Here is a 42,489-nt window from a genome sequence, read left to right as displayed (position 1 = left end):
CGACAATGTAGCGGGGCTCAAGCGTACCGCCGAAGTCGTGTCATTTCAGCAATAGGGCCAACGCCCGCTGGGATGGGTAGGGGAGCGTCGTGTGCCGGGTGAAGCAGCCGCGGAAGCGAGTTGTGGACGGTTCACGAGTGAGAATGCAGGCATGAGTAGCGATACACACGTGAGAAACGTGTGCGCCGATTGACTAAGGGTTCCTGGGTCAAGCTGATCTGCCCAGGGTAAGTCGGGACCTAAGGCGAGGCCGACAGGCGTAGTCGATGGACAACCGGTTGATATTCCGGTACCCGCTTTGAAACGCCCAATACTGAATCCTCTGATGCTAAGGCCGTGAAGCCGTCCTGGAGCCTTCGGGCAAAGGGAAGTGGTGGAGCCGCTGAACCAAGGTGGTAGTAGGTAAGCGATGGGGTGACGCAGGAAGGTAGTCCAGCCCGGGCGGTGGTTGTCCCGGGGTAAGGGTGTAGCCCGTCATCCAGGTAAATCCGGATGGCATATGGGGTGAGACCTGATGCCGAGCCGATTGTGGTGAAGTGGATGATCCTATGCTGTCGAGAAAAGCCTCTAGCGAGTTTCATGGCGGCCCGTACCCTAAACCGACTCAGGTGGTCAGGTAGAGAATACCGAGGCGTTCGGGTGAACTATGGTTAAGGAACTCGGCAAAATGCCCCCGTAACTTCGGGAGAAGGGGGGCCATTCCTGGTGATCTGTTTTACACAGTGAGCTGGGGGTGGCCGCAGAGACCAGCGAGAAGCGACTGTTTACTAAAAACACAGGTCCGTGCGAAGCCGTAAGGCGATGTATACGGACTGACGCCTGCCCGGTGCTGGAACGTTAAGGGGACCGGTTAGTGATCTTTCGGGGTTGCGAAGCTGAGAACTTAAGCGCCAGTAAACGGCGGTGGTAACTATAACCATCCTAAGGTAGCGAAATTCCTTGTCGGGTAAGTTCCGACCTGCACGAATGGCGTAACGACTTCTCGACTGTCTCAACCATAGGCCCGGTGAAATTGCACTACGAGTAAAGATGCTCGTTTCGCGCAGAAGGACGGAAAGACCCCGGGACCTTTACTACAGTTTGATATTGGTGTTCGGTTCGGCTTGTGTAGGATAGGTGGGAGACTTTGAAGCGGCCACGCCAGTGGTTGTGGAGTCGTCGTTGAAATACCACTCTGGTCGTGCTGGATGTCTAACCTCGGTCCGTGATCCGGATCAGGGACAGTGTCTGATGGGTAGTTTAACTGGGGCGGTTGCCTCCTAAAGAGTAACGGAGGCGCCCAAAGGTTCCCTCAGCCTGGTTGGCAATCAGGTGTTGAGTGTAAGTGCACAAGGGAGCTTGACTGTGAGACCGACGGGTCGAGCAGGGACGAAAGTCGGGACTAGTGATCCGGCAGTGGCTTGTGGAAGCGCTGTCGCTCAACGGATAAAAGGTACCCCGGGGATAACAGGCTGATCTTCCCCAAGAGTCCATATCGACGGGATGGTTTGGCACCTCGATGTCGGCTCGTCGCATCCTGGGGCTGGAGTCGGTCCCAAGGGTTGGGCTGTTCGCCCATTAAAGCGGTACGCGAGCTGGGTTTAGAACGTCGTGAGACAGTTCGGTCCCTATCCTCTGCGCGCGTAGGAATATTGAGAAGGGCTGTCCCTAGTACGAGAGGACCGGGACGGACGAACCTCTGGTGTGCCAGTTGTCCTGCCAAGGGCATGGCTGGTTGGCTACGTTCGGAAAGGATAACCGCTGAAAGCATCTAAGCGGGAAGCCTGCTTCGAGATGAGTATTCCCACCCCCTTTGAGGGGTTAAGGCTCCCAGTAGACGACTGGGTTGATAGGCCAGATGTGGAAGCCCGGTAACGGGTGGAGCTGACTGGTACTAATAGGCCGAGGGCTTGTCCTCAGTTGCTCGCGTCCACTGTGTTAGTTCTGAAATAACGAACGACCGTGTTGTATCCGGTGTTGGTTAATTTCATAGTGTTTCGGTGGTCATTGCGTTAGGGAAACGCCCGGTTACATTCCGAACCCGGAAGCTAAGCCTTTCAGCGCCGATGGTACTGCAGGGGGGACCCTGTGGGAGAGTAGGACGCCGCCGAACAATTTTTAGCCTCAGTCCCGGACCGTTATGGTCCGGGACTGAGGCATTTTTGCGTTCAGGGGCCGTTCAAATCCACATGCGGTTCCGTGCGTCCCTCTGGCAGGATCCCGGCATGGACGACGTCATACGCGCGGTGCGGGCCGATGAGTGGCTCAAGGTCAAGCAATTCCGGCTGGCCGCGCTGCAGGATCCCGCGGCACCCATCGCCTATCTCGAAACCTACGAGGCGGCTGTCACCCGCCCCGATTCGTTCTGGCAGGACCGGGCGGCCGGCGCATCGCACGGAGGTGCTGCCCGGCAGTTCATCGCGGAGGGCCCCGACGGGGTGTGGGCCGGCACCGTGGTGGTGTTGGTCGAACCCGCCGGGGCCGAGGGGGTCTTCGGCGACGTGAGCTCCGTACCGCAGGCCCATCTCGTCGGTGTGTACGTACGTCCGGAGTCCCGTGGTGTCGGGCTTACCCAGGAGCTCTTCCGGGCTGCCATGGAGTGGGCCTGGGCACTGGACGCACCACGCATCGAACGGGTGCGACTCTTTGTGCACCAGGCCAACAGCCGGGCGGCCGGTTTCTACCGCAAGATCGGTTTCGTGCCGACCGGTTACTCCGTCCCGGCGCCCGGTGACGAAGGGGAGCGTGAGCTGGAGCTGGCTGTCGACCGGGAGGGATGACGAGTCGTGCGGCGCATGAACAGCACGCCCAGGCCCAGCACGAGGGCTCCCGCTCCGCCCGCCCACAGCGTGGTGCTCGCGCCGCCGGCCGTCGCGCCGGCCGACCGTGCTGCCGTGGTGTGGCGGTCAGCCGCGCCGGTTGTCCCGGTGTCGTCGGCGTAGCCGCCCGCCTCGCCCTTCTTCGCATAGGCCGAGCCCGGCAGTTTGTCGCCGTACGCCCGGTGTACCCGGTGCTGGTAGGCGGAGAGCGTCGTCCCCCGTGTGCCGACGGCTCGTACGGCCTCGGCGTCCAGGGGCAGGATCCGGGTGCCCTTCGTGACGTACCAGGCGTTGATCTGCGGCTCCCGGAAGACGGTGCCTCCGGGCAGTTTCGCGCTCCCCTTCGCCGCGTACCTGGTCTCGTCGTCGCCGGTGGCGATGTTCACCACCTGCCAGGAGGAGCCCTGCGGGACGGTCCACACGGAAGCCTTCCGGCCGTCCGACGCGACCGCGGTACTCGCGAGGAAGTCCAGCCGGGCAGCGGGGGCGCCGGGCCGGCCGGTGACGAAGTCCGGGGCAAGCGTGTAGACGGGTACGGCCGCGCCCTCGATCCGCGGGGCCGGGGCAGCGGCGGCCGGCGCTGCGGCTGAGGGGCGTGCGCCGGAGCTCGCGAAGAAGCGCGCCAGTGTGTCGAGGGTGGCGGTGCTCTCCACTGTCCGCCGGGCCGCGGTGCGGTCGGCCGCTGAACCGGTGAGGCGGGTGCCGGGCCCTGTGGTGTGGTCGGCCGCGGAGGCGGTGGGTGCGAGGGTGAGCACCGCCGTGGCGGCGGCCCCGGCGAGAACGGCCCGCAGGAGGGTGCGGCGGCGGGGGGCGGGATGCGCGGGCGGGGGTGCGAGGTGGCTCTGCACGGTGGTCACGCCCCGATCCGGTAGAGCGAGTGGGTCCAGGAGAATTCGTTGTTGCTGACGTACCAGTCGTGCGACGCCCAGTTGTAGCGGTTGTCCGAGGGCCAGGGGTCACCCCAGTAGACCCAGTCGGAGGCGGTGTCGTATCCGTAGATCACGTTCATGTGCCCGCCGCCGCTCGACCACTGGATGCGGTCGGCGACCGGGCGGCCGGCGTTGATCTCGGTCTGCACGGTCGAGTACTGGAGCCAGCCGGTGACGTAGGAACCGGGGCTTATGCCGGCCCAGTCGAGCCCGTTCTGGACGTTGGCCAGGGTCGCCTGGTCGTTGGGGCAGTTGCTGTTCTGGCTGCGGCCGAAAGCCGCGTTGCAGAACTGGTTCTGGCTGTAGGTGCGGCCGTACCAGCCTGCGATGGTGTTGCCGCTGGCGGCCCAGCACCAGTTGGTCTGCTGCTGCTCCTGCATGGTGATGTTGAGACGCTTGGCGCCGGGCGCAGCCGCCGTGGTCACCGGTGCCGCTGGGCTGCTGGACGCAGGGGTGTGGGATGCGGGGGTGGCCGCCGCGGTGGCGGTGGGCAGAGCGAGCAGGGCGGCTGCCGTGCCGATGGCCGCCAGGGACAGCCGTCTTCTGTGAGTGCGCATCGCGTTCCTCCCGGGGTGGGGGTGGATTGGAGGATCGCGTCCGGACGCTGTGGTGAGCATCGGGTGTTGTTGCGTCCTGGTCAACGCGGTTGAATACGCGAGGACATGACGGTGTGAATGGCGGGTGGCCGGTTGTGAACGGGCCCCCTCGCCACCTGCGTGATCGGTTCTGCCGCTGCGCCGCGCTGTCGGCCGCCGTGAATGTTCACCGATGTACGACGGACCGGAGGGGCGCTGATGGAGCGGATCCCGGGACCGGATCCGGTGGCGGCCGGGTCCGAGCTGGCGAGGGCCCTGCACTCCGGGCCCTTCCACCTCGCGCTGCGCGCCGCCCTCGCCGTACGGGGTCTGCCCCTGCACCGGGTCCAGCACCATCTGGCGGACCGGGGCGTCAAGGTCGGTGTGACGAGCCTGAGTTACTGGCAGCAGGGGGTGCGGCGGCCGCGGCGGGCCGAGTCGCTGAGGGCGGTGGGCGCGCTGGAGGAGGTGCTGCGGCTGCCTGCCGGTTCGCTGCTGCGGCTGCTCGCGGAGGGGGACGGCGGGCAGCCGGCCGGCGGCCGGCGCGGGGCCGGTGAGCGGCCCGCCGCCCGTTCGTACCGTTCGCTGGTGGTGGGCGCGGCGGTACTGGAGGGGCTGCTCGCCGAGATGGAGAGTCCTGCGGACGGCGGCCTGCATACGGTCGGCCATCACGAGTCCGTACGGATCGGTGCCGATCGACGGCTCGTCGGCCGTTCCTCGCAGCACGTCGTCCGCGCGCACCGGGACGGGGTGGACCGCTATGTGGCCATCCACCACGGGGACCCCGGGTGCGATCCGGGCCGGGTGGCGGTCCTGGCAGGTGAGAACTGTCGTACGGGACGCGTGCGGTGGCAGCGGGAGACCGGGGTGGTCGTGGCGGAGCTGCTGTTCGACGCGCGGTTGCGGGCGGGGGACACCTATGTCTTCGGCTACGGGTTCGAGGACGGTACCGGTGGGCCGAGCAGTGAGCATGTGCGCGGGTTCAGCTTCGCCGGGGGCCTGTACGTCCTCCAGGTGCGCTTCGACGCGCAGGCGCTCCCCGTGCGCTGTCGGCGCTTCGCGCAGGCGACGGCGGCGGGGGTGCGCGGTGCCCGAAGGGATCTGACGCTCAGTGGGCTGCACCATTCCGTGCACATCGTGGAGCAGGAGGTGCGGCCGGGGCTGGTGGGGATCGACTGGGACTGGGACTGACGGGTCGTAGCGGGTCTTGTCGTGGTGTTCCGGCCGGGCGGGAGCGTTGTCCTGGGGCAGTCGTGCGGTCGTGCGGCGACTGCCGGCGGCTTCGACGCCTCCAGGACCGGAGAGCCCTCCAGGGCCGGGAGGGCTCTCCGGGCCCGGATCACCCGGCGGGAAAAGCAGTGGACGGGACGATGCCCGGACTCGTAGTTTGCAGGTGACCGTGACACCGCCCGAGGAGGTGAGACCCATGAACGCTGTATCGACGTGGGTGCTCCCTCTTTCCGTCACGGCCGGCGATTGACGCAGGTGTCGCCGGGAGCGCCTCGACAACAAGGCACTCCCGAAAGGCAACACCTGTGCATTCTCTGCAATTCACCACTGAGTCGTCCTCGCACGGCATGGTCGAACGCGACTTCACCGTGGGCGAGGTCCCCGGTGTTCTCTGGTCGCCGGCCTCCGGTTCCGGCCCCGCTCCCCTGGTCCTGATGGGCCATGGCGGTGGCGCCCACAAGAAGCACCCGGCGATGCTGGGCCGGGCGCGGCAGCTCGTGACCGGCTGCGGATTCCATGTCGCCGTCATCGACGCGCCCGGTCATGGCGACCGGCCGCGAAGCGCACGCGATGAGCAGGAGATCGCCGAGCTGCGCAAGGCGCAGGCTGCGGGCGAGCCGGAGGGCCCGATCGTCGTCCGTTACAACGCCCGCCTGGCGGAGGTCGCCGTGCCCGAGTGGCGGGCGACCCTGGACGCTCTTCAGGAACTTCCGGAGATCGGCGACGGTGGCCCGGTGGGGTACGTCGGTATCGCCCTGGGCACCGCGATCGGGGTGCCGCTGGTGGCGGCCGAGCCGAGGATCACGGCCGCGGTCTTCGGACTGATGTGGCCCGACGCCCTGGTCGGGGCGGCTGAGCAGATCAGCGTCCCGGTCGAGTTCGCCCTGCAGTGGGACAGCGAGCGCATTCCGCGCGACGCCGGCCTCGCGCTGTTCGACGCCTTCGCCTCGGAGGAGAAGACGTTGCACGCCAACGCGGGCAAGCACTTCGACTTCCCCCGGTGCGAGGCCGACAGCGCGGCCCGTTTCCTCGCCCGGCACCTCGGCGGTGCGGTCACCTCGCCGGCCTGAGGCGCGCGGTGGCGGCGTCCGGCTTGCGGGCCGGGCGCCGCTCCGGCGGCCCGGGGGTGGGAGCGCGGCGTATCCGGATGACGGATCCGCGGAGCCGGTGCACCCGCCTTGTCGTGCTCCTGGTACTGCTCGTCGCGACGGTCTCGGTCTGCGGGCCTGCCGCCGTCCGTGCCGTGCTTCTGCGGGTGGTGGTCCCGGGTCAGAAGGGGGTGGCCTCGGGCAGTTCCTGGTAGGGCCAGCGGTTGCGGGCCTGTTCGCGGGAGCGGAGCAGGGCCAGCGGGCGCAGGCCCTGCCCTTGGGCGGTGGTCAGCAGCTCCGGCAGGTACGGGAGGGGCGCCACGGCGGCGACGTCGTCGAGGACGAGCGTCATTGGTGGGTCGAGCCGACCGTCAGTTGACCGTGCGGCCAAGCGGCGGCCGTGCTCGACCACGCTGGAGGCGAGTGCGGTGAGCAATGGCATCGCGCCGGGGTGCGTGCGCGGATCCTCGATTGCTTCCCCCACCACATAGAGAGTGCCCCCCTCGTGGATGAATGATTCCAGCGTGAGGGTGTCGGTTCGGTTCGGTGTGCACGTCTCGCGGATGTGGACCGACGAGAGTGCGCCGAGCGCCCGTGCTGTCAGTTCCTGTGCCACCTCGCGGCGTTCGGGGTGGGCGGTGAGCGCCGACTCCAGCCGGCCTGCCGCGCCGGATGTCGCTCCGGTGTGGGTGCGCAGGATGCGTACGGGCTCGTGGGCCGGGCCGGCGCCCTGGGCCCATCGGTGTACCTGCCGGAACGGGCGGCCGTCCACGGCTGCCGCATGCAGCCAGCAGCGCAGCAGTGTTTCGGCGGTGTCGGCCACGGCCGCGTCGATACGGGCGGCCGGGCGTACCGGTGCGAGCAGCGCGATGGCCCGGGCTGCCGCGGTGGCGTCGTCCTCGCAGCCGCTGGTGGGGGACCAGTGGAGGCGGGCGGGGGTGTCGCAGAGGTGGCCGGGGTCGTAGACGAGTACGGGGCCGAGCTTGGCCCGGGCGTCCTTCGTCTGCGACCAGACCGCGGGGGACGAGGTGATGACGAGAGCGGGGCCGGCCGCGTCGCTCACGGCCTGGACGGCGGCGGGCACGCGTGTCGCCGCTGGTCCGAACCGGACCACGGGTGCCGGGAGGAGAGCTTCGGCTGGTGCCGGGAGGGGGGCGATCGGGTCGGCAGCGATGGGCTCGGCCGGGGCCGGGGCCGGGGCAGGGGGGACCGCGGCGGCTGCGATCGGGCCGGGCGCTGCGGGTGAGTCGGCCGGTGCGGGCGCTGCGGGCGAGGGGGCCGGGATCGGGATCGCGGCCGGGGCTGGTCCCGTGGGCCGGTCGGCGGGGTCCGCGGGGGTGGCTCCGTAGCCGGCCGTGGCTGTCCGCCGGGCGTTCCGTACCGCGCGCCAGCGGGTCACCGTGCCCAGGACGAAGACGGTCAGCACCAGCAGGACCAGTACCTCGCTGATGAGCAGGCCCCAGAACAGTCCGTACCCCGGGAGCTGTGCCGGTGGGGTGTCCGCCCAGGCGGCGGCGAGGTCGTTCGGGGACGAGACCAGCTGCCGGATGGCCACCGGGGTGTGCGGGACGGTCACGGCGTCCGGCCAGGCCCCGTGGGCGAAGAGCGCGGCGAGGCCGGTTGCCAGCCAGACCAGGAGGGTCAGGCCCAGCAGGAAGACGATCAGCGCGATGAGCAGCCCGTCCGGGATTCCGCGCGCGTGCGGCCGGGACGGCTGCTGGTGCGGCGGGTGGTGCCGGGTGTGCTGTTCGTGGGGCTGGGGGAGCCCGTGGTGCTGGGCATCGCTCATTTCAGGCCACCGTCGACTCTGAGGACTCGTTCAGCTGCCGCTCGATCCTGGCTGCCCGTTCCTCCGCCTCCGTCTCCAGCTGGAGGGCCAGCGCGTCGTCGGCATCCGGGGTGGACGACTCGGTCATCGCGCGGTCGGTGAAGACCAGTGGGCGTTCGGCTTCGGTGATCAGGTGCTTGACGACCTGGACATTGCCGTTGACGTCCCAGACCGCGATGCCAGGGGTGAGGGTGGGGATGATCTCGACCGCCCAGCGGGGCAGGCCCAGGACGCGGCCCGTGGCGCGGGCCTCGTCGGCTTTCTGTGCGTAGATCGTCCGGGTCGATGCCATTTTCAGGATGGCCGCCGCTTCCCTTGCCGCGGCGCCGTCCACCACGTCCGAGAGGTGGTGGACCACCGCGACGAACGACAGGCCGAGCCGTCGGCCGAACTTCAGCAGGCGCTGGAAGAGCTGAGCGACGAACGGGCTGTTGATGATGTGCCAGGCCTCTTCGACCAGGAAGATGCGCTTCTTGCGGTCGGGGCGGATCCAGGTGTGTTCCAGCCAGACACCGACGATCGCCATCAGGATGGGCATGGCGATGGAGTTGCGGTCGATGTGTGACAGGTCGAAGACGATGAGCGGGGCGTCCAGGTCGATGCCGACGGAGGTGGGGCCGTCGAACATGCCCCGCAGGTCGCCGTCGACCAGGCGGTCCAGGACGAGGGCGACGTCCAGGCCCCAGGCCCGTACGTCGTCCGTACCGACGTTCATCGCCTCCGCCGACTCCGGCTCGGGGTGCCGGAGCTGTTCGACGATGTCGGTGAGGACCGGCTGGCGGTCGGTGATCGTTTCGTTGACGTAGGCGTGCGCCACCTTGAGGGCGAAGCCCGAGCGTTCGTCCAGGCCGTGGCCCATGGCGACTTCGATGATGGTGCGGAGCAGGGCCAGCTGGCCCGTGGTGGCGATGGCCGGATCCAGCGGGTTGAGCCGGATGCCGTGGTCGAGCGCTGCCATCGCGTCCAGGCGGATGGGGGTTATACCCAGCTGCTGGGCGATGAGGGCCCATTCGCCTGCGCCGTCCTCGCCCTGGGCGTCGAGGACCACCACTTGGCGGTCCTTGAACCGCAGCTGGCGCAGGACGTAGGTCTTCTCCAGCGAGGACTTGCCGTTTCCGGACTCGCCGAGCACCAGCCAGTGAGGTGCGGGGAGCTGCTGTCCGTACAGCTGGAAGGGGTCGTAGATGTACCCCTTGCCGGAGTAGACCTCGCGGCCGATGATCACGCCGGAGTCGCCGAGCCCGGGGGCGGCGGTCGGCAGGTAGACCGCCTGGGCCTGGCCCGTGGACGTACGGACGGGGAGGCGCGTCGTCTCGACCTTGCCGAAGAGGAACGCGGAGAAGGCGTCGGTGACGGCTGACATCGGATCTCGCATCACAGGTCCCCTATCGGCGGATGCCGGTCGCGAACGGCAGCGTATTCACAAAGGCACGGTGGTGCTCGCGGTCACACCATTCGAGCTTGAGATACGACTTGCCGGCCGATGCGCGGATGGTCCGCTTGTCGCGGGCCAGAGCTTCGGGTGAGCGGGACGAGACGGTGATGTACCCGACCAGGTTGACGCCGGCCGCCCCGCTCGCGAGGTCCTCGCCGCGCTGGTCGAGGCGGCCGTGGGTGGCGACGTCGCGCGGGTCGACGGTCCGGTTCATCTTGGCGGCCCGGGAGGCCTCGGCCTCGTCGTTGGTCTTCTCGGTGAGCATGCGCTCGATGGCGACCTCGGTCGGTTCGAGGTCCATGCAGACCGCGACCGTACGGATCACGTCCGGGGTGTGGACGAGCAGCGGGGCGAGGAAGTTGACCCCGACGGGGGTCATCGGCCACTCCTTCACCCAGGCGGTGGCGTGGCACCAGGGCGCGCGGGTGGAGGACTCGCGGGTCTTCGCCTGCAGGTAGGTGGGCTCCACGGCGTCGAGCTCGGCCGGCCAGGCGTTGCGCTTCGTCATCGCCTGGATGTGGTCGATGGGGTGGTCCGGGTCGTACATGGAGTGCACGAGCGAGGAGAGCCGTCCCTGGCCGAGGGGCTGGCGCACCCGGATGTCGGCCTCGGCGAGGCGGGCGCAGATGTCGGTGAGCTCGCGGGCCATGACGACCGCGAGGCCGGCGTCCCTGTCGAGCTTGCGGCCCCCGGCGGGCCGGGCGGCCCGCGCCATGGCGTTTGCTTCGGACGCCAGTTCGCGGGTGAAGTGCATACAGGCCACCAGGTACGCGCGGTGCTGCTCGCTGGAGGTGGAGACCATGGAGGCGAGCTGGTCGTACGAGTCCTGCAGCCAGCCGGGCGCACGGGGGTCGCCGCGCTGGGCGACGTCCTTGGCGTGCGCGTCCGGGTCGGCGGGGAGGGTGCGGGCGAGGATCTGCAGGCGGGTGACGAATCCGTCGCCGTTGGCCACGTGCTTGAGCAGTGTGCCGAACCGGTCCACCAGGGCTTCCTGGTCCTCCGAGTCGCGCAGCCCCACGCCGGGGCCTTCGATCTCGATGGCGGCGGTGACGGTGCGCCGGTCGGCGTGGAGGAGTACGGCGATCTCGTCGGGGCCGAAGGGGGCCGCCAGCCAGTTGATACGGCCGATGCCCGGGGGCGGGCCGATCTCGACCTCGCGGCCGTCGAGTGCGACGCCCGCCTCCATGGTGGGGGAGCGGTAGGCGGTGCCGCGGCGCAGGGAGCGCTTGTAACTGCGGTTGATCTCGAACCACTTGTAGAACGTGCGGTGCTTGTACGGGACGTATACCGCGGCGAGTGCCAGCATGGGGAAGCCGGTCAGCGTCACGATGCGCAGGGGCAGGACGGGGACGAGGAGCCCGCACATCATGCCGATGAAGGCGCCCGCGATGATCAGTGCGATCTCGCCCGTCTCGCGGTTCTTGCCGACGATCGCCGATGGCCGGGCGCGGCCGATCAGATACGTGCGGCGGGGCGCGAGCGGCTGGGACTGGGTCGTCAACGCCCTCCTCCTCCTGTGCCGTTGTTACGTGTGCTGTGGGTTCCGGAGCTGCTCGGCTTGGTCTGGGCAGGGGACGCGGCGTTGGGGATCTTTCCGCCGGTCCCGCCGCCGCCCTGGCCGCTCTGTCCGCCGGAGCCGCCGCGGCTGCTGTGTGCTGCCACGCCTCCGGAGATCGGGTTGGCGGGGCGCCCGCCGCCCCCGCCGCCGCTTCCGCTCTCGTTCCCGCCCCCACCGCGGCTGCTGTGGGTCTTGATGCCCTGGGACACGAGGGCCGCGGGTGAGCTGATCATGGCGGCGGCCTGGGAGCCGTCGGTGGCGGACTTGCGGTTGGTGCGTGAGGCGGCGACCTCGTCGCCGAAGCCGGGGACGAAGCGGTAGATCATGCCGCTGGCGAAGATGGCGAGCAGGATGATCGCCAGTCCGGAGACGACGGCGGAGAAGGAGTCGGGGCCCTTGCCGGACGAGAGGGCGCCGGCGAGGCCGAGCACGATCACGATGACGGGCTTGACCATGATCACCGCGATCATGATGCCGGCCCAGCGGCGGACGTGCCCCCACATGTTCTTGTCGACGAGGCCCGCGTAGACGACGGTGCCGAGGAGCGCGCCTGCGTAGAGGAGGGCGGCCCGGATGACCAGTTCGAGCCAGAGCACCCCTGCGGCGAGGATCGACACCAGGGAGGTGACGATCAGCATGATCGGGCCGCCGCCGATGTCGGAGCCCTTCTTGAGCGCCTCGGCGAAGGCTCCGAAGAAGACGTCGTTCTTCCCGCCGGTGGCGGACGCGATGACCTCGGTGACGCTGTCGGTCGCCGAGACCAGGGTGTAGAGGATCAGCGGGGTGAAGGCGGAGGCGATGACCGTCAGCCAGAGGAACCCGATGGCCTCGGAGAGCGCGGTGGTGAGCGGGACGCCGCGGACGGCGCGCTTGGCCACGGCGAGGAGCCAGAGGACCAGCGTGAGGATCGTGGACGCGGCGAAGACGACGGCGTACTGGCGGAGGAACGAGCTGTTGGTGAAGTCGACGTTGGCGGTGCTCTTCACCGCGTCGGAGAGCTTGCCGACGATCCAGGCGGCGGCGTCGGCGCAGCCCTTGGCGAGGGAGGAGAGGGGGTCCAGGGAGTCGGCAGGGGGGGTGTTGCTGGTGCTGGAGCCGGGGTCGCCTTCGCAGAGGTCCCGGGCGCGGCCGATGATGAGGTCGCAGTTGTCCTTGCCCGTCGAGGACGGCGAGGGAGTCGGTGACGGGGCGGCGAAGGCGCGTGCCGAGAGCAGCACCGCCGCCGTCTGTACGGCGGTGAGGGCTCCCGCCACGGTGAGCGCGCGGCGTGGTTCAGCGAGCATAGGTAAACCCTCCGTACTGCTCGACTGCCTTGGCGATCTCGTCAGCTGTGGAGGCCTTGCTGTCGGTGTTGACCGGCGCCGGGCCATCCTTCTGGGAGAAGCTCTGGACCTTCCAGTCGTCGTTCACCCACTGGAGCTTGAGCGTCATGGTGAACCAGTCGTTGGTCACCGGGCTGGTCGAACCGACGCCGGCTGTGCCGAACACCCCCGTGCACCAGACCTCGACGGTCGCGGTGTCGCCGGACTGCTGGGTGACCTTGGTGCCGACGGGCGCGGTGCGTGAGACATAGGTCAGTCCCTTGCCGGCGTTGCCGTTGGCATCGAGGCCGATCTTTCCCAGGAACTGCTTGTCGTAGGCCTTGTCGAGCTTGCTGTTGAACGCATCCACCTGATCGGGCACGAACACCCTGTTCACGATGTCCCCACGGCGGGCGGGCTTCAGGATGTCGGCGGAGACCAGCGCCACCGCGTAGTTCGCCCCGGCGCTCTCCGCCCCCTGCCCCGTGTGTGCGAAGCCGGAGGCGATGCCGTTGGTGCCACCCGTGACCGGTTTGACGCCGGAGGGCGCTGTGGCGTTCGAGCCGGGCTTCGTGGCGCTGTTGCTGCTGGTCGTCGAGTCGCCGCTGCTGCCGTCGCCGGTGCCGCTGCCGTTGCCGCGGTTGGCGAAGGCGATGGCGGCGATGAGCAGCACCACGACGCCCACGACCGTGACGAGGGAGCGCGAGGCGCGCAGGGGGCGTCTGGCGCCCCCGTACGGGTCGCCCTCGCCCTCGGGCAGGCGCGTTCGGGTCTGCCCCGAGCCGCCCATGCCGTCGGACCGGCCCGCGTCGCGCTCGTAGTCGTTCTCGTCTCCGGGACTCATGCCGCGGACGCCCCCTCAACCGTTTGCCGTGGTGTGCAGTACGACGGTAACTGTGCTGGCTCCCGCGCGGGCGGGCTGTGGTGACTCGACATCAGCGATGCGCAACCTCTGGGTGTGCCGGGCACGCCCGGGGACAGCGGGACGGGTGATGCAGGGTCAGACGGCCATCCCGTAAACAATGGTGAAGACGGTTCCCAGGGAGCCGATGATGAAGACGCCGGTGAGTCCGGCGACGATCAGGCCCTTGCCCTGTTCCGCGCTGAAGGTGTCCCGCAGTGCGGTGGCGCCGATACGCTGCTTGGCCGCACCCCAGATCGCGATGCCGAGGCAGAGGAGAATGGCGACAGCCATCACCACCTCGACCATGATCCGTGCCTCGTTGCCGAGGCTGCCGAACGGCCCCCAGTTGGGGGCGATTCCGCCGATGATGGTGCTGATGTCGCCCTTGTCGGCTGCCAGGTTCATGTAACTCACCGCCCCTATCGGGTAGTTCGTGCCCATGCTCCACTGCATGGGTCACGCCCTATCTTCGCTGATGAAACTGCCCCCGTGTGTATCCCGGCGGCTGTCTTTACCCGCATGCCCGCGCATTTGTCCGAACATGATGCTCTGACCTGCGACGCGGACTCGTGTTCGGTCGAACACGCATGGTTACTCTGTGTATCACGGGGGGTGACGCCGGGCAATGATGCGGCTGTCAGGGAAGAGGAGCCGTCCCGTCCGCCACCGCCGGGCGGCGGCCCCGCGGCCCTCTCCCGGTGCTGTTCTTCGGCCGTGCGGGTGCAGGCTCCCCGGCCGGGCCGTGTGCCTCGCACTGTGCCGTACGGGGGTGTGCTGAGGTGCCCGCGGGGCTGCCACCTCTGACCGGTCCGGCGGCCCTGTCACCGCGAGACTCGGAGGACATCCCATGGCTGAGCAGTCCCGGCGCACCTTCCTCAGGCAGGTTTCCGCGGGCGGAGCGGTGGCGGGCGCCGCCGCCCTGGTTCCCGCGCTGCTGAGCGGCGTGGACGGGGCCGCGTCCGCCCGGCCCGCGCGCTCTGCCTGGCCTGCCGGGGCCGCCGGGGCCGCCGGGGCCGCCGGACCTGCGGCCCACCGGATCGCCGCTCCCGGCGTGCGGTACGCGCTCCGGGTCAACATGCCTGCGGGTACGGTGCGCCAACTGACCGCCGCCGGCCGCCGGCTGATGGTTTTCAAGGCCGTGCAGAGTGAGCAGAACACCGGGGGGCTGCCCGTGCTGTGGGCGTCCACCGATACGTACACCACCAGGACCGAGCTGGCCTGGACCGAGCGGTACTACGCCTTCGTCACGGCCCGCGAGACCCCGGTCGGGGCGCGGCTCGGCGGCGTGGAGTTCATCCCGGTGTCGCCGGGCCAGACGTTCGACGTCGGCCCCGGCGCCCGCGGCACCGTCATCGCCGGGGGCACGCCCGGGGCGATCACCATTTCGGACACCACCGCCGCACCGCTCTCCTGCGGCCTGGCGCAGCCCGGGCCGCACGGCGGTCTGCCCGTCCCGGTCTGTTCGCTCCCGCTGGCCGGGCAGGGGCAGAACGTCGTCTTCCCGCTGGGCCAGGTGGTGCTGGCCTTCGCGACCGACCGGTCGGAGCCGGGGTCGGTGATGGAGACGGCGCCGGGGCCCGCCGTCCAGATCGATCTGGACCGGATGAACTCGGCCGACCTGTCGTACGACGTCGAATCGGGCTGGTCCTGGGACGGTGACTTCGCCGCGGTGGTGCCGGGCGGCGGGTTCGTCGGCGCGCTCGTCCATCCGGCCCCCGGATTCCGGCTGGGCGGTACGGGCAGCGGCAGGCAGGTCGGTTCCATCACGGTCCGGACCGTGCGGAAGCCTGCCCGCGGGCTGGGTGGGGCGCCGGACTCCACCGCAGGGGACGTCGTGCCCGGCCCGCCGGCCGGTGCCGCGAGGACCGGCACCGAGACCGGTACGACGCTCACGTGCTCGCTGGAGCCGCACGGACACGTCGTCCTGCACGGGACGTACCTCGTCGAGTACCGGCGGCCCGGCCGTACGGCCGACGAGCGGGCGCTCGTGCGGTGCACGTCCGCGCCGGCCGTGCGCGGCGGTGCGTACACCTTCAGGAAGCTGCGGAAGGACGGCGCGGGCGGCCGGTGACGGGCTGCCCGCGCGGGCCGGCCTCCGCTGTCCGCGACGGGGCCCGAGTGCTGCCGGCTCCCCCGTGCGTATACGCCCCCTGGGGGACCGGCGGCTACGTCACGTTGACGTGGCCGGGCGGCGTCGAGAACCATCCCGTGCGGGGGCGCGCCGGGGGCGGCATCCCCGTCACGGGGGACACCGGCGACGGAGCAGTCGTCTCCTATCACATCAAACCGACACCAACGGACTACGCCGGCATCAGCTGTTCGGGCTTCCGGGCAAAGTAGGCGGTGAACTAGAGCCGAATGGGGGAGGGTTGGGGGATGCGCAAAGCCTTGGTGATGAGCGGGATCGGTTTCGGGGCGAGCCTGGGCTTCGTCGGCCTGCTCGTCGTCGGCACGTACTCCGCTGCGGCCGGGATCAGCACCACCGGTGCCGGCGTCGCGCTGGCCAAGGGCGCCGTGCCGGCCGCCTATCAGGCGACCGTGCAGAAGTGGGGCAATCTCTGTCCCGCGCTCAACCCGGCCCTGCTGGCAGCGCAGTTGTACCAGGAGAGCGGCTGGAACCCGACGGCCAAGAGCCCGGCGAACGCGCTGGGAATGGCCCAGTTCATTCCCGGCACCTGGGCGACGCACGGCGTCGACGGGAACGGCGACGGCAAGAAGGATGTCTGGGATCCGGCCGACGCGATTCCGTCAGCCGCGTCCTACGACTGCGAACTGGCCAAATATGTCAAGAACGTGCCGGGCGATCAGAGCGACAACATGCTCGCCGCGTACAACGCCGGCTCGTACGCGGTCATCCAGCACGGCGGTGTCCCGCCGTACCGCGAGACCCAGAACTACGTGAAGGTCATCCGCACCCTGGAGAAGAGTTTCGCCAGGCCGGTCGGTGGGGTGGCTCCCTCGCAGCAGGCCGCAGCCGCGATCTACTACGCGCAGCAGAAGCTCGGTACCCCCTATCTCTGGGGCGGGACGGGAACCGCAGGTCAGGGTGGGCGTTTCGACTGTTCGGGGCTGACGCAGGCGGCGTATCACAGCGTCGGGATCACACTGCCGCGCGTGGCCAACGACCAGTACAACGCGGGGGCGCACCCGTCGCGGGACCAGCTGCTGCCGGGGGATCTGGTGTTCTTCTCGAACGACCTCTCCAACTCGCGCGCCATTCACCATGTGGGGCTGTACGTGGGCGGCGGTTACATGATCGACGCGCCGTACACCGGGTCGGTGATCCGCTTCGACAAGATTGATTCGCCGGATTACTTCGGGGCCACCCGCGTCACACAGGATGGCGCGAAAGCACTCCCGAATAACGCATCGAAAGCCTGAAAACACTGCGTCGCCTGGCTGGAACCGGCTGTGACGCCATCCCCTCTGAGCTGCGACGATGAGTCACTCTTCGATAACGTCCTGGTGATCTTTCGGTGGAGAGCGGAACGACATGGGCGCGCCGGGCGTTTCCTTGTCCGGGATACCAACAAGAGTGCGCACTGACCGCGGGGGTTGGTACAGCGGCTTGCACGGATGTGGGCCGCACAGTGGAGTGAAGGCAAGGGGCAGCGAATGGCCGGGCTCGCAAGTGATGGGTCGAACCCTGATGTCCGGCTGCTCTACGACGTCAACGGTCTCGCGAAGTCGGCCCCGGGCTGGGCGGACCGGGCCATGGAGTTCACCGGCGAGTACGGGATCCTGCTCGCGGTGGTGCTGCTGGTGCTGGGGTGCTGGTGGAGCGTGCGCAAGCGGCCGGACACCGAGTCGGCCGTGACGGCCGTCGCCGGGATCGTCTGGGCGCCGCTGGCTGCCGGGATCGCTGTCCTGGTGAACGTGCCGATCCGGGGATTCGTCGGGCGTGCCAGGCCGTTCGTCGACCACCAGGGGCTCGACGTCCTGGTGAAGGGCAAGACCGACTTCTCCTTTGTGAGCGACCACGCGACGCTGGCGATGGCGATCGGTGCCGGACTCTTCGTCGCGCACCGTAGGTTCGGGCTCGCGGCGATCGGTCTCGCGCTGGCCGAAGGGTTCTGCCGGGTCTTCATGGGAGTGCACTACCCGACCGATGTGGTCGGCGGGTTCGCGCTGGGTACGGCCGTCACGCTGCTGCTCTCGCCGCCGGCGATGGCGCTGCTGACCCCTGTGGTGCGGGCCGTGGCCCGCTCCGAGCGGGGGCGGGTGCTGGTGCGGTCGCGCCGGATCCGGACGGTCGCGGCGGCGGTGGAGATCCCGGAGGCGCGGTCGGATTCGGGGCGCAACGATCTGGCGGCGTGACAGTTTCCCGCTGCGGGCTGCGGGCTGCGGGCTGCGGGCTGCGGGCTGCGGGACTCGGTTCCGGGCTGCGTCGTCACGTGCCGGACGGGCTCGGATCCCTCGCAGGTGAAGAGGAAGAGGGAGTGCTCGGGGCGGCGTCCCGTGCGCTCCTGGTCAGTTCGGCGTTGAACTGGGCCCCCGCGAGCAGGGACAGGTTGGAGACCCAGAGCCAGACCATGAAGACGACGACGCCCGCAAGCGATCCGTACAGCCTGCTGTAGGTGCCGAACCCCGCCGCGTACGCCGTGAAGCCCGCCGATGCCGTCAGCCAGAGCAGTGCAGCGAGTACGCCGCCGGGCAGGCCGCTGTGGGCGGCCCGGGCCACGGGTGGTCCCGAGCGGAAGAGCAGCAGGACGAGCAGGGCCACACAGCACAGCAGCGTCGGCCATTTGAGCAGGTTCCAGACGTCGTTCCCCGCGTTGCCGAGACCCACCGCGTGGCTCAGCGAAGCGGCCAGGGACCCGCTGAGCACCAGCACGAGCGCGCTCACCACCAGCAGGCCGAGCAGGGCCACGGCCGTCAGCAGGATGCGGTGCGCCTTGCGCAGGGCGGGGCGCTCGTCCTTGACCGCGTACATGGAGTGCAGGGCACGCCGGAAGACCGCGAGGTAGCTGGAGGCGGACCAGAGCGAGCTGGCCGCTCCGCCGATCAGGACGGTCAGAGCGGCGGAACGCTGGCCCGCCACATGGCTGAGCGCCTGGTGCAGCGCGGCGCCCGATTCGGCCGGGGCCCACGCGCTGACGTCGGCGATGAGTTCGTCGGTGGTCGCCGGGGCGACCAGGCCGATGACCGAGATGGTGACGAGGAGCGCGGGGACCAGCGCGAGGATCGCGTAGTACGTGAGGGCGGCGGCCCAGTCGGACACGTCGTCGTTCCACATCGAGACCGGGGTGCGGCGCAGGGCTGTGCCCCCGCGTGACCACACGTCGGATGCGGTCCGGGGGCGGGGAGCGCGCCGGCCGGGACGGGGGATCCCCGGCAGGGCCGGGCTCTCGCGGGGCTCCGGTGCGGTCCGTCGCTCCATGCGTGCCTCTCTGCCCTCTCCGCGAGCCGGCGTCCGCAGTGGTGTGGACCGTGACGCTGCCGGCCGGCCTTCTCCGTCGTTCTGCTGTTCCTGCCCCCGGCCTGGGGGTTTACCCCGCCCGGACGGGTGCGGCCGGGCGGGGCGGCAGGAGCGGAGCGCGGGCGGACCCGGAGCGCCGCCGGAACCTCAGAGCGCCTGCGGGAAGTCGAACACCCGCTGCGGGTCGTACTGCTTCTTCAGCGCGGCCAGCTTCGGCGCTCCCGCCCCGTAGTACGCCGTCCGCCAGTCCGTCAGCTTCGGGTCGATGTAGTTCTGGTAGGCGCCCCCCGACGCGTACGGGCCCATCGCCCGGTGGGTGTCCTTGAGCCAGGCCTGCTGGGCGGTGCCCGCCGTGCCGGGCTGCCAGGACGCTATGTACTGGGCCAGGATCCGTGAGCGCCGGTGCACGAACGCGGTGGCCGAGGGCGAGACCCGGTTGATGGCGCCGCCCAGCGCGGTGAGGGCGACCGAGCCCGCGCCCTTGGCGGCGCTCAGGCCTGCGAAGGCCTGGGTCCTGGACAGCAGTGCGCTGATACCGGCCGTGCTGAGCGTCCGGTCGTAGAAGTCCGATGCGGCGGCGTACGTCTCGCGCTGGAGCGTCCCCCTGGTGCTGCGGCCGGGCGTCGGCCCCGGCAGATGGCACTGGTCCTCGCTGAGGCTCCCGCAGCCCGCGTAGACGAGCATCGCGTCCTCGTAACCGCGCCTGCGCAGTGAGACGGAGCGTGCCGGGGCGCCCACCGTGTCGGCGAGGCGGTCGACCGCGTTCTGCAGGTCCCCGTACGTGCCCAGCGAGAACGCCGCGACGGAGACGCTCGGGGTACCACCCCCGGATGCCGCCTCCAGGTGCGCCGACGACCAGATCTCGTCGGCCTGCCCGGGGCCCCACTTCTGCCAGGCGTCGATGACCGCGTGCGCCTTGGACCAGGGCCAGGACATGTAGGCGGAGACGGTCTGCGGTGCTGCGTGCGTACGGAAGGTCATGCCGGTCACGACGCCGAAGTTGCCGTTGCCCGCGCCGCGCAGCGCCCAGAACAGGTCCTTGTTCTCCTTGGCACTCGCCGTCAGGCGGCTGCCGTCGGCCGTGATCAGGGTGGCGGAGGTGAGGCTGTCGCAAGTCAGGCCGTACGCACGGGAGGCGACACCGTGGCCGCCGCCGAGGGTGAGCCCCGAGATACCGACGGTGGGGCAGGAGCCGCCGGGGATGGCGCGGGAACTCCGGCCGAGCGTTTCGTAGATGTCCGCCAGCTTGGCGCCCGCGCCGATCGTGCCGTCGGCGGAGATGTGCGACAGCTTCGACACGTCGATGACGAGCCGGCCGTTGCCGGAGGACCAGCCGGCGTAGGAGTGGCCGCCGTTGCGTATGGAGACGGGTATGTGGTGCGCCCGCGCGTAGGCGAGGCATTCGCGGATGTCGTCCTCGCCCGCGATGTACGCGACGGCGGCGGGCTTCAGGTCGTCGTACCGGGTGTTGTAGAGCTGACGGGCCGTGGGGTAGTCGGCGTCGCCGGGGCGGACGAGCTTGCCGTCGAGCCCGTGCCCGAGCGCGGTCCAGCCGGCGGCGGCGCGTGGCAGGGACCCGGAGCGGCCGGTGCCGGGCGGGGGGCCGCCGGTCGTGGTGCTGGTGGTGGTGGCGGAACCGGCCCCGGAACCAGGCGGCTTCCGGTCGCCCGGGCCGGAGCCGCCGGTGCTGCGGCAGGCGGCGGCGGTGGCCAGGACGGGTACGGCGGCGAGCAGGGTGCGGCGTTGCACAGGTGGACCTCCCGGCGTAGGAGACGAGTCGCCGGGGGGTACGGGTTCCCTGCCGGGCCCGCCCGTTCGGTCACGGGGCCGCGCCGGGGTGCCGGCCTGCGCGGCGGAGCGGGCCGCCGGGACATCCGGGCCGCCGGGCTTCTCAGCTCCCCGCAAGGTGCTCCGCCCCGTCCGTACGGGCGCGTTCACGTGAACGGCGGGCCGGTCCTGCCCAGCCGCAGGCGCAGCGGGCGGTGCAGAAGGAGCCGCGCTCGGAGGTCGAGATCGCGTGGGTCCTGGCGTTCCGTGGGGGGTCGTCGTCGCGCACCCGTCCACGGTACTGGGGCGTGACGGTGGTTCCCGGGCGTCGTTAGGCGAAGGGGCGGGCGCGGACGACTACTGGCCAGGCGTTGGGATCGGCGGGCGATGGTGGAGCAGTACAGAGGCAGGGCCAGGGTGCTCGCCGGTGCCACGTTCGCTCTGGTCGGGGTGGTGGGGGCCGGTGGCTGTACGGCCGGGGCCGGGGCTTCGGCCGACGACCGGCACGGCGGTCCTGACGCGGTGCGGCAGGCCGCGCACGTCCTGGCCGGGGCCGGCACCTCCCGGGCGCGTACGTCCATGACGATGGCGACCGGCGGGACCCGGGTGACCATCCGGGGTGCAGGCGGCTTCGACTTCGGGCGGCGCAGTGGCCGGCTCACGGTCGCCCTGCCCCCGGATGCCGCGGGGACCGAGGAGCATCCGCCGATCACCGAGCTCCTGACGCCCGCCGCCGTCTACATGAAGAACCGGGGCGCGAGGGTGCCGGCGGGCCAGTGGGTCCGGATCGAGCCTGCGAAGCTCTCCGACGGGAATCTGGTGACCAACGGGGCGACCGATCCGCTGGTCGCGGCCGAGCTGCTGTGCGGGGCGCGCGGGGTGGCGTACGCCGGTACGGAGGAGCTGGCAGGCACCCGGGTACGCCACTACAAGGGCACGGCCGATCTCTCGGTGGCCGCCAGGAACGCGGCGCCGCAGGCCAGGGCGGTGCTGGCGGCGGCGGCGAAAGGATTCGCCGGGCCCGATGTGCCGTTCGACGCCTACTTCGACGCCCGGGGGCGGTTGCGCAAGGTCCGCGAGACGTTCAGCTTCTCCAACCAGGGACACACGGTCCAGGTGGCGTCCACCACACTGCTGTACGGCTTCGGCACTCCGGTGGCGGTGACGTTGCCGCCCGCCGGCGACATCTACGCGGGGGACGTCGAGTAGGAACCGCCAGGAACCAGTGGGAAATGGTCCGTCCGTGCCATGCGCGGCAGGTGTCCGCTTCCCTACGCTGGGAAGTCGGCTCGGAAAGGGGTGATGGCCATGGCTGGGGCGCTGACCGTCCAGGACCGCATCGCCCTTGTCGAGATCGAACTGTGCGGGGAGCTGATGATCGCCGCCGCCGCCTCGCTGGAGGAGCGGCTCAGCCAGGCCCGTATCGACGAGGTGCTCCTGGTGCGGGCCGCACCGCCGGAGGGCCGCCCTCCGGCCTGCCGGGACCGCGAGCGCTGAGCGCGCCCGTCCTGCGCCGCACGCTCGGCGTGCCTGCCGTTGCGCCGAACGCCGAACGCCGAACGCCGAACGTTCAACGCCCAACGCCCAACGCCCAACGCACGGCCTAACGACCGTCGGTTTTCAGCCACCGCCGGATCCGCTGCCGTCACCGCCGCCCGATCCACCGCGGGACCCCCACCGGATCGGGGTGCTCAGGTCCTCAGCAGCCGGGCGATGGCCTTGGTCGCTTCCTCCACCTTGGCGTCGATCTCCTCGCCGCCGCGGACTGCGGCATCCGCCACACAGTGCCGCAGGTGCTCCTCCAGGAGCTGGAGGGCGAAGGACTGCAGGGCCTTGGTGGAAGCCGATACCTGGGTGAGTATGTCGATGCAGTAGACGTCCTCGTCCACGAGCCGCTGGAGCCCCCGGATCTGGCCCTCGATCCGGCGCAGCCGCTTGAGGTGTTCGTCCTTCTGCTGGTGGTAGCCGTGCACGACGGGCTCGCCGCCCGGCTCCCGGCCCGCACGGTCGGGCGCGCCGGCCGCCTCGGTGGTTGTCATCGCGTCCTCCCGTTGTGGAACCGTTGTGAAGGTGGGTGACCTGCTGTCCAGAAAGGTTCTTGATACCCCTCGTGGGTATATAGTACCGATCCTTCCGAAAATCGGGGCGGGCCCCGTGCTGATGACTGTGCCCCATGGGCGACACTGAACAACGCCGGTTAGCCGTGGCCGGATGATGCGCCTAGCATCAGCCTGACCGAATCCAGAGCCCCGAGGACCCCACGTGCGCTTTCGTCTGACCCCCAGGGAGACGAGCTTCTACGACATGTTCGCCGCATCCGCGGACAACATCGTCACGGGCTCGAAGCTCCTCATGGAACTGCTCGGCGCGGACGCATCCGGCCGGGTCGAGATCGCGGAGCGGATGCGGGCAGCAGAGCACGCGGGAGACGACGCGACTCACGCGATCTTCCACCAGCTCAACTCCTCCTTCATCACGCCGTTCGACCGCGAGGACATCTACAACCTCGCCTCGTGCCTCGACGACATCATGGACTTCATGGAGGAGGCCGTCGACCTCGTCGTGCTGTACCAGGTCGAGGAGCTGCCCAAGGGCGTCGAGCAGCAGATCGAGGTGCTGGCCAGGGCGGCCGTGCTGACCGCTGAGGCCATGCCCAGCCTGCGGACCATGAACAACCTCACCGAGTACTGGATCGAGGTCAACCGTCTGGAGAACCAGGCCGACCAGATCCACCGCAAACTGCTCGCGCACCTCTTCAACGGCAAGTACGACGCCATGGAGGTGCTGAAGCTCAAGCAGATCGTGGATGTGCTGGAAGAGGCGGCCGACGCGTTCGAGCACGTCGCCAACACGGTGGAGACCATCGCGGTCAAGGAGTCCTGAACCACGTGGACACCTTCACTCTGATCGTGACCATTGCTGTCGCGCTCGGATTCACCTACACGAACGGCTTCCACGACTCCGCCAATGCCATCGCGACATCGGTGTCCACCCGGGCGCTGACGCCGCGTGCCGCGCTGGCGATGGCCGCTGTGATGAACCTCGCGGGAGCCTTCCTGGGCAGTGGGGTCGCCAAGACCGTCAGCGAGGGCCTGATCGCCACGCCCGAGGGGCAGAAGGGGATGGGTATCCTCTTCGCCGCGCTCGTCGGCGCGATCGTCTGGAACCTCATCACCTGGTACTTCGGCCTGCCGTCTTCGTCCTCGCATGCCCTGTTCGGCGGACTGGTCGGCGCTGCTCTCGCAGGCGGCACGATGGTGCACTGGAGCGGGGTGGTCGAGAAGATCGTCGTCCCGATGTTCCTGTCGCCGGTCGTCGGCCTCGTCGTCGGCTATCTGGTGATGGTCGCGATCCTGTGGATGTTCCGTAAGTCCAACCCGCACAAGGCGAAGCGCGGATTCCGTATCGCCCAGACGGTCTCCGCCGCCGGTATGGCGCTCGGCCATGGTCTCCAGGACGCACAGAAGACCATGGGTGTGGTCATGATGGCCCTGGTCATCTCGGGCCACGAGACCTTCAACGACGCGATCCCCGTCTGGGTCAAGCTCGTCTGTGCGCTGATGCTCTCGCTCGGTACGTACGCGGGCGGCTGGCGCATCATGCGGACCCTCGGCCGCAAGATCATCGAGCTGGACCCGCCGCAGGGCTTCGCCGCGGAGACCACCGGTGCCGCGATCATGTTCGGCTCGTCGTACCTCTTCCAGGCGCCCATCTCGACCACCCACGTGATCACCTCGGCGATCATGGGCGTGGGCGCCACCAAGCGCCCGCGCGCGGTGCGCTGGGGCGTGGCCAAGAACATCGTGCTCGGCTGGTTCATCACCATGCCGGCGGCCGCTGTCGTCGCGGCCCTCAGCTACTGGATCATCGTGCTGATCTTCTGACCTCGCGTCTTCTGACCTCGCGTGCGGACGACGCCGTACGGAAGGGCCCGCCCCCTGAATCCACGGGGGCGGGCCCTTTTCTGTCTTGCGGTGGCACCGCCATGCAGCACCGCAAGCCGTGGCGTCTATCCGAAGCGGCCCGAGATGTAGTCCTCGGTCGCCTGGACGGACGGGTTCGAGAAGATCCGTTCCGTCTCGTCGATCTCGATGAGCCGGCCCGGCTTGCCGACCGCCGAGAGGTTGAAGAAGGCCGTGCGGTCCGAGACGCGCGCCGCCTGCTGCATGTTGTGCGTCACGATGACGATCGTGAAGCGTTCCTTGAGCTCGCCGACGAGGTCCTCGATGGCGAGGGTGGATATCGGGTCGAGTGCGGAGCACGGCTCGTCCATCAGCAGGACCTGCGGTTCGACCGCGATGGCGCGGGCGATGCAGAGCCGCTGCTGCTGGCCGCCGGAGAGCCCGGAGCCCGGCTTGTTCAGACGGTCCTTGACCTCGTTCCAGAGGTTGGCGCCCCGGAGCGACTTCTCGACGATGTCGCTCAGCTCGCTCTTCTTGTACGAGCCGTTGAGGCGCAGGCCGGCGGCGACGTTGTCGAAGATCGACATGGTCGGGAAGGGGTTCGGACGCTGGAAGACCATCCCGACCGTACGGCGTACGGCGACGGGGTCGACCTGGCTCCCGTACAGGTTCTCGTCGTCGAGCATCACCTTGCCCTCGACGCGGCCGCCGGGGGTGACCTCGTGCATCCGGTTGAGGGTGCGCAGGAAGGTCGACTTGCCGCAGCCGGACGGGCCGATGAAGGCGGTCACCGAGCGGGGTTCCACCGTCATCGAGATGTCCTCGATGGCCTTGTGGGAGCTGTAGTAGGCGGTCAGGCCGCTGATGTCTATTCGCTTGGCCATGGAAATCAGCTTCTTCTCTCGGCCTCAGCGGCCGGTCTTCGGGGCCTTCCAGCGGGCGATGCCGCGGGCGACGAGGTTCAGGATCATGACGAAGGCGATCAGCACCAGTGCCGCTGCCCAGGCCCGGTCGATCGCGGGCGGCTCGCCGAGCTTGTACTGCTCGAAGATGTAGTACGGCAGGGAGGACTGGCCGTCCTCGAAGGGGTTGGTGTTGATCATCTGGCTGCCGAACACCAGCAGCATGATCGGCGCGGTCTCGCCCGCGATGCGCGCGATGGCCAGCATCACACCCGTGGTGATACCGCCGATCGCGGTCGGCAGGACGACCTTGAGGATCATGCGCCACTTCGGTACACCGAGGGCCAGCGCGGCCTCGCGCAGCTCGTTCGGGACGAGCTTGAGCATCTCCTCGGTGGAGCGGACCACGACCGGGACCATCAGGATGGTCAGGGCCAGCGCGCCCATCAGGCCCGACGGCTCGATGTCGGTCATCAGCATGATCGACAGGATGAACAGCCCGGCGACGATGGACGGGATGCCGGTCATGACGTCCACGAAGAACGTGACGGCCCTGGCCAGCGAGCCCTTGCCGTACTCGACCAGGTAGACGGCGGTCAGCAGGCCGATCGGGACGGCGATCACCGTGGCGATGCCGACCTGCTCCAGGGTGCCGACCAGGGCGTGGTAGACACCGCCGCCCTGGTCGGACGAGAGGACGCCGACCATCGAGTGGGTGAGGAAGTTGACGCTGAGGTCCTTCACACCGTGCCCGACGGTGGTCCAGAGCAGCGAGAGCAGCGGGATGACGGCCAGGATGAAGCAGACCCAGATGATGCTGGTCGCGAGGCGGTCCTTGGCCTGGCGCTTGTTCTCGACCACCGCCGTGGTGGCGTAGGACAGTGCGAGGAAGGCGAGCACGGCGATCAGGCCCCACTGGACCTTGCTGCTGAGGCCGGCGGCGAGGCCCGTGCCCGCGCCGATCACGAGCGCGGCGGTGGCGAATCCGGCCGGTGCCCAGCGGGGGAGGCTGCGCCCGCTGAGGCTTCCGGCTCCCTGCACGCGCGAGGCCGCCTGCTCCTGCCCGGTCTCCATGGCTGTGTCGGTCATGCGTTGGCCCCCGAGTACTCCTTGCGGCGGGCGATGATGAGCCGGGCCGCGCCGTTCACGAGCAGGGTGAGGACGAAGAGGACCAGGCCGGACGCGATCAGGGCGTCGCGCCCGAGCGGATTGGCCTCGTCGAACTTCGCCGCGATGTTCTGGGCGAAGGTGCCGCCGCCCGGGTTGAGCAGGTGCAGCGACATCACATAGCTGGGCGAGAGGACCGTGGCGACGGCCATCGTCTCGCCCAGCGCGCGGCCCAGGCCCAGCATCGAGGCGGAGATGACCCCGGACCGTCCGAAGGGCAGTACGGAGAGCCGGATGACCTCCCAGCGGGTGGCACCGAGGGCGAGCGCGGCTTCCTCGTTCATGCGGGGGACCTGGAGGAAGACCTCCCGGCTGACGCTGGTCACGATCGGCAGGATCATGATCGCCAGCAGGATGCCGACGGTCAGCATGTTCCTGGCGACACCGGGCTGCGTCTGGTCGAAGAGGTACGTCCAGCCGAAGTACTGGTCGAGCCAGACGTTCAGGCCGCCGAGGTACGGGACCAGGATCAGCGCGCCCCAGATGCCGTAGATGATGCTCGGCACCGCGGCCAGCAGGTCCACCACGTAGGCGAGTGTGGTGGCCAGCCTGCGCGGCGCGTAGTGCGAGATGAAGAGGGCGATGCCCACGGCGACCGGGACGGCGATGACCATCGCGATGACCGAGCTGACGACGGTGCCGACGAGCAGGACCGCGATGCCGAAGACCGGCGGTGTCTGCGAGGGCAGCCAGTCGAACGTCGTGAGGAAGTTGCCCTGGTCCTTCGAGATGGCGATGGAGGCGCGGTAGGTGAGGAACCCCGCGATCGCTGCCATCACCACGAGGAGCAGGACGCCCGAGCCCCGGGTGAGGCCCATGAAGACCCGGTCGCCCAGCCGGCCGGTGGACTGGCCGGACGGGGTGTGGAGGGGGGTTTCCGGTGGAGGGCTGTCTATCTGTGTGGTGGTTGCCATGGTCTTTCCGGTCTGTGTGGGGGAGCTGTGGCTCCCCTGGCGGCGGTGCACCGGATGGGGGGCGGTGGCCGGCCCGGAGGGGCGCTCCGGGCCGGACGCCGTCACTGCTGTGGAGCGGGTGGAGCCGGATTACGAGATCGTGGCGAGCGTCTTGCGCACCTTGGCGTTGATCTCGGCCGGGATCGGGGCGTAACCGGCGGTCGAGAGCTGCTTCTGGCCCTCGTCGCTCGCGGTGTAGTTCAGGAAGGACTTGACGGTGCCGAGGGTGGCGGCCTTGTTGCCCTTGTCGCAGACGATCTCGTACGTCACCAGGACGATCGGGTAGGCGCCGTCGGCCTTGGTGGTGTAGTCGAGCTTGAGCGACAGGTCGGGGCCGGTGCCGACGACCTTGGCGGCGGCGATGGCCTTGGAGGCGTTGTCGGGGGTCGCCTCGACCGGGGAGCCGGCGCCGGTGTCGATCTTGACGGTGGAGATCTTCTGCGAGGTGGCGTACGAGAGCTCGAAGTAGCCGATCGAGCCGTCGACCTGCTTCACCTGCTGGGAGACACCGGCCGAGCCTGCCGCGGCCTGGCCGCCGGGGGCGGGCCACGACTTGCCGACCGGGTACTTCCAGTCGTCGGGTGCCGTGGCGGTCAGGTACTTGCTCAGGTTCTCCGTGGTGCCGGAGTCCTCGGAGCGGTGGAAGGGCTGGATCGCCTTGGACGGCAGCTTCACGCCCGGGTTGAGCTTCTTGATCGCCGGGTCGTCCCAGGTCTTGATCTTCGTGGCGAAGATCTTCGCCAGCGTGGGGCCGTCCAGGACCAGGCTGTCGACGCCCTCCAGGTGGAAGCCGACCGCGATCGGGCCGCCGACCATCGGGAGGTCGATGCCCTGGCCGCCGCTGCAGACCTTCTTGGAGTCCGCGACCTCGGCGGGCTTCAGGGGCGAGTCGGAGCCGGCGTAGCCGACGGTGCCCTGGTTGAAGGCGACGATGCCCTCACCGGACGAGGACGACTTGTAGTTGATCTCGACGCCGGAACAGGCGGCCATGTAGCCCTTGGCCCACAGGTCCATCGCGTTCTTCTGCGCGCTCGAACCGGAGGCGCGCAGCTGACCCTTCGCACCGTCGCACTTGACGTCGGATGCGGCGTTCGTCTTGGTGCCGGTGCCTCCGGTCGAGCCGCTGTTGTTGTCCGAACCGCACGCCGTGAGGACCAGGGCGCCGGATACGGCGAGGGCGCCGAGCGCGGCGGCGCGAAGCCGGGTCTTGCGCTGCTGAAGCTTCACTTCGGGTGTTCCTTCCAGGAGCCGCCGGGTTTCGACTCGTTGTACGGCGGCGTGCGAAGAGGTGACCGGTGCGGCGGGCTGCCGTGCACCGTGTAAGGCCGAAATTAGGCAGATCAGGTGAAGTGGCCGACGGGGGTGAGTGAACGGAGAGTGAACCTCGGCGGACGACCGGGTGCGGGGTCGTTCGAGTGACGGAGGGGTGACCCGTGGGCACGCTCCGCCCCGGACCCGGATGGCGTGCCGTCGGCGTGGCCGGAAGCGGCGTGGAAGGCACGCGCACATATCAGCGGCCGGAGTGCCGTACGCGGCTGTGCCGTCCCGGGGACCGGGGCCCGTCCGGGTACCGCGCTCCAGGTCGCGCACCGCTGTCCGCGCACCGGTCGGACCGGTCGGACCGGTCGGACCGGTCGGACCGGTCGCACCGGTCGGACCGGCGCATGAACGTCGCGCCGGCCGCCGTTCACCGCACGGACGGGATCGCCACACTCGATCGCGAGCATGTGCGGGCTGTGCGGCCGTTCACCGGGCGCCCCGCGTCGCACCTGCTTCCGGACGGCCCGGGACCGGGGCACCGGCCGTCACGGGGACTCCTGCCGGGCCGTGCCGAGAGCGGCGTGCAGCGCGTCGACCAGTTCCCGGTCGCGCGGCTGGGTGAGGCGGGCGCGGGCGCCCGCCGGAGCGAGCCAGCAGACCCGGTCCACCTCGCTGTTGGGCGTGAACGCGCCACTTTTCGCCTCGGCGGCCCAGTAGCTGACCTCCTTGGGGCGGCCGTTCGCCGCGTACCGCAGGGTGGGCAGGCGCGCGCCGGGGGCACAGGTGTGGCCGGTCTCCTCGCGGACCTCGCGCAGGGCGGCGGCCAGGGTGTCCTCGCCGCGTTTCAGCTTTCCCTTCGGGTGCGACCAGTCGTCGTACTTCGGCCGGTGCACGAGGCAGATCTCCAGGCCGCCGCCCGGCGTGCGGCGCCACAGCACGCACCCCGCCGCCCGTACCGTGCCGTTCGTGCCGGCTGTGCCGTTCGTGCCGCCGGGGGTCATGGGGCGTTCACCGCCGTGCGCTGCCAGGTCTGCTGGAAGGTGTAGCGGGCGGCCTCGACCTCGTGGCGCTGGTCGGCGTGGAGCACCCCCAGGGCGTACGCCGTCGCGGGGGCGATCCGGGGTGTACGGGCCGCCGATGCGGCCGCCCCCGCGGCCTCGGCCGCCTCGCGGTGCTGGTCGAGCGCCTGGCCCGCGCCGTAGAGGCGCAGGTCGGGGCCGGGCCGGTCGTCCAGATGGGCGTGCAGGGCTTCCTGCGCGTAGCGGTGCAGCCGCAGCAGCAGCCTGACCTGGTGCCAGGGAGCGTCCTGGGCGTCGCTCAGCCCCTCCGCGTTGTACGGGTGCGCGGCCCGGTGCAGCGGCAGCGCGGCCACCGCCTCCCCGAGTCTGCGGCCCGCCGTCTCGGCCGCCGGTGGCAGGGTCTCGGTGGCGTACGTGGTGGCCGCGGGGGCGAAGGGCACCTCCGACGCCAGCAGGGCGACCGCGTCCGCCACCGCGTGGAAGCGGGAGGAGCCCAGCGCCTGGAGCGCGGCCGAGTGGGCGCGGGTCCTGGCCAGGGTGAGCTGCCGCTCCAGGAGCGCGCCGGCGCGCGCGGCGCCCACGGGGAGCGTGGGATGCGGGGCGGCGCCGTCGCGCGGGGCGGGCAGCGAGGCAGGTCCGTCCGAGAGCCTGCCGAGCGCTTCGAGCAGCCGCGCCAGCCGCGCCGCATAGGCGTGTTCGCGGGCCAGTGTGCCCGAGAGCCAGGCCAGTTCGGCGCGCAGCTGATCGGCCCAGGCCGCGTCGAGGTGACCGCGGAAGGTGTGCAGGGTGCCGCTGATGCGGCGGGCGGATCTGCGCAGGACGCGGGCGGCGTCCTCGTCTCCTTCCGAGTACGTGCGCAGGCTGCGGAGGAATCCCGCGGCCTGGTCGTGCAGATAGCGGGCGAGCAGCTCGCCCGCGGTCGCCGTCGGGTCAGGACGTGGCACGACTGCGCCTCCGGGGAGCATCAAGGGGTCGCACGGCGGCGCCTCCTGGCGTCTATCAGCATCTCCTGCACATGGCGCAGCGGCCGGCCGTCGGTGTCGGTCGCGTGACGCGTCCAGTTGCCGTCGGCGCCCAGGTGCCAGGAGGACGTGGTGTCGGACATGCCGGTCTCCAGGAGCCGGCTGAGCGCGGCGCGGTGGGCCGGGTCGGTGACGCGGACCAGCGCTTCGATCCTGCGGTCGAGGTTGCGGTGCATCATGTCGGCGCTGCCCAGCCACACTTCGGGCTCGCCGCCGTTGCCGAAGGCGAAGACCCGGGAGTGCTCCAGGAAGCGCCCGAGGACCGACCTCACCCGGACGTTCTCGGAGAGGCCGGTGACGCCCGGGCGTATCGCGCAGATGCCGCGTACCCAGACGTCGACGGCCACCCCGGCCCTGGCGGCCCGGTAGCAGGCGTCGATGACCGCTTCGTCGACCATGGAGTTGACCTTGATGCGGACGTAGGAGGGGCGCCCGGCGCGCTGGTGCGTGACCTCTTTGTCGATCCGCGCGATCAGGCCGTCGCGCAGGGACTTGGGGGCGACGAGCAGCCGCCGGTAGGTCTCGCGCCGCGAGTAGCCGGAGAGCCGGTTGAAAAGGTCGGAGAGGTCCGCGCCGACCTGCGGGTCGGCGGTGAGCAGCCCGAGGTCCTCGTAGAGCCTCGCGGTCTTCGGGTGGTAGTTGCCGGTGCCGACGTGGGAGTAGCGGCGCAGGGTGTCGCCCTCCTGCCGCACGACGAGCGAGAGCTTGCAGTGCGTCTTCAGCCCCACCAGGCCGTAGACGACGTGGCAGCCCGCCTCCTCCAGCTTCCTGGCCCACTTGATGTTCGCCTGCTCGTCGAAGCGGGCCTTGATCTCGACCAGGACGAGCACCTGTTTGCCGGATTCGGCCGCGTCGATCAGGGCGTCCACTATCGGTGAGTCGCCGGACGTCCGGTAGAGCGTCTGCTTGATGGCGAGTACGTCGGGGTCGCCCGCCGCCTGTTCCAGGAACGCCTGGACGGAGGTGGAGAACGAGTCGTACGGGTGGTGCAGCAGCACGTCCCGTTCGCGGAGGGCCGCGAAGATGTCGGGGGCCGACGCCGATTCGACCTCGGCGAGATCGCGGTGGGTGCCCGCGATGAACGGCGGGTACTTCAGCTCGGGACGCTCCAGCGAGGCGACGCCGAACAGGCCGGTGAGGTCGAGCGGGCCGGGCAGCGGGTAGACCTCGGCGTCGGAGACCTTCAGCTCGCGGACCAGCAGGTCGAGGATGTACGGGTCGATGGACTCCTCCACCTCCAGCCGGACGGGCGGCCCGAAGCGGCGCCGCATCAGCTCCTTCTCCAGAGCCTTGAGGAGGTTCTCGGCGTCGTCCTCCTCGACCTCCAGGTCCTCGTTCCTGGTGACCCGGAACATGTGGTGCGCCAGCACCTCCATCCCCGGGAAGAGCTCCTCCAGGTGCGCGGCGATGATGTCCTCGACGGGCACGTACCGCTGGGGCGAGGCCTCCAGGAAGCGGGTGAGCAGCGGTGGCACCTTGACCCGGGCGAAGTGGCGGTGGCCGCTGACCGGGTTGCGGACGACCACGGCGAGGTTGAGGGAGAGCCCCGAGATGTACGGGAAGGGGTGCGCGGGGTCGACGGCCAGCGGGGTCAGCACGGGGAAGATCCGCTGCCGGAAGAAGGTGAAGAGCCTGGCCTTCTCCTTGTCGGTCAACTCGTCCCAGCGGATCAGGTGGATGTTCTCGTCGGCCAGTGCGGGGGAGACGTCCTGCTGGTAGCAGGCGGCGTGCCGGGCCATGAGCTCGCGCGATCTGGTCCAGATCTGCTCCAGCACCTCACGGGGCTGGAAGCCGGAGGCCGAGCGGGTGGCGACTCCGGTCGCTATACGGCGTTTGAGGCCGGCCACCCGGACCATGAAGAACTCGTCGAGGTTGCTCGCGAAGATGGCGAGAAAATTAGCCCGTTCGAGGAGGGGGGTCGCCGGATCCTCGGCCAGTTCGAGGACCCGTTCGTTGAAGGCGAGCCAGCTCTGCTCCCGGTCGAGGAAGCGGCCCGAGGGCAGCTCGCCCCCGGCACCGTCCTCCTCGTACGCGTCGACGTCCGTGTCGATGCCCGGATCCAGGTCCGGAACGGCTGCCGCGACGGTGTGCGGACGGTGCGCTGCTATGGAACCGACGGACGGCTGGAGGTGCTGGGCCGGGACCTCTGCACTGGGCTGCTGGCTCATATGCCCATTGTTCCGCGCGGGAGGGTCGGCGGGCGCGGTGACGGGTTGCATTCCGTGAGGGTGGCAAGCGCGTCTGAATGACGGGTAACGAGGACATGACGTCCGGGAAGCGCGCCACAGGAGAGCGCGGGAAACATCCGGGCCACCGATGAGTCCCGCCGTCCGGCACGGTCAGGACGTGAGAGGCGCGCTGCCCGCAGGCGCGGGAGCATCGGCTGTACAGGAGGACCGGTATGCGCACACTCGCAGTCACCCAGAACGTCACCGTGGACGGCGCGGTCGAGATGATCACGGACTGGTTCGATCCGCAGGGCCAGGGCACCGCCGGCATGAGCGATGTCATGGAGGAGAGCCTCCGGCAGGACAGCCGGGCGGACGCCCTGCTCGTGGGCCGGCGGACCTTCGAGGACTTCCGTGGCTACTGGCCGCTGCAGACCGGCGACACCACCGGCATCACCGCGTATCTGAACCGGGTGCGGAAGTACGTCGTGTCCGGCTCGCTCACGGACCCGCAGTGGGAGAACTCGACGGTGCTGGGCGGCGATCCGGTCGAGGAGGTGGCCGCGCTCAAGGCCCGGGAGGGCGGCAAGGACATCGTGCTCACCGGCAGCATCACCCTGGCGCACACGCTGATCGCGGCCGGGCTGGTGGACGAGTACCGCTTCTTCGTCTACCCCGTGGTCCAGGGCCGCGGCCGCCGGCTCTTCCCCGAGGGGTACGAGATCCCGCGGCTGCGGCTCCTGGAGTCGAAGGTCTTCCGCAGCGGGATCATGCTCCAGCGCTACGTACCTGCCTGAGGAGGCCCGGGCAGGAGGGCCCGGCAGGCGCTCAGCCGGCCATCCGCTTCACGAGGCGGAACACCACCAGGGTCAGCACCGCTGCCAGGGCCAGCAGGATGCCGGTCTCGACGAGCTGCAGCGGCCAGAAGTCGGACACCGGGTGGGAGGAGCGGTAGTACCCCACCAGGTGGTGGGCAGCCTGGCACTTCCTGTCGTCCACGCAGATCGGGTCGGCCACATGGGCGCCGCTGGTCGTGACGGCGCCCTCGCCGACGAACAGGCCGTCCGCCGCCGGGTACCCCTCGGCGAGGCCGGTGTAGACGGTGCGGACGGGCCAGAGGCGGGTGCTCAGGGACTCGACCACACTGGACACGACAGCAGTGGCGACCACGCCCACCATCATGGCGGCCACCGTACGGCGGAGCAGCAGGCCGGTCAGGGCGCCGAGCGGGACCGCGAGGAGCGCGGTGGCGATACCGATGGGGCCGATCGTGTTGTAGACGCCGCCGGCGTACCAGTGCAGCTCGGGGTCCTCGTGGGGGCGGACGGTCCAGACCCAGCGGTAGACACCGCTCAGGACGACCGAGCCGGCGGCGGCCAGAGCGGTCGGCACCGCGAGCTTCACTGCGAACCAGCGGACCGGGGAGACGGACTGGGTCCGCAGCAGCTGGTGGCTGCCGGACTCCAGTTCCCGGCCGACGACCGGCCCGGCCACGAAGGCGGCGATGAGGTAGGGCAGCAGCTGGATGACCGCTGCGGCGTGCTCCACCAGCCGGGCGTCCGTCCAGTAGTGTCCCGCGATCCCCCCGCCCCAGATCCGGATCGCGATCAGCAGGACCAGGGCCAGTGCGAGGAGCCCCGCGGCGCCCTGAAGGGTGTTGCGGTGCATCCGCGCGGCGACCCAGTACGGGCCGCTGAGCCGCCGGGTGCCGGGGAGGGCGCTGGGGCGCGCCGCCGGTGTGCCGACTGTGCTGTGGTTCAAGGTGCTCATGACAGGGACTCCGTACGGTGTGCGGCACTCGGTGTCAGCAGGGCGGGCGCGTCGGGGGACCGCAGATGGGCGAGGAGCATCTCCTCCAGGGAGGGCTCCGCGGTCTGCCAGTCGCCCGTGATGGGCCCGTCCCGGCGGATCAGTGCGGTCATCTGGCGTCCTGTGGTGCGCGATTCGATCACGGTGTGCGGGTCGAGGCCGGCCACCGGCCCGGTCACCAGTGCGTGGACGGACAGCAGGTCGTCGGTCTCGCCGCCCAGCCGGACCCGGCCACCGTCGACGAGCAGCAAGTAGTCGCAGGAGCCTTCCAGTTCGGACAGGACGTGCGAGGACATCACGATGGTCGTGCCGTGCTGGGCGGCCTCGGACATCAGGGTGCCCATCAGCTCGTGCCGGGCGAGTGGGTCGAGATCGGCCATCGGCTCGTCGAGCAGCATCAGTTCGGGCCGTTTGCCGAGGGCGAGCGCGAGGGCGACGCGGGTGCGCTGGCCGCCGGAGAGCGAACGGACGACGGCGTCCCCCGCCAGCTTCCCCTCGGCCACGATCCGATCGGCGGTCGCCGCGTCCCAGCGGCCCGTGTTGAGCTCGTACCCCATCCGCAGCGTCTCGGCGACGGTCAACTGGCTGATCAGCGGCTTGCTCTGGGCGACGTAGGCGATCCGCTCACGGGCGGCGGCCGGGGTCGTCCCGAGCACCTCGATGCTGCCTTCGGTGGGCCGCAGCAGCCCAGCGGCGTGGGCGAGCAGCGTGGACTTGCCGGCGCCGTTGGGTCCCACGAGGGCGCAGATCCGTCCGGCGGGCAGGCGGAACGTACAGCCCCGCAGCGCCCGGCCGCGCCGCTTCCCGTATGTCTTGCCGAGCCCGGAGGCCTCGATGGCGGTGTCGGTCATGGGCGGGTCTCTCCCTTGGGGCGGTCGTCCCTGAAGCAGTCGTCGAGTACGGAGGAGCAGAGTGCTGCCGCGTCGTCCTTGTCGAGGCCGGCCGTACGGGCGCGAGCGGCCCACTCGGTCAGCTCGGCCCGCAGCGCCGAGTCCGCGGGCGGGGTCCGCCCGAGGGACTTGCGGATGAAGGTGCCCATGCCGCGCCGGGCCTCGACGAGGCCTTCGCGTTCCAGTTCGCGGTAGGCCTTCAGAACTGTGTTGGGGTTGATGGCGGTGGACTCGACGACCGCGCGTGCGGTGGGCAGCTGGTCGCCGGGGTGCAACAGGCCCAGGCGCAGGGCCTGTTTGGTCTGCTGGACGATCTGGAGGTACGTCGAGACGCCGCTGCGCCGGTCGATGCGGAACTCGATCACCTTGCACCCCCCTTTCACTAATCAAGTAGTGAAAGGGTGATGTAAGAGCCGGGCCGCTGTCAACTCACGACAGGGGAAAGCCCTCCCCGGCGAGCCGGGAAGGGCGTGGTGGTACTGCTGTTTCGCCTGGTCAGGACTCCGAGCGATACATCAGGTCCACCTCGTGCGTGGTGAAGCCCAGCCGCTCGTAGACGGTGACGGCGGCCGTGTTGTCGGCGTCCACGTACAGCATCGCCGTGGGCAGCCCCTCGGCCGCGAGGTGGCGCAGCCCGGTGGCGGTCAGCGCCTTGCCGAGGCCGCCGCCCTGGGCATCCGGGCGGATACCGACGACGTACACCTCGCCCAGCTGCTCGTCGGCGTGCACCTTCGTCCAGTGGAACCCGACGATCTCCCCCTCCGGCCCGCTGTCCGTCCCCGCGTCCCGGACCGCGAGGAAGAACCCCTTCGGGTCGAACCAGGCCTCCGCCTTCCGGTCGTCCAGGTCGCGCTGGGTCATCGACCCCTGCTCGGGGTGGTGGGCGAAGGCGGCGGCGTTCACTGCGAGCCAGGCCGCATCGTCCTGGCCGGGCACGAAGGCCCGTACGGTGACGCCCTCGGGGTACACCGGCTCGGGGATGTCCAGCGGAGCCAGCGGGCGCCGCAGCTGGCGCAGTTCACGGAACATGGCGAGCCCGAGGACCTGGGCGAGGTGGCGGGCCGCCGCGTGTCCGCCGTGTGCCCAGACGCGCAGCCGCCGCCCGGATGCGGCCAGCAGTGCGGAACCGAGCGCCCGGCCGTGGCCCTGCCCCCGGTGCGAGGGGTGGACGACCAGCTCGGCTGCGGGCGCCTCGACGGGGTCGACCGCCTCCAGCTGCGCGTACCCGGTGAGCGTGGAGCCGACGCTGATCAGGAAGTGCTGAACACCCTCGCGCCGCTCTCCGCGCAGCTGAAGCCGTCCCTGTTCGGAGACGGCCTGCTGTCCGTCGGTCTGCGCGGCCTCGGCGAGCAGCGCGCGTACGGCGTGCTCCTGTTCGGCGGTGAGCGTGTCGAGAGTCTGGATCTGCCGGCCGGATCCGGGGGCAACAGGCGCATTCGTCATGCGGACGAGCGTACGGGGGTCACCGGGCGCCCGGTGAGTACGGCGAAGCCGAGCCGGTGAGTATCGTCGCCGGTCGCCTCCGGCACCGGAGGGGTCAAGGGGCGGTCCGGGGGCGATGCGGAGGCGGCACGCCGCGCACGTTCGTGCCGCTGTCGTTCCAAGCCAGGCGGCGGCCTCCCGCCCCCTGACAGAAACCACCTCGTAACCCCATCCCCCTGTCGCGCTACGCGCGTTGACTCTAGGCTGCCGAGCGTCACCCCTCAGCCTTCACACAGAACTCACAAGGGGACGAATGTCAGCCAAACCTCACAGAATCCTCGGCCGGCCGGGCGACCGCGCGGTCCGGCGGATCCTCGCGGCCGCTGCCGGGCTCGCGACGGCCGGGGCGCTGGTCGCCGCGATGCCGGCCCAGGCGCAGGGTCACGGCGGCGACGGCCACGGCGGTCGTGGGCACGGGAGCCACGGGCAGCACGGGGGGCACCACCCCAGGCCCGACCCGACCGTCGATGTGCAGATGCTGTCCTTCAACGACCTGCACGGGAACCTGGAGCCGCCGGCCGGTTCGTCGGGCACCGTCGCCGAGACGCAGCCCGACGGCACGGTGAAGTCCGTCCCGGCCGGTGGCGCGGAGTATCTGGCGAGTTCGCTGCGGGCGGCCCGCAAGGGGCACCCGTACTCGGTCACCGCGGCGGGCGGCGACATGATCGGTGCCAGCCCGATGCTGTCGGGGCTCTTCCACGACGAGCCGACCATCGAGGCGCTCAACGACATCAAGCTCGATGTCACCTCCGTCGGCAACCATGAGTTCGACGAGGGTGCGACCGAGCTGGCCCGGATGCAGAACGGCGGCTGCCACCCGACCGAGGGCTGCTTCGAGAAGGGCAAGAAGTTCAAGGGCGCGAACTTCCCCTACCTGGCCGCCAATGTGACGAGTGAGAAGACCGGCAAGCCGATCCTCAAGCCGTACACGGTCTGGAAGAAGAACGGCGTCAAGATCGGCTTCATCGGGGTGACGCTGGAGGGCACGCCCAACATCGTCACCGCGAACGGCGTCAAGGGCCTCAAGTTCCACGACGAGATCGAGACGGTCAACAAGTACGCCAAGGAACTCGACCGCCAGGGCGTCAAGTCGATCGTGGCGCTGATCCACGAGGGCGGAATGCCCGCAAGCACGTCGTACAACTACGACTGCGATTCACCGGGCGCGGGCGACGGCATCTCCGGCCCCATCGTCGACATCGCCAAGGGCATATCGCCGAAGGTGGACGCGCTGGTCACCGGCCACACGCACCAGTCGTACGTGTGCGACATCCCGGACCCGGCGGGCAACCCGCGCATGGTGACGTCCGCCGCGTCCTTCGGGCGGCTGTACACGGACAGCACCCTCACGTACGACCTCAGGACGAAGGACATCGTGCGGACGGCGGTCCGGGCGGACGGCGCCGAGGGGGGCCACGGCACAGCCGGTACGGTGGCGCGGCCCGTCAACCACATCGTCAGCCGGGAGCAGCCCAAGGCGCAGGACATCACCGCGCTGATCACTCGCTGGAACGCGCTGGCCGCCCCCATCGCCGGAAAACCGCAGGGCTTCATCTCCGCCGACATCAACGGACGCGGTGACACCTCCCCTGAGACGGCGCTCGGCGACCTGATCGCCGACGCACAGCTCGCCGGGCTGTCCCCGGCGGACAAGGGCGGTGCCCAGCTGGCCCTCATGAACCCGGGCGGCATCAGGTCCGACCTGGTGTACAAGGCGAGCGGCAGTGAGGGCGACGGGGTGGTGACGTACGGCGAGGCGTTCACCGTGCAGCCGTTCACCAACATGATGAACGTGGTCGACCTGACCGGCGCTCAGGTCGTCGCCGCGCTCCAGCAGCAGGTCAGCGGGGCCAATGAGGCGTCCCCGAAGATCCTCCAGGTATCGAAGGGCCTGACCTACACGCTCGACCTGACGAAGTCGGGCGCGGCCCGTGTGGTCACGGACACCGTCAGGCTGGACGGCACCGCGATCGACCCGGCCGCGACCTACCGGGTGGCGATGAACGAGTTCCTCGCGGGTGGCGGCGACGGCTTCGCCGCCCTGGGCCAGGGCGCGAACAAGCTGGTCGGTGCATCCGATCTGGATGTGTTCAACACCTACCTGGCGGCGAACTCCTCGGCGTCCGCGCCGATCGCCCCGCCGAAGGCCGACCGGATCACGGTCATCAAGTAGCGCACCCCCTACGGAGGTTGGTCTGCGGCCCCTCGCTCGCTCCGGCGGCCGGGGGGCCGCTGTCCGTGGCGGAGGGCTGAGGGCAGGGCGCGGGCGGGGGAGTGGCAGGACGGGGGGTGTACGCAGAGCGGGGTGGTGTACGCAAGGCGGGGCGACGGGACCGACGGGCCCGGACGGATCGCCGCCCCCGGTTCAGCTTGTGGATCCTGAGTCGGGAACTGCGCGGTCAGTCACCCGTGTTGGTAGCCCAGACCGGGTGGCCCGAGTTGTTGTAGATGACGGCATTGCCGTCGTCCTGGATGGCGAGGTAAGCACCCTTGTGCCAGGTACCGGATGCCCATACGGGCTCGTTGGCGCTGTTGTAGACGACGAAGTTCCCGTCCTCCTGGAAGACCGCGCAGTTTCCGTGCGACCAGGTGTGGGGCGCCTGCCACGCGGCATGTCCGTCCTTGTAGAGAACGAAGTTGCCGTCTTCCTGCATGCGCAGGCTCGTCCTGCCGTTGCCCGACGTCCAGGCCTGGTTCTTGCACAGCGTGGCGCGCGGTCGGATGATGTGGTCGCTCGTGGGGCGGGCGGCGCCGACCTTGGCGGTCCCGGCGTGGCCCGTGGTGAGGGCCGGGGACGCGAAGGCACTTCCTGCGCCGAGGACCAGCACCGCCGACACGGCCGCGAGACATGCTGAACTACGGAACGTCACGGTTGCTCCTTGGTTGGCGGGGGCCACCGTGCAGTAACCCTCCGTAATCAATAGGGACACAGCGTGAGTGTTCTGTCCAGAGGTTCCTCCGTGCTTTGACCCCAACGAGCGATGGCGGTGGGATTGTCCGCCCGGGCGGCGGGTGCGGGAGGGGGCCGGACGTGTGTGTCACCGTGGCGGGCCCGCCGGGCAGCGGTTACGGCGCGTACCCGGGCACCGGGGCGGATGCTCCGCCGGTCCCGGCCCGGCCGAGCGTGAACCAGACCGCTTTGCGGTCGGGCGTACAGCCGCCGAGGAGGGTCCAGCCCCAGCCTTGCGTGAGCCGGTCGAGCAGTAACAGCCCGCGCCCGCTCTCCTGTTCGCCGCCGGGAGCTGCCGGGGTGAGTACGGGCAGGAACCAGGGCGCGTTGTCCGTCACGGCGACCGTGACCTGCTTGCGGTTCACGGTCGCGCAGAGCTGGATCAGGGGCGTGCGGGTGTGGCGGTGGGCGTTGGTCACCACCTCGGCGACGCAGAGCCGCGCGTCGTCGGCGAGGCCCCGATGGCCGCCCGTGGTGAGCAGGGACGTGACGAACTCCCTGGCGATGCGGGAGGCGTTGGCGGTGTTCGGCAGGGTGGCGCGGTAGAGCTCGCCGCCCTGTGGGGGGCGTGGCGCGGTGGGGGTCACGGTCTTCTCCCTGTGTGAGGTGATCCGGAACGGATGCGCCGCTCGTTGTCCGTGGCAATGGCCGCCTCCCGGCGCGCGGGTGTCAAGGCGCGCTGAAGGAGCTGCACTTCGGACCCGTCCGAGCGGTGTGCGGTGCGGTGACGACGTTAGCGCCTGGGTATCAACTGTTGTATCGATACCAATAATATTTGCTGGAAGTGGACCCCTTCGAGGGATGCGGGTCACACTGGACCCGACAGAGGGAGGGGCCGATGCCACCGAGGAAGCCGCCGACGGCGCGACAGCGCCGATTGGGAGCGGAGCTGCGGAAGATGAGGGAGCATGCCGGCCTTGCGCCCGCCGAGGCTGCTTCTGTGCTCGGTACGGACCGCACCACTATCAGCAACACCGAATCGGGGCGGTTCGGTGTGAGTGAAGCGCGGGTGCGCACCTGGGCCGACTGTTACGCGTGTCCGGATCAGCTCTATGTCGACGCGCTGGCCGACATGGCGGAGGAGCGAACCAAGGGGTGGTGGGAGGACTACCGGGGTGAACTCTCGGCCGGCGCACTGGATCTGGCAGAGCTCGAACACCATGCCGTCGGGTTCCGGGCCGTCCAGATCATGCACATGCCTGGGTTGCTCCAGACCGAGGACTACGCGCGGGCCGTGTACGCGGAGGCCCTGCCTTCGCCAACCCCGGCGAACCTTCGACGTCGGCTGTCGCACCGGCTGAGGCGCCGAGATGTTCTCGATCGGCAGCCCCCGCCCACCTGCACCTTTCTGATCCACGAAGCGGCTCTGCGGATGCAGTACGGCGGACGCAAGGTGGCCATCAGGCAGCTCGACCACCTCTTGAAGGAGTCCGAGCGGGACAACGTCACCGTGCGGGTGATCCCGTTCGCGGCGGGTGGCTTCCCGAACTCCGGTAGTTCGACGCACTATGTGTACGGCCCTGTTCCGCAGCTCGACACTGTGCAGACGGACACCCCGACCGGTTCAGGATTCGTGGATGCCGAGACGCGTCTCCTGAACTTTCGAGCCGTCCTTGACCGGACCGAGGGACGTTCGCTCGATCCGCAGAGTTCGAGGGACTTCATCAGCGAAATCGCACGACAAGCATGAAGGCGTGAGAAGTATGGATATTCAGTGGCGTAAGTCATCCAAGTCGGCCGATGCCGACGGGGATAACTGCTTGGAACTCGCCGTGCAGGGAGGCGAGATCCTTCTTCGGGAGAGCGACAACCCCGACGTGGTCATCCGCACGTCCCGCAGCAAGCTCCGCGCTTTCCTGGGGGGCGCGAAGGAAGGCGAATTCGACGACTTGGCCTGAACTTGTCACGTCCCCGATCGGGCGGCACTCCACCGGCGCAGGTGGGGATGCCGCCCGTTTCGTTGTGAGATCGGCGTGGGGTCTCACTCGTTAGAGTTCAAACACTTGATACGAGATCCCATATAACGCTAGCTTCGTGCCGCATCGCCGGATGTTGTGGCCGTCGGCAAGGCTGCTCCTCCGGCGACGCAACCCCCTCGCTATCTGCGCCGGTTGGGGGGTAACAGGAGCCACC

At 69.7% G+C, this 42,489-nt stretch carries 39 protein-coding genes and 2 rRNA genes (1 of these 41 running past the window's edge); 16 read left to right on the top strand and 25 right to left on the bottom strand.

Annotated elements, in window-relative coordinates; genetic code table 11:
- The 3 genes from OG917_RS16265 to OG917_RS16255 form a co-directional block, all read left to right on the top strand.
- Window positions 1–1,897 (top strand): 23S ribosomal RNA (locus tag OG917_RS16265); it begins 1,227 nt to the left of the window's first position.
- Between the two features lie 78 nt (window positions 1,898–1,975).
- Window positions 1,976–2,092, top strand: a 5S ribosomal RNA gene (gene rrf, locus OG917_RS16260).
- Between the two features lie 112 nt (window positions 2,093–2,204).
- Entirely contained in the window at window positions 2,205–2,759 is a 555-nt protein-coding gene (locus OG917_RS16255; protein ID WP_328318323.1) for a GNAT family N-acetyltransferase, read from the top strand.
- Here OG917_RS16255 and OG917_RS16250 read toward each other — a convergent pair.
- Window positions 2,690–3,589: a hypothetical protein gene (locus OG917_RS16250; RefSeq protein WP_328321940.1), complete on the bottom strand. Its 900-nt coding sequence runs from the start codon at window positions 3,587–3,589 to the stop codon at window positions 2,690–2,692. The two genes, OG917_RS16255 and OG917_RS16250, sit on opposite strands and share 70 nt — an antisense overlap.
- 62 nt (window positions 3,590–3,651) lie before the next feature.
- Entirely contained in the window at window positions 3,652–4,284 is a 633-nt protein-coding gene (locus OG917_RS16245) for a papain-like cysteine protease family protein (RefSeq protein WP_328318322.1), read from the bottom strand.
- Between the two features lie 237 nt (window positions 4,285–4,521).
- Here OG917_RS16245 and OG917_RS16240 point away from each other — a divergent pair, with 237 nt between their 5' ends.
- Entirely contained in the window at window positions 4,522–5,493 is a 972-nt protein-coding gene (locus OG917_RS16240) for a hypothetical protein (protein ID WP_328318321.1), read from the top strand.
- 344 nt (window positions 5,494–5,837) lie between these two features.
- Complete coding sequence (locus OG917_RS16235; protein WP_328318320.1) at window positions 5,838–6,602, top strand: alpha/beta hydrolase; 765 nt, start codon at window positions 5,838–5,840, stop codon at window positions 6,600–6,602.
- A 199-nt stretch (window positions 6,603–6,801) separates the two neighbouring features.
- Here OG917_RS16235 and OG917_RS16230 read toward each other — a convergent pair whose 3' ends face one another.
- From OG917_RS16230 to OG917_RS16205, 6 genes are all read right to left on the bottom strand, one after another.
- Window positions 6,802–8,409, bottom strand: coding sequence for a type IV secretory system conjugative DNA transfer family protein (locus OG917_RS16230; RefSeq protein WP_328318319.1), 1,608 nt, complete (start codon window positions 8,407–8,409; stop codon window positions 6,802–6,804).
- Window position 8,410: 1 nt separating this feature from the next.
- Entirely contained in the window at window positions 8,411–9,823 is a 1,413-nt protein-coding gene (locus OG917_RS16225) for an ATP-binding protein (RefSeq protein WP_328318318.1), read from the bottom strand.
- A gap of 10 nt (window positions 9,824–9,833) precedes the next feature.
- Window positions 9,834–11,384 carry an SCO6880 family protein gene (locus OG917_RS16220; protein ID WP_328318317.1) on the bottom strand — a complete coding sequence of 517 codons (1,551 nt, stop codon included), beginning with the start codon at window positions 11,382–11,384 and terminating at the stop codon, window positions 9,834–9,836.
- Window positions 11,381–12,724, bottom strand: coding sequence for a hypothetical protein (locus OG917_RS16215; RefSeq protein ID WP_328318316.1), 1,344 nt, complete (start codon window positions 12,722–12,724; stop codon window positions 11,381–11,383). Before OG917_RS16215 ends, OG917_RS16220 begins: the two co-directional genes overlap by 4 nt.
- Window positions 12,714–13,586, bottom strand: coding sequence for a hypothetical protein (locus tag OG917_RS16210; RefSeq protein ID WP_328318315.1), 873 nt, complete (start codon window positions 13,584–13,586; stop codon window positions 12,714–12,716). The genes OG917_RS16215 and OG917_RS16210 overlap by 11 nt, the downstream gene beginning before the upstream one ends.
- A 156-nt stretch (window positions 13,587–13,742) precedes the next feature.
- Window positions 13,743–14,051, bottom strand: a complete 309-nt coding sequence (locus OG917_RS16205; protein ID WP_164265700.1) for a hypothetical protein — start codon at window positions 14,049–14,051, stop codon at window positions 13,743–13,745.
- 442 nt (window positions 14,052–14,493) lie between these two features.
- Here OG917_RS16205 and OG917_RS16200 point away from each other — a divergent pair, with 442 nt between their 5' ends.
- The 3 genes from OG917_RS16200 to OG917_RS16190 all read left to right on the top strand — a co-directional run bounded on the left by OG917_RS16200 (window position 14,494) and on the right by OG917_RS16190 (window position 17,963).
- Window positions 14,494–15,717: a twin-arginine translocation signal domain-containing protein gene (locus tag OG917_RS16200; protein ID WP_328318314.1), complete on the top strand. Its 1,224-nt coding sequence runs from the start codon at window positions 14,494–14,496 to the stop codon at window positions 15,715–15,717.
- Between the two features lie 305 nt (window positions 15,718–16,022).
- Window positions 16,023–17,027 carry a C40 family peptidase gene (locus OG917_RS16195; protein WP_328318313.1) on the top strand — a complete coding sequence of 335 codons (1,005 nt, stop codon included), beginning with the start codon at window positions 16,023–16,025 and terminating at the stop codon, window positions 17,025–17,027.
- A 234-nt stretch (window positions 17,028–17,261) separates the two neighbouring features.
- Window positions 17,262–17,963, top strand: a complete 702-nt coding sequence (locus OG917_RS16190) for a phosphatase PAP2 family protein (RefSeq protein WP_328318312.1) — start codon at window positions 17,262–17,264, stop codon at window positions 17,961–17,963.
- Window positions 17,964–18,036: 73 nt separating this feature from the next.
- Here the strand turns inward: OG917_RS16190 and OG917_RS16185 are convergent, their stop codons facing one another.
- The 3 genes from OG917_RS16185 to OG917_RS16175 all read right to left on the bottom strand — a co-directional run bounded on the left by OG917_RS16185 (window position 18,037) and on the right by OG917_RS16175 (window position 21,121).
- The gene (locus tag OG917_RS16185) at window positions 18,037–19,026 is read right to left on the bottom strand and encodes a YihY/virulence factor BrkB family protein (RefSeq protein WP_328318311.1); all 990 of its coding nucleotides are present in this window, start codon (window positions 19,024–19,026) and stop codon (window positions 18,037–18,039) included.
- A gap of 186 nt (window positions 19,027–19,212) precedes the next feature.
- Window positions 19,213–20,814 (bottom strand): FAD-binding oxidoreductase, encoded by a 1,602-nt coding sequence (locus OG917_RS16180; RefSeq protein WP_328318310.1) that lies wholly within the window; start codon window positions 20,812–20,814, stop codon window positions 19,213–19,215.
- A gap of 142 nt (window positions 20,815–20,956) precedes the next feature.
- A complete protein-coding gene (locus OG917_RS16175) occupies window positions 20,957–21,121 on the bottom strand; it encodes a hypothetical protein (protein WP_328318309.1) in 165 nt (54 codons plus the stop codon).
- A gap of 98 nt (window positions 21,122–21,219) precedes the next feature.
- Between OG917_RS16175 and OG917_RS16170 the strand changes: the two genes are divergently transcribed.
- Window positions 21,220–22,041 carry a hypothetical protein gene (locus OG917_RS16170; RefSeq protein WP_328318308.1) on the top strand — a complete coding sequence of 274 codons (822 nt, stop codon included), beginning with the start codon at window positions 21,220–21,222 and terminating at the stop codon, window positions 22,039–22,041.
- A 93-nt stretch (window positions 22,042–22,134) separates the two neighbouring features.
- Window positions 22,135–22,329: a hypothetical protein gene (locus tag OG917_RS16165; RefSeq protein WP_443058972.1), complete on the top strand. Its 195-nt coding sequence runs from the start codon at window positions 22,135–22,137 to the stop codon at window positions 22,327–22,329.
- Window positions 22,330–22,523: 194 nt separating this feature from the next.
- Here the strand turns inward: OG917_RS16165 and OG917_RS16160 are convergent, their stop codons facing one another.
- The gene (locus OG917_RS16160) at window positions 22,524–22,871 is read right to left on the bottom strand and encodes a metal-sensitive transcriptional regulator (protein ID WP_328318306.1); all 348 of its coding nucleotides are present in this window, start codon (window positions 22,869–22,871) and stop codon (window positions 22,524–22,526) included.
- Between the two features lie 223 nt (window positions 22,872–23,094).
- On the opposite strand from OG917_RS16160, the gene OG917_RS16155 reads away from it, so the two are divergent.
- On the top strand, window positions 23,095–23,715 hold the full coding sequence (locus tag OG917_RS16155) for a DUF47 domain-containing protein (RefSeq protein WP_164266361.1): 621 nt from the start codon (window positions 23,095–23,097) through the stop codon (window positions 23,713–23,715).
- Window positions 23,716–23,720: 5 nt separating this feature from the next.
- Window positions 23,721–24,716 (top strand): inorganic phosphate transporter, encoded by a 996-nt coding sequence (locus OG917_RS16150; protein ID WP_328318305.1) that lies wholly within the window; start codon window positions 23,721–23,723, stop codon window positions 24,714–24,716.
- A gap of 125 nt (window positions 24,717–24,841) precedes the next feature.
- Here the strand turns inward: OG917_RS16150 and pstB are convergent, their stop codons facing one another.
- From pstB to OG917_RS16115, 7 genes are all read right to left on the bottom strand, one after another.
- The gene (pstB, locus tag OG917_RS16145; RefSeq protein WP_328318304.1) at window positions 24,842–25,618 is read right to left on the bottom strand and encodes a phosphate ABC transporter ATP-binding protein PstB; all 777 of its coding nucleotides are present in this window, start codon (window positions 25,616–25,618) and stop codon (window positions 24,842–24,844) included.
- A gap of 24 nt (window positions 25,619–25,642) precedes the next feature.
- Window positions 25,643–26,710: a phosphate ABC transporter permease PstA gene (gene pstA, locus OG917_RS16140; RefSeq protein ID WP_328321937.1), complete on the bottom strand. Its 1,068-nt coding sequence runs from the start codon at window positions 26,708–26,710 to the stop codon at window positions 25,643–25,645.
- Window positions 26,711–26,721: 11 nt separating this feature from the next.
- A complete protein-coding gene (gene pstC / locus OG917_RS16135; RefSeq protein WP_328318303.1) occupies window positions 26,722–27,717 on the bottom strand; it encodes a phosphate ABC transporter permease subunit PstC in 996 nt (331 codons plus the stop codon).
- 129 nt (window positions 27,718–27,846) lie between these two features.
- Window positions 27,847–28,983 (bottom strand): phosphate ABC transporter substrate-binding protein PstS, encoded by a 1,137-nt coding sequence (pstS, locus tag OG917_RS16130; RefSeq protein WP_328318302.1) that lies wholly within the window; start codon window positions 28,981–28,983, stop codon window positions 27,847–27,849.
- Between the two features lie 578 nt (window positions 28,984–29,561).
- Window positions 29,562–30,017 carry an NUDIX hydrolase gene (locus tag OG917_RS16125; protein ID WP_328318301.1) on the bottom strand — a complete coding sequence of 152 codons (456 nt, stop codon included), beginning with the start codon at window positions 30,015–30,017 and terminating at the stop codon, window positions 29,562–29,564.
- Window positions 30,014–30,979 (bottom strand): CHAD domain-containing protein, encoded by a 966-nt coding sequence (locus tag OG917_RS16120; protein ID WP_328318300.1) that lies wholly within the window; start codon window positions 30,977–30,979, stop codon window positions 30,014–30,016. The genes OG917_RS16125 and OG917_RS16120 overlap by 4 nt, the downstream gene beginning before the upstream one ends.
- 20 nt (window positions 30,980–30,999) lie before the next feature.
- Window positions 31,000–33,225 (bottom strand): RNA degradosome polyphosphate kinase, encoded by a 2,226-nt coding sequence (locus OG917_RS16115; protein ID WP_328318299.1) that lies wholly within the window; start codon window positions 33,223–33,225, stop codon window positions 31,000–31,002.
- A 233-nt stretch (window positions 33,226–33,458) separates the two neighbouring features.
- Here OG917_RS16115 and OG917_RS16110 point away from each other — a divergent pair, with 233 nt between their 5' ends.
- Window positions 33,459–34,022, top strand: a complete 564-nt coding sequence (locus OG917_RS16110; protein WP_328318298.1) for a dihydrofolate reductase family protein — start codon at window positions 33,459–33,461, stop codon at window positions 34,020–34,022.
- A 31-nt stretch (window positions 34,023–34,053) separates the two neighbouring features.
- Here OG917_RS16110 and OG917_RS16105 read toward each other — a convergent pair whose 3' ends face one another.
- From OG917_RS16105 to mshD, 4 genes are all read right to left on the bottom strand, one after another.
- The gene (locus OG917_RS16105; RefSeq protein ID WP_328318297.1) at window positions 34,054–34,995 is read right to left on the bottom strand and encodes a hypothetical protein; all 942 of its coding nucleotides are present in this window, start codon (window positions 34,993–34,995) and stop codon (window positions 34,054–34,056) included.
- A complete protein-coding gene (locus tag OG917_RS16100; RefSeq protein WP_328318296.1) occupies window positions 34,992–35,885 on the bottom strand; it encodes an ABC transporter ATP-binding protein in 894 nt (297 codons plus the stop codon). Before OG917_RS16100 ends, OG917_RS16105 begins: the two co-directional genes overlap by 4 nt.
- Window positions 35,882–36,289 (bottom strand): GntR family transcriptional regulator, encoded by a 408-nt coding sequence (locus OG917_RS16095; protein WP_328318295.1) that lies wholly within the window; start codon window positions 36,287–36,289, stop codon window positions 35,882–35,884. The genes OG917_RS16100 and OG917_RS16095 overlap by 4 nt, the downstream gene beginning before the upstream one ends.
- Window positions 36,290–36,419: 130 nt before the next feature.
- Entirely contained in the window at window positions 36,420–37,367 is a 948-nt protein-coding gene (gene mshD / locus OG917_RS16090; protein WP_328318294.1) for a mycothiol synthase, read from the bottom strand.
- Window positions 37,368–37,659: 292 nt separating this feature from the next.
- Here mshD and OG917_RS16085 point away from each other — a divergent pair, with 292 nt between their 5' ends.
- Window positions 37,660–39,579 carry a bifunctional metallophosphatase/5'-nucleotidase gene (locus OG917_RS16085; protein ID WP_328318293.1) on the top strand — a complete coding sequence of 640 codons (1,920 nt, stop codon included), beginning with the start codon at window positions 37,660–37,662 and terminating at the stop codon, window positions 39,577–39,579.
- A gap of 226 nt (window positions 39,580–39,805) precedes the next feature.
- Here the strand turns inward: OG917_RS16085 and OG917_RS16080 are convergent, their stop codons facing one another.
- The gene (locus OG917_RS16080; protein WP_328318291.1) at window positions 39,806–40,276 is read right to left on the bottom strand and encodes a hypothetical protein; all 471 of its coding nucleotides are present in this window, start codon (window positions 40,274–40,276) and stop codon (window positions 39,806–39,808) included.
- A gap of 196 nt (window positions 40,277–40,472) precedes the next feature.
- A complete protein-coding gene (locus tag OG917_RS16075; protein ID WP_328318290.1) occupies window positions 40,473–40,943 on the bottom strand; it encodes an ATP-binding protein in 471 nt (156 codons plus the stop codon).
- Between the two features lie 251 nt (window positions 40,944–41,194).
- Here OG917_RS16075 and OG917_RS16070 point away from each other — a divergent pair, with 251 nt between their 5' ends.
- Together OG917_RS16070 and OG917_RS16065 are read left to right on the top strand one after the other, a co-directional pair.
- On the top strand, window positions 41,195–42,046 hold the full coding sequence (locus OG917_RS16070) for a helix-turn-helix transcriptional regulator (RefSeq protein WP_328321935.1): 852 nt from the start codon (window positions 41,195–41,197) through the stop codon (window positions 42,044–42,046).
- Between the two features lie 13 nt (window positions 42,047–42,059).
- Window positions 42,060–42,254 (top strand): DUF397 domain-containing protein, encoded by a 195-nt coding sequence (locus OG917_RS16065; RefSeq protein ID WP_328318289.1) that lies wholly within the window; start codon window positions 42,060–42,062, stop codon window positions 42,252–42,254.
- Window positions 42,255–42,489: the final 235 nt, after the last annotated feature.

Source organism: Streptomyces sp. NBC_00388 (genome assembly GCF_036061255.1).
Lineage (GTDB): Bacteria > Actinomycetota > Actinomycetes > Streptomycetales > Streptomycetaceae > Streptomyces.
Note: the sequence above shows the minus strand (reverse complement) of the source record. Positions and strands in the feature narration are given on the sequence as shown.

What these genes read in the sequence shown, in the direction of transcription:
- OG917_RS16255 (WP_328318323.1), top strand. Translation starts at nt 2,205, where the DNA reads ATGGACGACGTCATACGCGCGGTGCGGGCCGATGAGTGGCTCAAGGTC.
- OG917_RS16245 (WP_328318322.1), bottom strand. Translation starts at nt 4,284, where the DNA reads ATGCGCACTCACAGAAGACGGCTGTCCCTGGCGGCCATCGGCACGGCA.
- OG917_RS16240 (WP_328318321.1), top strand. Translation starts at nt 4,522, where the DNA reads ATGGAGCGGATCCCGGGACCGGATCCGGTGGCGGCCGGGTCCGAGCTG.
- OG917_RS16230 (WP_328318319.1), bottom strand. Translation starts at nt 8,409, where the DNA reads ATGAGCGATGCCCAGCACCACGGGCTCCCCCAGCCCCACGAACAGCAC.
- OG917_RS16225 (WP_328318318.1), bottom strand. Translation starts at nt 9,823, where the DNA reads ATGCGAGATCCGATGTCAGCCGTCACCGACGCCTTCTCCGCGTTCCTC.
- OG917_RS16215 (WP_328318316.1), bottom strand. Translation starts at nt 12,724, where the DNA reads ATGCTCGCTGAACCACGCCGCGCGCTCACCGTGGCGGGAGCCCTCACC.
- OG917_RS16210 (WP_328318315.1), bottom strand. Translation starts at nt 13,586, where the DNA reads ATGAGTCCCGGAGACGAGAACGACTACGAGCGCGACGCGGGCCGGTCC.
- OG917_RS16205 (WP_164265700.1), bottom strand. Translation starts at nt 14,051, where the DNA reads ATGAACCTGGCAGCCGACAAGGGCGACATCAGCACCATCATCGGCGGA.
- OG917_RS16200 (WP_328318314.1), top strand. Translation starts at nt 14,494, where the DNA reads ATGGCTGAGCAGTCCCGGCGCACCTTCCTCAGGCAGGTTTCCGCGGGC.
- OG917_RS16195 (WP_328318313.1), top strand. Translation starts at nt 16,023, where the DNA reads ATGCGCAAAGCCTTGGTGATGAGCGGGATCGGTTTCGGGGCGAGCCTG.
- OG917_RS16190 (WP_328318312.1), top strand. Translation starts at nt 17,262, where the DNA reads ATGGCCGGGCTCGCAAGTGATGGGTCGAACCCTGATGTCCGGCTGCTC.
- OG917_RS16185 (WP_328318311.1), bottom strand. Translation starts at nt 19,026, where the DNA reads ATGGAGCGACGGACCGCACCGGAGCCCCGCGAGAGCCCGGCCCTGCCG.
- OG917_RS16170 (WP_328318308.1), top strand. Translation starts at nt 21,220, where the DNA reads ATGGTGGAGCAGTACAGAGGCAGGGCCAGGGTGCTCGCCGGTGCCACG.
- OG917_RS16165 (WP_443058972.1), top strand. Translation starts at nt 22,135, where the DNA reads ATGGCCATGGCTGGGGCGCTGACCGTCCAGGACCGCATCGCCCTTGTC.
- OG917_RS16160 (WP_328318306.1), bottom strand. Translation starts at nt 22,871, where the DNA reads ATGACAACCACCGAGGCGGCCGGCGCGCCCGACCGTGCGGGCCGGGAG.
- pstB (WP_328318304.1), bottom strand. Translation starts at nt 25,618, where the DNA reads ATGGCCAAGCGAATAGACATCAGCGGCCTGACCGCCTACTACAGCTCC.
- pstA (WP_328321937.1), bottom strand. Translation starts at nt 26,710, where the DNA reads ATGGAGACCGGGCAGGAGCAGGCGGCCTCGCGCGTGCAGGGAGCCGGA.
- pstC (WP_328318303.1), bottom strand. Translation starts at nt 27,717, where the DNA reads ATGGCAACCACCACACAGATAGACAGCCCTCCACCGGAAACCCCCCTC.
- OG917_RS16125 (WP_328318301.1), bottom strand. Translation starts at nt 30,017, where the DNA reads ATGACCCCCGGCGGCACGAACGGCACAGCCGGCACGAACGGCACGGTA.
- OG917_RS16115 (WP_328318299.1), bottom strand. Translation starts at nt 33,225, where the DNA reads ATGAGCCAGCAGCCCAGTGCAGAGGTCCCGGCCCAGCACCTCCAGCCG.
- OG917_RS16110 (WP_328318298.1), top strand. Translation starts at nt 33,459, where the DNA reads ATGCGCACACTCGCAGTCACCCAGAACGTCACCGTGGACGGCGCGGTC.
- OG917_RS16105 (WP_328318297.1), bottom strand. Translation starts at nt 34,995, where the DNA reads ATGAGCACCTTGAACCACAGCACAGTCGGCACACCGGCGGCGCGCCCC.
- OG917_RS16100 (WP_328318296.1), bottom strand. Translation starts at nt 35,885, where the DNA reads ATGACCGACACCGCCATCGAGGCCTCCGGGCTCGGCAAGACATACGGG.
- mshD (WP_328318294.1), bottom strand. Translation starts at nt 37,367, where the DNA reads ATGACGAATGCGCCTGTTGCCCCCGGATCCGGCCGGCAGATCCAGACT.
- OG917_RS16085 (WP_328318293.1), top strand. Translation starts at nt 37,660, where the DNA reads ATGTCAGCCAAACCTCACAGAATCCTCGGCCGGCCGGGCGACCGCGCG.
- OG917_RS16070 (WP_328321935.1), top strand. Translation starts at nt 41,195, where the DNA reads ATGCCACCGAGGAAGCCGCCGACGGCGCGACAGCGCCGATTGGGAGCG.
- OG917_RS16065 (WP_328318289.1), top strand. Translation starts at nt 42,060, where the DNA reads ATGGATATTCAGTGGCGTAAGTCATCCAAGTCGGCCGATGCCGACGGG.